Annotated in this window: 45 protein-coding genes (1 of these 45 running past the window's edge); 13 read left to right on the top strand and 32 right to left on the bottom strand. The window is 70.5% G+C overall.

The window, feature by feature from the left end:
- The 4 genes from ACTWP9_RS27725 to ACTWP9_RS27710 all read right to left on the bottom strand — a co-directional run.
- On the bottom strand, positions 1-802 hold the 5' portion of the coding sequence (locus ACTWP9_RS27725; protein WP_443249087.1) for a glycerate kinase. It extends 299 nt beyond the left edge of the window; only the first 802 of its 1,101 coding nucleotides appear in the window; it begins with the start codon at positions 800-802; its stop codon lies beyond the left edge, outside the window.
- A 144-nt stretch (positions 803-946) separates the two neighbouring features.
- On the bottom strand, positions 947-2,383 hold the full coding sequence (locus tag ACTWP9_RS27720) for a phytoene desaturase family protein (RefSeq protein WP_443249019.1): 1,437 nt from the start codon (positions 2,381-2,383) through the stop codon (positions 947-949).
- Between the two features lie 26 nt (positions 2,384-2,409).
- A complete protein-coding gene (locus tag ACTWP9_RS27715; protein ID WP_443249018.1) occupies positions 2,410-3,255 on the bottom strand; it encodes an inositol monophosphatase family protein in 846 nt (281 codons plus the stop codon).
- A gap of 115 nt (positions 3,256-3,370) precedes the next feature.
- Positions 3,371-4,060, bottom strand: a complete 690-nt coding sequence (locus ACTWP9_RS27710) for a B3/B4 domain-containing protein (RefSeq protein WP_443249017.1) — start codon at positions 4,058-4,060, stop codon at positions 3,371-3,373.
- A gap of 179 nt (positions 4,061-4,239) precedes the next feature.
- Between ACTWP9_RS27710 and ACTWP9_RS27705 the strand changes: the two genes are divergently transcribed.
- The 4 genes from ACTWP9_RS27705 (at position 4,240) to ACTWP9_RS27690 (ending at position 7,298) form a co-directional block, all read left to right on the top strand.
- Positions 4,240-4,998, top strand: coding sequence for a 3-oxoacyl-ACP reductase family protein (locus ACTWP9_RS27705; protein WP_443249086.1), 759 nt, complete (start codon positions 4,240-4,242; stop codon positions 4,996-4,998).
- A gap of 125 nt (positions 4,999-5,123) precedes the next feature.
- Entirely contained in the window at positions 5,124-5,678 is a 555-nt protein-coding gene (locus tag ACTWP9_RS27700; RefSeq protein WP_443249016.1) for a COG4315 family predicted lipoprotein, read from the top strand.
- 44 nt (positions 5,679-5,722) lie between these two features.
- Positions 5,723-6,202, top strand: a complete 480-nt coding sequence (locus tag ACTWP9_RS27695; RefSeq protein ID WP_443249015.1) for a hypothetical protein — start codon at positions 5,723-5,725, stop codon at positions 6,200-6,202.
- A gap of 40 nt (positions 6,203-6,242) precedes the next feature.
- Positions 6,243-7,298, top strand: a complete 1,056-nt coding sequence (locus ACTWP9_RS27690) for a lipoate--protein ligase family protein (RefSeq protein ID WP_443249014.1) — start codon at positions 6,243-6,245, stop codon at positions 7,296-7,298.
- 5 nt (positions 7,299-7,303) lie between these two features.
- Here ACTWP9_RS27690 and ACTWP9_RS27685 read toward each other — a convergent pair whose 3' ends face one another.
- On the bottom strand, positions 7,304-8,122 hold the full coding sequence (locus tag ACTWP9_RS27685; RefSeq protein ID WP_443249013.1) for a class I SAM-dependent methyltransferase: 819 nt from the start codon (positions 8,120-8,122) through the stop codon (positions 7,304-7,306).
- Between the two features lie 146 nt (positions 8,123-8,268).
- On the opposite strand from ACTWP9_RS27685, the gene ACTWP9_RS27680 reads away from it, so the two are divergent.
- Positions 8,269-8,793 (top strand): DinB family protein, encoded by a 525-nt coding sequence (locus tag ACTWP9_RS27680; protein ID WP_443249085.1) that lies wholly within the window; start codon positions 8,269-8,271, stop codon positions 8,791-8,793.
- 3 nt (positions 8,794-8,796) lie between these two features.
- On the opposite strand, the gene ACTWP9_RS27675 is transcribed toward ACTWP9_RS27680, so the two are convergent.
- Both ACTWP9_RS27675 and ACTWP9_RS27670 read right to left on the bottom strand, forming a co-directional pair.
- The gene (locus ACTWP9_RS27675; protein ID WP_443249012.1) at positions 8,797-9,291 is read right to left on the bottom strand and encodes a DUF3237 domain-containing protein; all 495 of its coding nucleotides are present in this window, start codon (positions 9,289-9,291) and stop codon (positions 8,797-8,799) included.
- On the bottom strand, positions 9,288-9,752 hold the full coding sequence (locus ACTWP9_RS27670; RefSeq protein WP_443249011.1) for an ester cyclase: 465 nt from the start codon (positions 9,750-9,752) through the stop codon (positions 9,288-9,290). Before ACTWP9_RS27670 ends, ACTWP9_RS27675 begins: the two co-directional genes overlap by 4 nt.
- A gap of 314 nt (positions 9,753-10,066) precedes the next feature.
- On the opposite strand from ACTWP9_RS27670, the gene ACTWP9_RS27665 reads away from it, so the two are divergent.
- Positions 10,067-12,565, top strand: a complete 2,499-nt coding sequence (locus ACTWP9_RS27665; RefSeq protein WP_443249010.1) for an ATP-binding cassette domain-containing protein — start codon at positions 10,067-10,069, stop codon at positions 12,563-12,565.
- Between the two features lie 290 nt (positions 12,566-12,855).
- Positions 12,856-13,920 (top strand): amidinotransferase, encoded by a 1,065-nt coding sequence (locus tag ACTWP9_RS27660; protein ID WP_443249009.1) that lies wholly within the window; start codon positions 12,856-12,858, stop codon positions 13,918-13,920.
- A gap of 94 nt (positions 13,921-14,014) precedes the next feature.
- On the opposite strand, the gene ACTWP9_RS27655 is transcribed toward ACTWP9_RS27660, so the two are convergent.
- The 5 genes from ACTWP9_RS27655 to ACTWP9_RS27635 all read right to left on the bottom strand — a co-directional run bounded on the left by ACTWP9_RS27655 (position 14,015) and on the right by ACTWP9_RS27635 (position 27,888).
- Positions 14,015-14,239 (bottom strand): MbtH family protein, encoded by a 225-nt coding sequence (locus ACTWP9_RS27655; protein ID WP_443249008.1) that lies wholly within the window; start codon positions 14,237-14,239, stop codon positions 14,015-14,017.
- 1 nt (position 14,240) lies between these two features.
- Positions 14,241-23,597, bottom strand: a complete 9,357-nt coding sequence (locus tag ACTWP9_RS27650) for an amino acid adenylation domain-containing protein (RefSeq protein WP_443249007.1) — start codon at positions 23,595-23,597, stop codon at positions 14,241-14,243.
- Positions 23,598-23,653: 56 nt separating this feature from the next.
- Positions 23,654-25,039 (bottom strand): salicylate synthase, encoded by a 1,386-nt coding sequence (locus ACTWP9_RS27645; RefSeq protein ID WP_443249006.1) that lies wholly within the window; start codon positions 25,037-25,039, stop codon positions 23,654-23,656.
- Positions 25,040-25,139: 100 nt separating this feature from the next.
- Positions 25,140-26,792, bottom strand: coding sequence for a (2,3-dihydroxybenzoyl)adenylate synthase (locus tag ACTWP9_RS27640; RefSeq protein WP_443249005.1), 1,653 nt, complete (start codon positions 26,790-26,792; stop codon positions 25,140-25,142).
- A 220-nt stretch (positions 26,793-27,012) separates the two neighbouring features.
- Entirely contained in the window at positions 27,013-27,888 is an 876-nt protein-coding gene (locus ACTWP9_RS27635) for an NAD(P)H-binding protein (RefSeq protein WP_443249004.1), read from the bottom strand.
- Between the two features lie 343 nt (positions 27,889-28,231).
- On the opposite strand from ACTWP9_RS27635, the gene ACTWP9_RS27630 reads away from it, so the two are divergent.
- Positions 28,232-28,537, top strand: coding sequence for a GNAT family N-acetyltransferase (locus tag ACTWP9_RS27630; RefSeq protein WP_443249003.1), 306 nt, complete (start codon positions 28,232-28,234; stop codon positions 28,535-28,537).
- 101 nt (positions 28,538-28,638) lie between these two features.
- Here the strand turns inward: ACTWP9_RS27630 and ACTWP9_RS27625 are convergent, their stop codons facing one another.
- The 4 genes from ACTWP9_RS27625 to ACTWP9_RS27610 all read right to left on the bottom strand — a co-directional run bounded on the left by ACTWP9_RS27625 (position 28,639) and on the right by ACTWP9_RS27610 (position 33,465).
- Positions 28,639-29,649: a TIGR03842 family LLM class F420-dependent oxidoreductase gene (locus ACTWP9_RS27625; protein WP_443249002.1), complete on the bottom strand. Its 1,011-nt coding sequence runs from the start codon at positions 29,647-29,649 to the stop codon at positions 28,639-28,641.
- Positions 29,650-29,689: 40 nt separating this feature from the next.
- Positions 29,690-31,093: a dihydropyrimidinase gene (gene hydA / locus ACTWP9_RS27620; protein ID WP_443249001.1), complete on the bottom strand. Its 1,404-nt coding sequence runs from the start codon at positions 31,091-31,093 to the stop codon at positions 29,690-29,692.
- A 201-nt stretch (positions 31,094-31,294) separates the two neighbouring features.
- Positions 31,295-32,626: an aspartate aminotransferase family protein gene (locus tag ACTWP9_RS27615; RefSeq protein ID WP_443249000.1), complete on the bottom strand. Its 1,332-nt coding sequence runs from the start codon at positions 32,624-32,626 to the stop codon at positions 31,295-31,297.
- Complete coding sequence (locus tag ACTWP9_RS27610; RefSeq protein WP_443248999.1) at positions 32,623-33,465, bottom strand: nitrilase-related carbon-nitrogen hydrolase; 843 nt, start codon at positions 33,463-33,465, stop codon at positions 32,623-32,625. The genes ACTWP9_RS27615 and ACTWP9_RS27610 overlap by 4 nt, the downstream gene beginning before the upstream one ends.
- 243 nt (positions 33,466-33,708) lie before the next feature.
- Between ACTWP9_RS27610 and ACTWP9_RS27605 the strand changes: the two genes are divergently transcribed.
- Complete coding sequence (locus ACTWP9_RS27605; RefSeq protein ID WP_443248998.1) at positions 33,709-35,349, top strand: CocE/NonD family hydrolase; 1,641 nt, start codon at positions 33,709-33,711, stop codon at positions 35,347-35,349.
- Between the two features lie 15 nt (positions 35,350-35,364).
- Here the strand turns inward: ACTWP9_RS27605 and ACTWP9_RS27600 are convergent, their stop codons facing one another.
- Positions 35,365-37,611: a serine/threonine-protein kinase gene (locus ACTWP9_RS27600; RefSeq protein ID WP_443248997.1), complete on the bottom strand. Its 2,247-nt coding sequence runs from the start codon at positions 37,609-37,611 to the stop codon at positions 35,365-35,367.
- 555 nt (positions 37,612-38,166) lie between these two features.
- Between ACTWP9_RS27600 and ACTWP9_RS27595 the strand changes: the two genes are divergently transcribed.
- A complete protein-coding gene (locus ACTWP9_RS27595; RefSeq protein WP_443248996.1) occupies positions 38,167-38,736 on the top strand; it encodes a dihydrofolate reductase family protein in 570 nt (189 codons plus the stop codon).
- A gap of 76 nt (positions 38,737-38,812) precedes the next feature.
- On the opposite strand, the gene ggt is transcribed toward ACTWP9_RS27595, so the two are convergent.
- Positions 38,813-40,582, bottom strand: coding sequence for a gamma-glutamyltransferase (gene ggt / locus ACTWP9_RS27590; RefSeq protein WP_443249084.1), 1,770 nt, complete (start codon positions 40,580-40,582; stop codon positions 38,813-38,815).
- Positions 40,583-40,877: 295 nt separating this feature from the next.
- Here ggt and ACTWP9_RS27585 point away from each other — a divergent pair, with 295 nt between their 5' ends.
- Positions 40,878-41,597 carry a hypothetical protein gene (locus tag ACTWP9_RS27585; RefSeq protein ID WP_443248995.1) on the top strand — a complete coding sequence of 240 codons (720 nt, stop codon included), beginning with the start codon at positions 40,878-40,880 and terminating at the stop codon, positions 41,595-41,597.
- 12 nt (positions 41,598-41,609) lie between these two features.
- Here the strand turns inward: ACTWP9_RS27585 and ACTWP9_RS27580 are convergent, their stop codons facing one another.
- From ACTWP9_RS27580 to ACTWP9_RS27560, 5 genes are all read right to left on the bottom strand, one after another.
- Positions 41,610-42,515, bottom strand: a complete 906-nt coding sequence (locus ACTWP9_RS27580; protein WP_443248994.1) for an amino acid ABC transporter permease — start codon at positions 42,513-42,515, stop codon at positions 41,610-41,612.
- A complete protein-coding gene (locus ACTWP9_RS27575) occupies positions 42,512-43,156 on the bottom strand; it encodes an amino acid ABC transporter permease (RefSeq protein WP_443248993.1) in 645 nt (214 codons plus the stop codon). Before ACTWP9_RS27575 ends, ACTWP9_RS27580 begins: the two co-directional genes overlap by 4 nt.
- Before the next feature lie 66 nt (positions 43,157-43,222).
- Positions 43,223-44,155 (bottom strand): glutamate ABC transporter substrate-binding protein, encoded by a 933-nt coding sequence (locus ACTWP9_RS27570; protein WP_443248992.1) that lies wholly within the window; start codon positions 44,153-44,155, stop codon positions 43,223-43,225.
- 14 nt (positions 44,156-44,169) lie between these two features.
- Positions 44,170-44,907, bottom strand: a complete 738-nt coding sequence (locus ACTWP9_RS27565; RefSeq protein ID WP_443248991.1) for an amino acid ABC transporter ATP-binding protein — start codon at positions 44,905-44,907, stop codon at positions 44,170-44,172.
- 108 nt (positions 44,908-45,015) lie between these two features.
- Complete coding sequence (locus tag ACTWP9_RS27560; RefSeq protein ID WP_443248990.1) at positions 45,016-45,459, bottom strand: DUF6278 family protein; 444 nt, start codon at positions 45,457-45,459, stop codon at positions 45,016-45,018.
- A 176-nt stretch (positions 45,460-45,635) separates the two neighbouring features.
- On the opposite strand from ACTWP9_RS27560, the gene ACTWP9_RS27555 reads away from it, so the two are divergent.
- Positions 45,636-47,483 (top strand): GDSL-type esterase/lipase family protein, encoded by a 1,848-nt coding sequence (locus ACTWP9_RS27555; RefSeq protein ID WP_443248989.1) that lies wholly within the window; start codon positions 45,636-45,638, stop codon positions 47,481-47,483.
- A gap of 60 nt (positions 47,484-47,543) precedes the next feature.
- Here ACTWP9_RS27555 and ACTWP9_RS27550 read toward each other — a convergent pair whose 3' ends face one another.
- The 9 genes from ACTWP9_RS27550 to ACTWP9_RS27510 form a co-directional block, all read right to left on the bottom strand.
- Positions 47,544-48,323: an exodeoxyribonuclease III gene (locus tag ACTWP9_RS27550; protein ID WP_443248988.1), complete on the bottom strand. Its 780-nt coding sequence runs from the start codon at positions 48,321-48,323 to the stop codon at positions 47,544-47,546.
- A gap of 48 nt (positions 48,324-48,371) precedes the next feature.
- Positions 48,372-49,049, bottom strand: coding sequence for an MBL fold metallo-hydrolase (locus ACTWP9_RS27545; protein WP_443248987.1), 678 nt, complete (start codon positions 49,047-49,049; stop codon positions 48,372-48,374).
- Positions 49,039-50,337, bottom strand: coding sequence for a bifunctional 3-oxoadipate enol-lactonase/4-carboxymuconolactone decarboxylase PcaDC (gene pcaDC / locus ACTWP9_RS27540; RefSeq protein ID WP_443248986.1), 1,299 nt, complete (start codon positions 50,335-50,337; stop codon positions 49,039-49,041). The genes ACTWP9_RS27545 and pcaDC overlap by 11 nt, the downstream gene beginning before the upstream one ends.
- A gap of 162 nt (positions 50,338-50,499) precedes the next feature.
- Positions 50,500-51,078: a hypothetical protein gene (locus ACTWP9_RS27535; protein WP_443248985.1), complete on the bottom strand. Its 579-nt coding sequence runs from the start codon at positions 51,076-51,078 to the stop codon at positions 50,500-50,502.
- 59 nt (positions 51,079-51,137) lie between these two features.
- Positions 51,138-52,229: an ROK family glucokinase gene (locus ACTWP9_RS27530; protein WP_443249083.1), complete on the bottom strand. Its 1,092-nt coding sequence runs from the start codon at positions 52,227-52,229 to the stop codon at positions 51,138-51,140.
- A gap of 206 nt (positions 52,230-52,435) precedes the next feature.
- A complete protein-coding gene (locus tag ACTWP9_RS27525) occupies positions 52,436-53,266 on the bottom strand; it encodes an ATP-binding cassette domain-containing protein (RefSeq protein WP_443248984.1) in 831 nt (276 codons plus the stop codon).
- Positions 53,263-54,420 carry an ABC transporter permease gene (locus ACTWP9_RS27520; RefSeq protein ID WP_443248983.1) on the bottom strand — a complete coding sequence of 386 codons (1,158 nt, stop codon included), beginning with the start codon at positions 54,418-54,420 and terminating at the stop codon, positions 53,263-53,265. Before ACTWP9_RS27520 ends, ACTWP9_RS27525 begins: the two co-directional genes overlap by 4 nt.
- On the bottom strand, positions 54,417-55,454 hold the full coding sequence (locus ACTWP9_RS27515) for a sugar ABC transporter substrate-binding protein (protein ID WP_443249082.1): 1,038 nt from the start codon (positions 55,452-55,454) through the stop codon (positions 54,417-54,419). The genes ACTWP9_RS27520 and ACTWP9_RS27515 overlap by 4 nt, the downstream gene beginning before the upstream one ends.
- Positions 55,455-55,669: 215 nt before the next feature.
- Positions 55,670-56,389 carry a GntR family transcriptional regulator gene (locus ACTWP9_RS27510; protein WP_443249081.1) on the bottom strand — a complete coding sequence of 240 codons (720 nt, stop codon included), beginning with the start codon at positions 56,387-56,389 and terminating at the stop codon, positions 55,670-55,672.
- A 144-nt stretch (positions 56,390-56,533) separates the two neighbouring features.
- On the opposite strand from ACTWP9_RS27510, the gene ACTWP9_RS27505 reads away from it, so the two are divergent.
- Entirely contained in the window at positions 56,534-57,547 is a 1,014-nt protein-coding gene (locus tag ACTWP9_RS27505; protein ID WP_443248982.1) for a Gfo/Idh/MocA family protein, read from the top strand.
- Positions 57,548-57,671 lie beyond the last annotated feature (124 nt).

The following is a 57,671-nucleotide window of genomic DNA, read 5'->3' as shown; positions in this document are numbered from 1 at the left end:
GCTCCTCCATGAGGATCTCGATGCCCGGGCGGAACCGGGCACGGAGGCCGACGAGTGCACCGAACCCGATGCCGCCCGCGGCGCCGGCGCCGGGCGAGGCGGCGGCCTCCTGTTCGCCGAGGACCTCGGCCAAGTGGGCGAGGGCGCCGTCCAGCAGCTGCACGTCCTCCTCGGTGGCACCCTTCTGCGGGGCGTAGACGGCGGCAGCACCCTTGGGCCCGGTCAGCGGGTTGTCGACGTCGCTGGCGAGGACGACCTCGACGTTCTTCAGCCGGGGGTCCATACCGGTCAGATCGGCGGAGACCAGTTCGCGCAGTCCGCCGCCGCCCCACGGGATGGAGTCCCCGTCCCGGTCCAGCAGCCGGGCGCCCAGCGCGTTCAGCATGCCGGCGCCGCCGTCGGTGGTGGCCGAGCCGCCGACGCCGAAGATGACGGTGTGAGCTCCCGCGTCGACAGCGGCCAGCAGCAGCTCACCGGCGCCGTAGGTGGTGGCTGTCAGCGGCACGAAGACGCCGGGTGGCAGATGCTGGAGGCCGGACGCCTCGGCCATCTCCACGACGGCGGTGCCCTCGCGCAGCGCGAAGGCGGCCGTGACGGGGGCGCCGAGGGGGCCTGTGACCTCGACCTCATGGCGGACGAAGCCGTTGGCGACGGCCGCCGCGACGGTGCCGTCGCCGCCGTCGGCCACCGGTACGGCCTCGATGTCCACCTCCGGGCGGGCCTTCCTGATGCCGGCCGTCAGATGCTCCGCGACCTCGACGGCCGTCAGCGATCCCTTGAACTTGTCCGCGGCGATCAGCACCCGCGCCGGTGTGGTCCGCACCGTCGTTGTCATGGTTCTGCCCCTGGGTCTCTCTGTTGTTCGAACAGGCAGTCGCGCCTTGGGGACCCTATCTTTCCGACGCCTCCCTCGACCATGGGCCGGAAAAGAGGGGGCGTGCGCGCCTTATCGTGCGCGCCCCCTGCGCAGCCGGCGCCAGACGGCGCGGGCGGCGTGGTGGCCCGCCATGCCGTGTACGCCGGGGCCGGGCGGGGCCGCGGAGGAGCACAGGAAGACGGACGGGTGTGCGGTCTCGTACGGGACGCGCTTGAGCTTGGGCCGGATCAGCAGCCGCAGCCCGGCTGCCGAGCCGCAGGCGATGTCGCCGCCGACGTAGTTGGCGTTGCGGACTGCGAACTGCGGTGGTCCGGCGGTGGCGCGGGCCAGCACGCGGTCGCGGAAGCCGGGCGCGAACCGTTCGATCTGCCGCTCGACGGCCTCGGTGGCGTCGCCCTCCCAGCCGTTCGGGAGATGGCCGTACGCCCAGAAGACATGCTTGCCCTCGGGGGCGCGGGTGGGGTCGACGAGGCTGGGCTGCGAGGTGATGAGGAAGGGGCGCTCCGGGGGCCGGCCGCGTACGACGGCGTCCCGCATCGCGGTGTCGATGTCGGCCAGCGTGGGGCCGACGTGCACCGTTCCGGCGCGTGCCGCCTGCGGGGAGGTCCAGGGGACGGGGCCGTCCAGCGCATAGTCGATCTTGAAGACGCTGGCGCCGTAGCGGATGTTGTCGTAGGCGCTGCCCAGCCCGGCGATACGGGCGAGCGCGGTCGGTGACGTGTCGAAGACGTAGGCGCGCGCCGGGGGGAGTTCGTCCAGGCGTTTGACCTCGGTGCCGGTGTGGATCGTACCGCCGAGGGCGCGCAGGTAGCCGGCCAGCGCGTCGGAGATGGCCTGGGAGCCGCCGCGCGGGACCGGCCAGCCGACCACGTGCCCGGCGAGGGCGAAGACGAGGGCGGGGGCCGTCATGAACGGGTTGTTCATCGGCGCGATGACGTGCCCCGCCATGCCCGCGAGCAGCGCCCGGGCCTTCTCGTCCCGGAACCGGATCTTGGACCAGGTGATCGGCTGCAGCCCGGTCAGTCCGAACCGGACGAGCTGCACGGGGTCGATGGGGAAGCGGCCGTTGAGGACCGAGCCGTAGCCGAAGAAGTCCTCCGCGAGGGTCTCCCAGCGGCCGATGTACGGCCCGACCAGGCGGCGGTAGGCGCCCGCGTCGCGCGGGCCGAGGGAGGCCGCCGTCTCACCGACCGAGCGGGCCAGCACGGCGGCGCTGCCGTCGGGGAACGGGTGCGCCAAGGGCAGTTCGGGATGCAGCCACTCCAGCCCGTACCGCTCCAGCGGCATGGAGCGGAAGGCAGGCGATGCGGCGCCGGTGGGGTGGACGGCGGAGCAGGGGTCGTGCCGGAAGCCCGGCAGGGTCAGCTCCTCGGTGCGGGCGCCGCCGCCGATGGTCTCGCGGGCTTCGAACAGCTCGACCTCGAAGCCGCGCCGGGCCAGCTCCACAGCTGCGGTCAGCCCGTTGGGGCCGGCCCCCACGACAACCGCGTCCCGGATCGATGGCACTTGCGGCTCCCCTCGCCCGGCCCTGGTCAGGCAGGTCGGCTTCTGTCGCTCTCGACGCTCTCGTCGCGCAGCAGCCCCACCATACGCCGCGTCGTGTCCGCGTCACGCGCCGCGGTGAACGGCAGCGCGTTGCCGCCCGCGAGGCGGAACGGGACATCCGCGACGGTGCTGCTGGCGCCGCCCGCCTCGGCCACCATCAGCAGCCCCGCCGCGTGGTCCCAGGCGGACTCCCAGGTGTAGGCGACGGCATCCAGCCGGCCCTGGGCGATTGCGACGTATTCGAGTCCCGCGGAGCCGGTGGGCCGTACGTCGACGCCCTCTGTGCGCAGCCCGCGCAGGGCGCGTTCCTGGGACTCGTCCGTGTAGTCCGGGTGCGAGACGGCGACGTGCAACGGCGCGCCCGCTTCGGGTGAACCGGCGTACAACGGCTCCCCGTTGAGGAGCGCCCCGCCGCCGCGCCGGACGATGGCCGTCATCCCGAGGGCGGGCGCCAGGACCCAGCCGGCGAGGGTCTCACCGTGGTGGGCCAGGGCAACCATGGTGCAGAAGCCCTCGTCGCCCGCGACGAACTGGCGGGTGCCGTCGATGGGGTCGATGATCCACACCGGGTCGGGGCCGACGAGCGCCGCGTACGAGGCCGGATGCGCGTGCACCGTCTCCTCGCCCACGACCGCGGATCCGGGCAACAACTCGCGCAGCGCCTGGGAGAGTTGCTGTTCGGCGCGCTGGTCGGCGACGGTGACCAGGTCGTGGCTGCCGGTCTTGGTCTCGACCTCGTGCTCGGCGAGCTGCCGCCAGCGCGGCATCACCTGAGCGTCAACGGCCTCGCGGACCGCCCGTTCCACGGCTGTCGTCAGCTCATCGTCGATCACCTCACCATGGAAGCACGGTCCGGGGCGGGGAGAGCGACCGGAGGCCGGGTTCGGCACCGCCGATCAGGCTGTGGGGGTGCGCCGCCTTCCTGGCGGAAGAGTGCGGCGGGTGGGTTCAGGCCCGTAGGAGGCGGGAGGCCGTCGCCGCGCCGGGGTTGCCGGCCAGCAGGGCGTCCGTGAGGGCGCGGCCAGCTTCTTCCAGCGCGGAGTCGTCCATGGCACCGAGGGCGTCGAGGATGAAAACCGCGCGGGTGGTCTGCGTCGTCAGCCGGGTGCGTACGCACTGGCGCCAGTTCCAGCGGCGGCAGGTGACGCCTTCGTCGTCGCACCAGATCACTTCGCCCGCACGCGGGTTCTCCGTCACGGGCTCGCCGCCCGACATGAGTGCGAAAGGCTCCGTGCCCTCGGCGCGGGTGAGCCGGAGGGGGCCGACGTAGCGGTCGAGATCCTCGCCGCCGAGCGGTACGACGTGCGCGACGGAGACCGCGTTGTAGATATCCGTCAGCCGGTCGACGCGCGGCAGTCCCTCAGGGGCGCGCCGCAGCAGCGCGTCGACGCTGGGACGGGTGCGCTTGGGCTTCGCGCCGAAGCCACGGAACGCCTCCCGCCACTCGGCGACATGCGGGTGCTCCTCGGGATCGCACGCCTTCGCCTCGGCCTCGGCGAGCAGTTCCTCGCTGAAGGCGTCGCCGGGCCCTGGCCGCAGTCCCTCGGCCACGATCAGCAGCGCGCGATAGTCCGGGCGCAGCTCACCGACGGACGGGTCGATGGAGGCGGCGGCCAGCCACTCCTCGGTGGTGTTCATGTGTACGTGTCGCTCCCGTGGTCGGCATTGGTTCATTTCACCGTACCAGCAGGTGCAGCATACGCGACCGAAAATGCACCGTCCGAATAGCGCCAGCACCCTGGCACCCGCCGCCCGAGGATCGAGGCATGTCAACCGGAACGACGACCGACACGACGACGAACGGGCAGGCGGAAACCATGCACAGCGACACCACCCACAAGCCCCTCACCGGCAGGGCAGCCCTCGTGACCGGCGGCAGCCGGGGCATCGGCGCGGCCGTCGCGCTGCGCCTGGCAGCGGACGGCGCAGACGTGGCGCTGACGTACGAGTCGAACGCCGAGCTGGCCCGCGAGGTGGCGGAGCAGATCAAGGAACGCGGCGGCCGGGCGTGGGCCGTACGGGCCTCGCTGGGGGATGCAGACTCGGTCCGGACCGCCGTGGAAGGGGCCGTGGAAGAGTTCGGGCGGCTGGACATCCTGGTCAACAATGCGGGCACCGGCGCCCAGGGTGAGCTCGCGTCGGTGGAGCCCGCCGAGCTCGACCGGGTGCTGACGGTCAACGTCCGCGGTGCCTACCTCGTGGCACAGGCGGCGGCCTCGCGGATGGCCGACGGCGGCCGGATCGTCAACATCGGCAGCTGCGTCTCCGCGCGCGTGCCGTTCCCCGGAATGACGCTGTACGCCATGAGCAAGGCGGCCGTCACCGGGCTGACCAAGGGGCTGGCCCGGGAACTGGCGTCGCGCGGCATCACCGTCAACCAGGTCTCGCCGGGCCCGATCGACACCGACATGAACCCGGCCGACGGAGAGAGCGCAGCAGCGCAGGCGGCGCTCACGATGCTGGGCCGGTACGGGACACCGGAGGAGATCGCCGACTCGGTGGCCCACCTCGTCGGCGACGGCGCCCGGTATGTCACCGGCGCCCTGCTGGCGGTGGACGGCGGCTTCGCGGCCTGAGGGCGCACAGGACGGCGGCTGCTTACGCAGGACGGCCCCCGCCGGGTGGCGGCGCCTCGGGGCGCGTGGTGCTCTGGTCCCGCAGCCCCTCCCCGGACCGTGGGAGAGCCGAGCCGGAGGACTGGATGAGGAACTCGACCAGGACAGCCGTCTGCGCCATGACAGCCGTGCTGTGGGCCGCTGCCCTCAGCGGCTGCTCGGACGACGGCGGCGGCGGCGCGGCCCCCTCACCCTCGACCACGAAGAAGGAGGGGACGGTCCAGGTGCGCTCCGGCGACCTGGGCAAGATCCTGGTCGACGGCGCGGGCCGGACGCTCTATCTGTTCGAGGCGGACAAGTCGAGCAGGTCGACGTGCAAGGGGGGTTGCGCACAGGCGTGGCCCCCCGTCGTCATCAAGGGCAAGGCCGAACCCAAGGCGGGTGCCGGAGCCAGGAGCGAACTCCTGGGAACCAGCAAGCGGGAGCGCGGCGACCGGCAGGTCACCTACGACGGCCATCCCCTCTACCGCTACGCGGGCGACGAGGAGGCGGGCGACACCAAAGGCCAGGCGCTCAACCAGTTCGGCGCCCAGTGGTTCGTCCTCGACCCGTCCGGCAAGAAGATCACCAGCGGGGAGAAGGAGAAGAAACAGAAGAAGAAGCCCTCCAAGAAGCCGAAGCAGACCGACGGCGGCTACTGAGACCCGGGACCGGTATCCCGCACACCCGGACGGCAGGAGAGGCCATGACCGCGAACGCCCCCACCCCTCCCCACGCTCCGCCACCCGCACCCCACGGGCAGGCGTACCGCATCGTGCAGGGCGGTGCCCGCGCGCTGTCCGCCGGAGGTCTCGGCGTCGACGCCTACGTCCACGCCAACCTCGCCGACCAGTACGACGCGGTCAGCGCGGGCATCAGCCAGGGGGACCTCTTCCGGATCGAGGCGGGTCTTGCGGCGCTCGCGGCGCTGCTGGTGCTGGTGTGGTGGCGGAGGCTCTCCGACGCGTTCGCCTGGCTGGTCGCCGGCGGCGGGCTGGCGCTGCTGCTGCTCTACGCCTACGTCGACGTGGGCGAGCTGGGGCCGATCCCCAACATGTACGACCCGGCCTGGTTCGACGACAAGAGACTCACCGTCGTCGCCCAGGCCGTGACGCTGGTGATGTCCACGTTCCTGCTGATCAGCCATACGCGCCGAGCGCGTCGGCTCGTCACCGACGTGGGCTGACGCCGGCTCGGGAACGGACAGCTGAGGCAGGGGATCAGCCATGCACGGCGAGTACAGGATTCCCGGCGGCAAGCTGGTGGTGGTCGATCTGGACGAACAGGACGGCGCGCTGCGGAATGTCCGCGTGGCCGGCGACTTCTTCCTCGAACCCGACGAGGCGCTGGCAGCCATCGACCAGGCCCTGGAGGGCGCCCCGTCCGACACCGACACGGCCGCCCTCACCGCCCGTATCGAGGCCGCGCTTCCCCAGGGCACCGCGATGTACGGCATCACGGCCGAGAGCGTGGCGGTCTGCGTACGCCGCGCGCTGACGCGGGCCACCGAATGGACCGACTATGCGTGGCAGCTCATCCACGAGCCTCCGCAGTCGCCCGCCCTGCATATGGCCCTCGACGAGGTGCTGACGGCGCAGGTCGCCACCGGCCGCCGCGCCCCGACGCTCCGCGTATGGGAATGGGACTCCCCCGCCGTGATCATCGGCAGCTTCCAGTCCCTCCGCAACGAGGTGGATCCCGAGGGCGCGGCCCGGCACGGGGTCACCGTCGTACGCCGTATCTCCGGCGGCGGTGCCATGTTCGTCGAGGCCGAGAACACCATCACCTACTCCCTCTCGGTGCCGGCCTCCCTCGTCTCCGGTCTGTCCTTCGCGGACTCGTACGCCTACCTCGACGACTGGGTGCTGAACGCCCTCGGTGAGATGGGGATCAGGGCCTGGTACCTGCCGCTGAACGACATCGCCTCCAAGGAGGGCAAGATCGCCGGCGCCGCCCAGAAGCGCATCACGGCCGGCGACGGAGCCGTTCTGCACCACGTGACCATGTCGTACAACATCGACGCCGAGAAGATGCTGGACGTGCTGCGCATCGGCAAGGAGAAGATGTCCGACAAGGGCACCAGCAGCGCCAGGAAGCGCGTCGATCCGCTGCGCCGGCAGACCGGCCTCCCGCGCGACGAGGTCATCGACCGGATGATCCGTTCGTTCCGCAGCCGCTACGGACTCGCCGAGGGCCGGGTGACCGACGAGGAGATGGCCCGCGCCGAGGAACTCGCCCTCACCAAGTACAGCAGCGAGGAGTGGACAGCACGGGTGCCGTAGAGGCGCTAGGTTCTCGCCGCGGTGACGGCCACGGTGGTGTAGGGCATCGTGAAGCTGCCTCCGATCGCATCGATTGCGGCTCCGACAGCGTCCAGCACCTGGGCCAGCCGGTCCGGGAGGAGCGTGGTGAGGATGCCTTGGGTCGGCATCTGGTCCAGCCACTCGTCGCGGGTGTAGGTCTGCTCCCAGCCGAAGCGCCACTGCTCCGGCTCGCGGAACCCGCCCGCCTCCCGGATGCCGTCGATGGCCTTGATGACCAGCGGTAGGTGGCCGTCCGGGACCTGCTTCTGCTGCCGGGGGTCGACCGGCGCGTCGGGCACCACCCGCCGGTAGGCGGTGGCGAAGGCTTCCGCCACATCCGCCGGGAGCTGGAAGACATGCCAGAAAGCGGCCAGCAGACCGCCGGGCCGCAGCACCTGCGCCGCCTTCGCCGCGCCCGCGACCGGGTCGACCCAGTGCCATGCCTGTCCGGCGACGATCACGTCGAACGCCCGGCCCGCCGGGTCCCAGGACTCGAACGTGGCCTCCTCGACCTCGATCCCGCCGCGTCGGGCGAAGTCGGCCAGGCGCGGGTCCGGTTCGACGCCGAGGACCCGGCAGCCGACCGCTGCGAACTGGCGGGCTGCTATGCCGGTGCCGCAGCCGACGTCGAGCACGCCGGGGCCGGGCCCGGCGTCGACGATGCGCTGCACCAGGCGGTCGGGGTAGCGGGGGCGGGTGCGGTCGTAGCGTTCGGCATCCACTCCGAACGATTCGGCCATCTGCCGGAGTTGATGGGGCTCGGGCCCGGACGGGCGCGAGGATCCCGAGGATTCAGTGGGCATTCGCCCACCCTAGGTGGGCGATCGCCCACTTACAATGACGTCCAACGGTCCCGACCGAACAGGAGAGTTTCGTGGAGCAGAGCAGGACTGCGGAGTCCGGCCCCCTCCCCGGCGCAGGCACCTCCGCTCCGGCCAGAAGGGCCGAGATATTCCTCAGCCCCGAGCAGGACACCCGGTTCGACGGTCCGACGACGGGTGACGAACGCGCCCTGCTCGTCGGCGTTCTGACGGCCCAGCGCACCACCCTGGAGCTGAAGTGCGCGGGCGTGGACGGTGCGCTGGCCCGGCGATCCGTCGAGCCGTCCACGCTCTCCCTGCTCGGGCTGGTCCGGCACCTCGCCGATGTGGAGCGCCGCTGGTTCCGGCAGGTGCTCGCCGGGCAGCACGCGCGGCCCCGCTTCTCCTCGGACGCCGACCCCGACGGGGACTTCAACGGCGCGGCGTCCGACGAGGAGACCGTTACAGCGGCCTGGCACGCCTGGCGCGAAGAAGTCGCCTTCGCGGAGCGGTTCGTCGCCGAGGCGCCGGACCTCGATATCGCGGGCGTCGACGGCTGGCGCGGGAAAGTGTCACTGCGCTGGGTGCTCGTCCATATGGTCGAGGAATACGCCCGGCACAACGGCCACGCCGACCTGCTCCGTGAGCGGATCGACGGAGCGAGGGGGGTGTGACGGTCACAGGACCTCGCAGATCTTGTAGGCGATCCCTCCTTCGACGAGGTATCCCGACCCCACGCAGACGATGCCGTTGAGCCAGGCGTACTGCTCGGCTCCCGTCTCGAAGAGCGGATTGGTGCGGAAGTAGTAGCCGGCCGGGTCGATGCGGTACCGCTCGGCGGGATCGGCCATGGCCTCGCGCAGCGCGGGCGGTGTGACCCAGCGACCGCCGTAGGTCATGTGCAGCAGCGCCCCGTCGTGGGTGCGCAGTGTCAGGCGTACATCCAGTGCCATCGTTCCGTCCGGGGCGAACAGCGCCCAGTCCCCGCCGCCGGGCACCACCTCCCCGTGCAGTTTGGGCCCACAGAACGTGCCTCCGGCGGCACCGAAGAGGACGCGTCGGCCGAACGGGCCGCTGCCGATGGGCAGTCGGGGATTCAGATCGACGACGAGGTCGAAGAGGTGCGCTGTACGGATGTCCCCCACCTCGCGCACCCGCGCGTCCGCCGTCATCGGGCCTCTCCTTGTGCGAGTACGGGAAAGAGCGTGCTGCGGACCGCGTCCGTGGAGACACCGGACTGGTCGCACAGCGTCGCCAGGTCGAAGAAGAACTGTTCGCTCGCGATGAGGTCGTCCTGGAAGGTGAACTGGAGGAAGACCGGCAACGCAGCACGGGTGCCGTCGGGTTGCACACCGAACCGGTCGCCCGTCATGGTCAGCCGCGCCGTTCCCCAGCACACGAGCGTGTCCGCGTTGCTCGCATGGCCGTCCAAGGTGATGTCGTAGTCCGGGAACGCGGCGAAGAACCGCCGCAACGCCCTCTCGTTCTCGGCCCGCCCCCGGGCCGTCGTGCCGAACGCCGGGGTCTCCAGCAGCATCTCGGGGTGGAGGAGCCGGAGGGCCGCAGGGATGTCCTGCCGGCTCTTGGCGACGGCCAGCGCATGCGCCAGCTCGACCATGCGTCGTTCCTGCACGGGGTGCCTCCTTCGGCGAGATAACCGTACGATCGTTCGCATAGTTAACACGCTACCGGCGTGCACCACAACCGGTTGGCGACCGTCGTGAGGCGGGAGCGTCTGCCAGGTCGAGAGAGGTCGCACAGCGCGGGTCACCGCCCGCGCGCACGCCGCCTCGCCCGGTTACCCGGACGGGTGAACCACCAGGTCCGGGCCTGGCTGGCTGCCCGGGCCGCCCCCTAGGCTCCGTATGACTGCTAACGCCCGATAAATACGCCGGTATTCGGCTAGAGCCCGTGGGCGCCGTTCGCAACCCTGGTGGATCTTCGTACATGACACTCCTGATGGGCCCGCCCGCGGCGAGCGCGCCGCCGTTCAGTCGTCTCGCCGATGCTCCGCTCCGCCCACGGTCGGTGCTCCCCGGTCGGCAGCGCTGGGAGGTGGAGGCCGTCCGCGGGCGGCCCAACCTCGCCCGGCTGCTGGAGAGTTCGCTCCAGGCGGCGCCGGGGATCGACACGGCGGAGGTCAGTCCGGTCACCGGCCGCGTGCTGCTGTTCCACGAAACCGCGCTGAGTTCGCGGGACGCCGCTCGGCTGCTGGGCGAGACCGTGGCGCAGGTGCTCGCCCAGGCCGCGGACCACGCCGTACCCCGCCGGGCGCCTCGTGGAAACTCTCGCGGAACGTCCCGCCGAGTGCCTCGGCAAACACCTGGCCGGGCAGCCGGTGGCGAGGACGGGGCGCCACCGGTCGCCGACGGGACGCGGCACTCTTCCGGCACCGGCACCCGCAGCGGTCTCGGCGTCGTGGCGGTTGTGGGGGCGGGCGCGGGGGCCGCTGTGGCGCTCGGGGTCGGGAAGCATGTGCTGAAGGTGCTGGCCACTCCGTGGGTGAGCCTCGGGCTCGTCGCGGCCGCGACGACGGCCGTCATCAGACGCGCCTGGCGACGGTCCAACGCCGACAGAGCCGCAGCCGAGGGCTCCAGCGACACCTCCGACGCCTCCGGATCGCCCTCCCGCCGTCACTTCCTGACGAGACTCATCGGGCCGCACCGGCGCAAGTTCGCCCTTGCGACCGTACTGTCGGCGTTGTCCCAGGCCGTCGAAATGGGCCTGTTCGCGCTCATCTCCTACGCCATTACGGTGCTCGTCGGCGGTGGCAGCCAGACGCTGGCCGGCCTGGGGCTGGTCGGCCTGGAGACACAACTCCCGTTCCTGGCAGGCGTCATGGCCCTGGCCGCCGTGGCCTCGAGCGGCGCTTCGTACCTCGCCGGTGTCACCTGGCGCAAGCTCGCCCAAAGCATCGAGAGTGACCTCCGTACGACCACGTACGCGCACGTGCAACGGCTCTCGACAGCCGACCTGGAGGGTGAGCGGACCAGTCACACGACGCAGGTGCTGACCGAGGACATCAGCCAGCTGGGCAGCTTCGTCGCGCGCACCTTGCACGAGTCGACGCAGTTGGCAACCTGCTTCGCCGTGCTCGCACCCGCATACCTCCTGCTGGCCCCGCAGCTGGCCTGGATCGCCTTCGCCCCGATCCCGCTCGTCGCCTGGCTCGCCTTCCGCTTCCACGAGCGCACGGCCGACGACCGCGCGGCGTCCGCCGCCGCCCGGTCCCGCCTGCACGCCCGCCTCACCGACAATCTCCAGTCCAACGTGATGGTCAAGGCCGCGTGCACCGAGGAGTACGAGGAGCAGCGCGTCGCCGAACTGTGCGCGGAGCACGGCGAAGCGAACTCCCGTACCGACCGCAGCTCCGCCTACCAGGCCCAGCTGGTGCGGATGTGCGCCATGGCGGCAGTGCCCACCACGATCCTGCTGGGCGGTAAGGCAGTGCTGCGCAGTGAGCTGCCCCTGGAACGCTTCACTCCGCTGCTGGACCTGCCCGCGATGACGCTGTCGCGCCTGTACCGGCTCGGAGACATGACGGACGACTACCGCCGCTCCGTCGACGCGTTCGAACGCGTCCAGCGGCTGCTGGACCTGCCCCAGGAGCGCTCCGAGGGCAGCAGGGAACTGCCCGCCGACGGAATCCGCGGACAACTCGACCTGCAGAAGGTGACGTTCGCCTATCCCGGTCGGCCGGCGGCCCTGTCTGATCTGTCGATGCACATCGCTCCGGGCCGGGTCACCGGCATCGTCGGGACGACCGGCGCGGGCAAGACGACCGTCGCCAAACTCCTCATGCGCTTCCGGGAACCCAACGCCGGCCAAGTGCTGCTGGACGGCGTGGATGTGAGCGAACTGCCGCTGCACGAGCTGCGGAGTGTGATCGGTTACGTGTCCCAGGAGCCGTTCGTCTTCGACGGGACCATCGCGGAGAACATCCGCTACGGCACCTTCGACGCCGACGAGCGCCGCGTCGCCCAGGCCGCGCGCGCCGCCGGGGCCGACTCGTTCATCACGTCACTGCCCGACGGCTACGACTCCCAGGTCGGCGAACGGGGCGCCGCGCTCTCCGGTGGCCAGAAGCAGCGCATCGCCCTTGCCCGTACCTTCCTCGCCGATCCCCCTGTCGTCATCCTCGACGAGGCCACCTCAGCGGTCGACAACGAGACCGAGGCAGCCATCCAGCGCGGACTCGAAGCCTTCGCCCAGCAGCGGACGCTCATCGTCATCGCCCACCGGCTGTCCACCATCCGCAACGCCGACACCATCTACGTCCTGGAACGCGGCGGCGTGGTCGCCGAACGCGGAACCCACACCGAACTGGTGCAGCGCGGCGGCAGATACGCCAACCTGTGGCGCCTCCAGTCAGGCGAGCCCCCGGCGTCCCGGCCGACCGAGCAGGAGCACCAGCCGCCGACCTGGTTGCGCGCCCTGCCGAGCTGAGCGGGGGACGGGAAGAACGAAGGCACCACCGGGGGCGCGCGGCTGCTGCTCGCTGCCGCGCGCCCCCGATGCCTCGGTTCCGCTCTCTCGTGGGGTTATCTGCTCGATTTCTTGCCTTCCGCTCTCGATATTCCTGGAATGGGTACGCCGGATCTGCCGCTGCGCCGGTGGCTCAGTGTCGGAATCGGTACCGGCCGACACCTATTCAGGTGTCCGGAATGGAAGACAAGAGAAAGCGAGTCAGTATGGCGAGTCGAACGAGCGGGCACTCGATCGATGAAAAGAAGGACGTGCCCCCTCGACAAGCCCTCAATTCCTACACCGAGTGGGACCCGCTCAACGAGGTGGTCGTCGGAACGCTGGCGGGTGGGGTGTTTCCCACGTGGCAGGAGTCGATGGCCCATGTCGTACCCGAAACCGCTCGTTCCGTCTTCCAGGAGCGAGGCGGCCTTCCTTTCCCGGCAGAGCATCTGAAGGCTGCTGAGGCGGAGTTGGAAGCGCTGGCCGACACCCTGACCGCCGAGGGCGTCAGGGTGGTCCGGCCGGAGCCCATGGAACACCAGCGGCCGTTTCGCACACCGGCGTGGGAGAGCACCGGCGGGTTGTACGCGGGGATGCCCAGGGACCTGCTGATGGTCATCGGGGACATTCTCGTCGAGGCACCGATGTCCTGGCGGTGCCGGTACCACGAAGTGGACGCGTTCCGTTCGCTGATCAAGTCGTACTTCCGGCGCGGAGCCCGGTGGCTTCCCGCTCCTCGCCCGCAACTGGCGGACGAGCTCTACCGCACGCCGGGAGGGGACCTGGCCAACGGCGACCGGTGGGCCGTCACCGAGTTCGAGCCCGTCTTCGACGCGGCCGACTTCCTCCGCTTCGGCACCGATGTGGTGGCCCAGCGCAGCCATGTGACCAACCAGTTCGGTATCGACTGGGTGCGGCGCAGTATCGGCGAGGAATTCACCGTCTCGGTCATCGAGACAAACGACCCGCACGCCATGCACATCGACGCCACGCTCGCTCCGCTGGCTCCCGGGAAACTGCTGGTCCATCCTGAACGCTATGTGCACTCGGAGCTTTTCGACGGCTGGGATATTCTGCCTGCGCCGTCGCCCACGCTTCCCGATGATTGGCCCATGTACTTCTGCAGTCCATGGGTCAGCATGAATGTCTTGTCACTCGATCCGGAAACCGTGGTCGTGGAGCGCCAGGAAAAGCCGCTGATCGAGGCGCTGACCGACTGGGGCTTCCGCTGCGTTCCGGTTGACTTCCGGCATGTGTACAGCTTCGGCGGGTCCTTCCACTGCGTCACCCTGGACACCGTGCGCGAGGGAGGGGCACGGAAGTATCTGGCCTGACCGACGGGCTGCGGATTCGTTCCGGAGCCGGGGGCCGGGAGCTGACCAGCTCCCGGCCCCCGCTCTGTATTCCGGCTCGGTGTTTGTTCTTTGCTTACTCCCGACCGTCCATGGCGCGGGCAAGTGACGCGGGACGCATATCGGTCCACGAACGCTCGACGTACTCCAGGCACTCCCGGCGGCTGCCCTGGGGGTGCGCCACGCGCCAGCCGTCTGGCACCTCGATGGAAGCGGGCCACAGCGAGTGCTGGTGCTCGTCGTTGACCAGCACGAGGTAGGGCGCGTCCTCGTCTTCGAACGGGTTGGTGCTGGTGGTCATGTCAGCTCTCCTGGTCGGTGATGTACACGTCGGACGGCTGCCGTCGGCGCTGAGCGGGAACGGGCAGGTCGATGGCGCCGATGTCGCCGATGTCGCCGATGTCGCCGACCGGCCGGTCCAGGTCCGTCGTCAGCGCTTGCAACAGCTCGCGCAGCTGATCCAGGAGGATTTGCGCGGTGGCTGTCTCGATGAGGTCGGGCCGGTGGACCAGGTGCAGGCTCATCCGGGGGCCCGGCACGACCAGGAGGCTGAGGGGGTAGGCCGGAGTGTCGTGACAGTGGGCGATGGTGGCGCGAAGCTGGGCGTCAACCGGTTGCCAGTCGGCTTCCTCGACGGGGTAGTTCTCGAAGATGACGAGGGTGTCGAACAGTTCAGGATGGCCGGTCATCCGCTGGATGTCGGCGAGGCCCAGGTGCTGGTGGGCCAGCAGTTCCGACTGCTCGCTCTGCAAGCGGGTCAGCAGCTCGCCCACCGGCTCGGCCGGGTCCCAGCGCACACGTACCGGGACTCGGTTGATCAGCAGACCGACCATCGTCTCCACGCCGGGCACCTGTGGCGGACGTCCGGAAACGGTGGTGCCGAAGACCACATCGTCCTGCCCGGTCGCACGGCCGAGCAGGAGTGCCCAGGCGCCCTGGACGAGGGTGTTGGTGGTCAGGTTGCGCTCACGTGCGACCGCACCCAGCGTGGCGGTCAGTTCGGCGGACAGTTCGGCATTCATCTCCTGGTGAGGTTGTGACGGCCGGTCGGTGTTCCCCGAGGGAGCGATCAGCGAGGGACCGGCCAGGCCGGCCAACGCTTCGCGCCAAGCGGCCTGGGCCCCCTCCCGGTCCTGCGCGCGCCGCCAGGCCAGGAAAGCCCCGTAGTCAGACGCCGGGGGAAGTCCGCTGGGATCGCCGTCGGCGGCGTAGACGGTCCACAGCTCTCGCAGCAGCACGGGCATGGACCAGCCGTCGAGCAGATTGTGGTGGTGAGTGAGCACCAGGTGGTGCCGATGGGCAGACAGCCGAACCAGCGCCATCCGCAGGAGTGGTCCACGGGCCAGATCGAAGCGAAGGGCGCGTTCGGTGGCCGCCAACCGCTCGGCCTCGTCCTCCCGAGCACCCGCACCCACTCCCTCCAAGTCGACCTCTTGCCATGGCAGTTCGGCCTGGAACGGGACGACGTGCACTGCTCGGCGCAACCCGTGGTGGGGGCAGCCGACGCGGAGGGCGGAGTGCCGGTCCAGCAGCACCTGGCCGGCCGACCGCAGGGCACGAACGTCCACGGGGCCGTCCAGGTCCAGGACCAGCTGATTGACATTGACGTCCGCGTCTTCGTTCTTGTAACAGTGGAGCGTCTGCTTCAGCATCTCCTCCTGCACCGGCGTTAGCGGCCAGATCTCCGCCAGTCCCGTCCTGGCTGCCGCGGGTGGCCCGGGTCGCTCGCCGGCCGACTGCCCGCAGTGCTGGGAAAAGTCGGCCTCCAGCCGCTCGATCTGCTCCTGGGTGAGGTCGACCAGCGGTACGTCCGAGGGCGTCAGCCCGCCCATGCCGGGCCGGTCGGCGCATGCGGTGATGGCCTCCAGCGCGACGAACCACATCTGCGCGAGTTCGTCCACCGCCTCCCTGTCCAGCAGCGTTCCGTTCCAGGACCAGGAAGCCACCAGCTGAGAGCCTGCCGGGCCGTCGTGGGTGACCGCGTTGATCTCCAGGGGGTGGGGCTGCCGGATGTCCGTGCAGTCTCCCCCGGACAGCTGCGCCGCCATCTCGTCCATCAGCGGAACCCATGGTGCTTCCCCGCCGGGAGCGCTCTGCCGGCCCAGGTAGTTGAACCCCACCTGGGGGATGGGCAGGTCGGCCAGTGTGGGCGCGGTGTCGGAGTTGAGGTGGCGCAGCAGTCCGAAGCCGAGTCCCTCCCCCGGCACGGCCCGGAGTTGCTCCTTGAGGGATTTGACCGCCCGCGCCAGTTCCGGTCCCGCCGCCCGCAGTTGGGGCCAGGTCAGCGGCTGCGGGGTGAGCCGGACCGGGTGGACGCTGGTGAACCAGCCCACGGTGCGGGACAGGTCCACTCCGGGTGCCAGGTCCTCGCACCGGCCGTGGCCCTCCACGTCCACGGCCACCGCGCCGTCGGACTCTCCGCGGCGGCGGCGCCACTCGGCAGTCGCCAGGCCGAAGGCGGCCAGCAGCACGTCCTGCGCACCGGAGTGGAAGGCGGTCGGCACCCGGGTCAGCAGCGCCGCGGTGGTCTCGGTCGGCAGAGTGAGGGTCAGCTGCCTGCCCTGGCTGTCCGTCCCATGGCCGGACGTCAAATGCTCAGCGCCCAGCAGGGGTTCGGTGTCTTCCAGCATGGCCTTCCATGCGGGCAGTTCGGCCGTACGACGCGGGTTGTGGGCCTCGGCGGCCAGCAACTGTGTCCAGCGACGTACGGAAGTACCGACCGGCTCCAATGCCGGGTGTTCGGCCTCCGCTGTCTCCCAAGCCGTCCGAAGGTCCGGCAGCAGGATCCGCCAGGACACTCCGTCCACTGCCAGGTGGTGGATCCCCAGCAGGAGACGCCCGGACCGTCGTGGCCCCGCATCGAACCACACTGCTTGCAGCATCACCCCCGCCTGTGGGTCCAGCCGGGTACGTGCCGCGGCGAACTGCTCGGCCACCACCGCGTCCAGTTGCTCGCCGTCCAGCCCGGCTGTCTCCACCCGGGTCACGAGCTTCGCTGCTTCCGCCGTTCCAGGCGGCTCCACCCGCAACGACCAGTCTTCCTCGGGCTGCTGGACGGTCAGTCGCAGTCGCAGCGCGTCGTGGTGGTCGAGGAGAGCTTGTACGGCCTGCTCCGGCCGCCGCACGTTGGTGTCGGAGGGGACCCGTACCAGCATCGCCTGGCAGAACCCGTCCACGGCGCCGCTGTGCTGCCGCCACCACTCCACGATCGGGGTCGGCAAAATGTCGCCGGTGCCGATGTCCGGCTCCGTGCGCCCCTCGGCCCGCTCCGCATCCTCCTGCGACCGGGCGGCGACGGCCAGCGCAGCCACCGTCTTGTGGGTGAAGACATCCCGTGTGGTGAACACGAGCCCGGCCGTCCGGGCTCGCGCCACCAGTTGGATGGCCAGAATGCTGTCCCCACCGATCTCGAAGAAGTTGTCGTCCACGCCGACCTTGGTCATGCCCAGTACGTCAGCGACCAGTTCGGCCAGCGTCCGCTCCTTCGGAGTGCGCGGTTCGCGGCTCTCCGGGGTGGCGTGGTGCTCGGGCGCGGGCAGGGCGGCCCGGTCGAGCTTTCCGTTCGGAGTCAGCGGCAGCGCGTCCAGGAAGACGAAGTCCGCCGGGACCATATGGGCAGGGAGGGACGAGCCGAGGTGTGAGCGCAGCTGTTCCGATGTGAGCGCCCCGGCGCCCGCCACCACGTAAGCGATCAGCCTGTCCTGGCGAACGGCCACCGCCGCCTGCGCGACATCCGAACAGGAGAGCAGGGCTGACTCGATCTCTCCCGGCTCGATCCGGAATCCGCGGACCTTGACCTGGTCGTCCGCCCGGCCGGCGAACTCCAACTCACCGCCCGGGAGCCATTTCACCAGGTCGCCGGTTCGGTACATACGAGAACCCGGCGCACCGAACGGGTCGGCCACGAAGCGTTCCGCAGTCAGTCCCGGCCGGTTCAGATAGCCGCGTGCCACTCCCGCACCGGCCACATACAACTCCCCCACCACGCCGGGCGGTACGGGCCGCAAGGACCCGTCCAGGACATATACCCGTGCTCCCGTGACGGGCCTGCCGATCGGCGGGGCCGTCGAGGAGGGGGCCAGCGGCTCGCTCGTCGTCGCGCACACGGTGGTCTCGGTCGGCCCGTAGGCGTTGAGCATCCGCCGCCCGGGTGCCCAGCGTGCCACCACACCTGCAGGGCAGGTCTCGCCTCCGACGGTGAGTGTCGGTACGGACACCGAGGAGGGCTCGACAGCAGCGAGCACGGGGGCCGGTACGGCGGCGTGGGTGATGCCGGGGCCCGAGTCGGTGAGCGCGGACAACAGATCGGTCCCCGGCGCCAGTACCAGCGTGGCCCCTGTGAGCAGTGCGCTGCACAGGTCGCAGACGGACACGTCGAAGCTGGGCGAAACCAGTTGCAGAACCCGGCTGTCCGGGGTGAGGTCCAGCCGCTCGGTCTGGGCCGCGACCAGGGAAGCGATACCGGTGTGGGTGACCACGACCCCCTTGGGACGGCCGGTCGACCCGGAGGTGTAGATCACGTACGCCGGGTGCCGGGGTGACAGCGGTGTGGCACGCGCGGCGTCGGTGACATCTGCGGCGTCCATGCTCGCGATCTCATCGGCGGCTGCCGGATCGTCGACCGCCAGCACCGGCATGCCCAGCCCGTTCGGCAGCCGTGCCATCGACGCGCTGTCCGTCAGCAGCACGACCGGAGCGGCGTCCTCCAGCATGAGGGCGACCCGTTCCGCCGGATAGGCCGGATCCACCGGCACATATCCGGCCCCTGCCTTCACTGCCCCCAGCACCGCCACCACCAGGTCCACCGACCGCTCCATGACCACAGGGACCAGCGACTCCGGCCCCGCGCCCCGCCGCAGCAGCGACCGGGCCAGACGGTTGGCCCGTTCGTTCAGCTCCGCATACGACACCTCCTCTCCGCCGCACGCCACGGCCACCGCATCCGGCGATCGCCGCACCTGCTCCTCGAACAGCTCGGGCAGCACTCGCTCCGGTGCCGCCTCCTCGGTGCTGCTCCACACCTCCAGCAGCCGTTGCTTCTCCGCCGCATCCAGCACCTCCAGCCGGCGCAGCGGAGTCCCCGGTGCTGTCTCCAGTGCGGCGAGCAGGCTCTCGGTTGCGGTGCGCAGCATGCGGCACACCGCGGAGGCGTCGATCGGCTCGGCCGCGTCGACCGTGAGATCGAAGCCGGATTCCGTGGCGTCGATGGATGCTCCGAGCGGCATGTCGATCGTCTGATCGGCGTGCAGCCACTCGGCTCCGGCCAGCCGGACCTGTTCGGCCGGTTCGCCGGACGAGATGTGCCGGAAATTCAGTAGCGAGGTGAACAGGGGGCCCTGACCGGCGGCCATTCCACTCGACCGCACGGCCAGCGCCAGCGGCGCATGCTCGTGGACGAGAAGGTCGGCCAGTTGGTGATGCATGTCCCGCACCGCGTCCCTGACTCCGACGCCGCCGTCGCGTACGCGTGCGGGCAGGGTGTTGATGTACAGGCCCGGGCCCCGGTCCGAGCCCGTTCCGCCCTGCATCCGCCCGAACAGCACCGTGCCGAAAACCACGTCGTCGCGTCCGGAAGCCGCCGCGACCACCCTCGCCCATGCCACATGGAAGAGGGTTGCCGCGCTCACCGAGAGTCGGCGTGTCTGCTCCCGTAGCCGCTCGACCAGCTCCGGCTCCAGGACGATCCGCTCCCGCCGCACCACCCCCTGGTCGTCCGCCTTCGCCGGTCCGAACGGCGTGGTCGGCTGCTCCACATCGCCCAGCAGAGCGGCGAAGTGGTTCTCGTGTTCCTCCCGCGTCATCCGCAGCCGGGCCTGTCCCACGTAGTTGCGGAAGGACACCGGGACGGGCAACTCGGCCTCACGTCCCTCCAGCAGGGCGCGTACCTCCTCCAGCATGATTTCCAGGCCCTTGTGGTCCTGCACCAAGTGATGGACCTGGAGCAACGCGAGCCACCGCTGCCCGCCGGGTTCGGCCGCGGTGAGCACCCGTGCCAGTGGCGCACGTCCCACATCGAACGCGTCCCGGCCTGCGGCGAGCAGGGAGGACACCGGGTCCGTTCCGTGCTCCAGCGTGACCGCCCGCACGGGCAGGGTCACCTCTCGCGCCACGACCTGCACCGGCTCGCGCAGGCCCTCCCACAGCACCGCGGCCCGCAGGCAGTCGTGCCGCTCGATCACCCGCCGCAGCGCGGCAAGAAAGTCCTCCAGTTGTGGTTCGGTGGCGAAGCCGAGCACTACCGAGAGGACGTACGCCGCCTCTTTGTCCGGGTCGGACGCACCAGCCTCACCGGTCCGCATCAGGTCGTGGAAGAGCAGGCCCTCCTGAAGGGGCGCCAGTGGGTAGATGTCCTCCACGTTCGCCGCGCCGCCCGGGACACGGGAGACGAGCTGCCGCAGCTCCGGCTCCGTCAGCCCGGCCAGCGGCACCATCTCCGGCGTGATCACTTCCGCCCCGTCCGGGATGAGGCACGGTGGGACAGTCACCTCCCCGGCGCCGATCGCCGACGCGAGCTCGGCCACTGTGGGGGAGGCGAACAGGGTGCGTACGTCGATGCCGATGCCCTGCTCCCGCAGCCGCTCCACCAGGGCCACGGCCAGCAGTGAATGCCCGCCCAGCTCGAAGAAGTTCTCCTCCACTCCGACCTGCTTCAGGCCGAGAACCTCGGCGAAGCCCGCACACAGGGCCTGCTCCCTGGGCGTGCCGGGAGCCCGCCCGGAGTCGCCGCTGTCTGTCGTGCTGCTGGGAGCGGGCAGGGACTTCCGGTCCAGCTTTCCGTTCACCGTCACCGGGAACGCGTCCAGGAACACGAAGGCAGCGGGCATCATGTGACGCGGCAGCGCGTTCGCGACATGGGTCCGCAGGGCAGCCGCATCCGGGCGAGCCGGTTCCGGTCGGCCACCGCCCGCCTCCCCCGCACCGCGCGCCCCGCCCGTGGGGACGATGTAGGCCACCAGGCGCTGGTCGCCGGGCACGTCCTCACGCATCACCACCGCGGCCTGCTCCACACCCTCGTGCCCGGCGAGGACCGCTTCCACCTCGCCCAGCTCCACGCGGAACCCGCGGATCTGCACCTGCTCGTCCGCCCGCTCCACGAACTCCAGCTCGCCGGCCGCGTTCCAGCGCACCACGTCCCCGGTGCGGTACATCCGCTCCCCCACCGCGAACGGGCACGCGACGAACCGCTCCGCGGTCAGTGCCGCACGCCCCACGTACCCTCGGGCGACCCCTGCGCCCGCCACATACAGCTCCCCCACCGCACCGGGCGGGACGGGCTGCAACGCCGCGTCGAGCACATATGCCCGCATGTTGGCGATGGGCCGGCCGATCGGCACGTCTCCGTCGGGGAGCGGCGCTCCCGGGGGGAGCCGGTAAGCGGTGCAGCCGACGGTGGCCTCCGTCGGCCCGTACTCGTTCGTCACGGTGACGCCCGGGTGGGACTGACACCATTCCCGCAGCTGCGCCGCGTGGAGCGGCTCCGCGCCGAGCAGAAGCTCGCCTGTGGGGGCGCAGTTCTCGGGTGCCGCCTTGAGGAGGGGGAGGTGGCTGGGGGTGATGTCGAGGAACGCCGGGCGCTGTCCGTCCAGCGTGGCGGCGAGTTCCGTGCCCAGCTGGGCGACGTACATCCGGCCGCCGCTGGTGAGCAGGGCGTGGAAGGCGGTCGCCAGCGCGTCGAAGGAGATGGTGTGGTGCAGGACCGCGCTGTCGCGCAGCTCGGGGAACTCGTGCCGACAGCGCTGCACGTAGTTGACCAGGCTGCGATGTTCGACGGCGACACCTTTGGGCCGCCCCGAGGAGCCGGAGGTGTAGATCACGTACACCGTGTTCCGTACCGACAGCGGTACCCGGCGCTCCGCGTCCGTCACGTCGGAGTCGTGGAAACCGGCGAGTTCGGCCGCCGCTTCGGGATCGTCGAGCACCAGCACCGGTCCGCCGAAACCGTCCGCAGGCCCGCCCGCGGACGCTCGGTCGGTCAGCACCGCGGCGGGGGCGGCGTCCGTCAGCATGGAAGCCACCCGCTCGACGGGGTAGGCCGGGTCGATCGGCACATAGCCGCCCCCCGCCTTCGTCACGCCCAGCAACGCCACCACCACGTCCACCGAGCGCTCCATCACCACGCCCACCAGCGCCTCGGGCCCCACGCCCCGCGCCACCAGCCACCGGGCCAGCCGGTTTGCACGCTGGTTCAACTCGGCGTACGTGACCTTCCGGTCCCCGCACACCACGGCGACCGCGTCGGGTGAACGCCTCACCTGCGCCTCGAACAGCGCGGGGAACGGCACGTCAGGCATCTCCTGCCGGGTCGCGTTCCACTCGTGAACGACGCGCCGGCGTTCGGCCTCGTCCAGCAGCGGGGCACGCCCGACGAGGTCCTGGTGGGATGCTGCTGCGAGCCAGTCGAGGATGCGCAGGAACCGGTGGGCGGTGGTGCCGAGCTCCTCCAGGGTGTAGAGCTCCTGGCCGGCGTCGAAGGTGAACTCGGCGCTGTTGTCGAAGGCGCGGTCGTAGAGCGTGATCGACAGGTCGTCGCAGGGACCGAAGGAGACGAGATGTGCGCGGGTGACACACGCGCCGAACGAGACGGCGCCGAAGGACTGGATGTTGACCGAGAGTGCTACGAGGTCGCCCACGTCCCCCACCCGCTTGAGGTCGCGGACGATGTCCTCGTAGCGGTAGCGCTGGTGCCGCAGAGCTTCCCGGATGTGCTCGGAGGTGTGCGCCAGGAGTTCTCCCACCGACATCTCGGGCCGCACCGTGAAGCGGAGAGGGAGCACGTTTGCCGCTGTGCCGGGTGCCCGCCGCTGCTTGCCCCGCTGCCGGTTCAGCACCGGCAGCCCGATGAGGATGTCCTGCGCCCCGGTGGTGCGGTGCAGGAAGACGGCTGCGGCTGTTACGAGCAGGGAGGAGAACCGGGTCTCCAGCCGTTCGGCCGCCGCCTTGAGGGCCGCGATGTCGTCCGGCTTCAGGCCGTGCGTATGCCGGAGGGGCGACTGGGCCCTCGTGGAGGCCGTCCGGCCGCTCGGACTGACCGCGCGCGGCGCGTCGCCGAGGGTCTCGAGCCAGAACCGGCGGTCGTGCTCGCGTTCGGGTGCGGACCGGTATGCGGCGTCGGCGTCGAAGAGAACGGAGACCGGCTCCAGAGGGTCGCCCTGTGTCCGGGTGCCGTGCGACAGCTCCTCGTAGAGCTGTGCGGCCCGTTCGGCGACGAGCGAGGAGCCGAAGGCGTCCAGCAGGAGGTGGTGGAAGGCGTTGAACCAGAAGAAGCGGTCCGGGGCCACTGTGAACAGGGCCTGCGTGAAGAGTGGCGGCCCTGTGCCGACGTCGAGGGGCCGCCGCAGAGCGGCACACATCCACTGCTCGGCAGCACCGCGCGGGTCGGCTTCCGTGCTGACGTCGATGAGGTGCAGGGGCCAGTCGTCGGAGACTGCCGGCTGTTGGCGTGCGTCGCCGTTCTCCATGGGGATGAAGCGAAGGTGCATCGCTTGGGCTTCGCCGATGGCGCGACGCAGTGCGGTTTCGAACCGCCGCACATCCAGCGGGCCGATGATCTCCAGGTACTCGCCCGTGTAGTAGGCCGCTTCGCCCTCGGAGCTGAGCCGTTCGGCATGCCAGATGCCCAGCTGTGCGGCCGTCAGCTCGTAGGAAGTGGTGTCAGACATGCTCGCTCAAGCTCTTTCCGCCTCGGGAGGGTTCGGTCTTCGGTGAGGACGGCGCGTCAGCCGAGCAGCACGGCGGAAGAGGGCTGCGGAACCAGGCAGTCGGCAACGCTGTGCAGCTTTTCGCAGGTCTCTTCGTACTCGCGGGCCGGATCGGACTGCTCCACGATCCCGGCGCCGGCCCGCAGCCAGGTGCGGCCGTCCCGCTGGAAGATGCTCCGGAGTACCAGCGCGGCATCGAGGCTGCCGTCCGCGCCCGCGGTGAGCACCGCGCCCGCGTAGGGTCCGCGCGGGCCCGGCTCGTGCCGGCGGATCTCGTGGTACGCGGCGGACTTGGGGATGCCGGATGCGGTGACGCCGGGAAACAGCGCGGCGAACGCGTCCCACGCGGTACGTCCTGCGTCGAGGTTTCCGGTGACACGTGAGCCGAGGTGCTGGACGCTGCCGCGCTGTTTGACGGACATGAAGTCACTCACCCGCACACTGCACGGGTCACACACCTGCTGGAGCTCCTCGAAGGACGCTTTGACCGAGATCGCGTGCTCGTAGATCTCCTTGGCGTTGCGCAACAGATCAGCGCGCAAGCTCTCGTTGGCCTCCGGCACATCGGAACGAGCCCGTGTCCCCGCCAGCGGCTGGGTGGTCACCATGCCCGCTGAGGAGACCTCGGCGACCGTCTCAGGGCTGAAGCCGGCGCCGCGCAGCCGCCCGAAGTCGAACAGGAAGGACCGCGCAGGAGTGTTGCGACGCCGCCCGGCCGCGTACGTCGCAGGGAGGTCCACCTCGAAGTCCACGGGCAAAGCGCGGGAGAGGATGACTTTCTGGAGCCGGCGCTGCTCGATGTGCTCCACCGCCGTACGTACCGACTCCTGGTAGGCGGCGGCATCGTGGCGGTCGACCGCCACGCAGCGGGGCTGCTCCGGCGCGGTTCCGCCGTCGGTGGTCGCCTTGCCGACGGCGTTCGTGCCGCTGCCGACGCCCAGGAGAAGCTGCTCCAGCATCTGCTCCCGCTCAACGGGGTCGATCGCCCGGCCCCACACCCGCCCGGCGCCGAAGGACACCTCGATCCGGGGCAGCACCAGGTGCAGGAGCGGGTCGGCGGAAGGGGGCACGGAGAGACCCGCCCGGGGGTAGGCGAGCTCGAAGGCGGCCCACCCGTAGACCCGCCAGTCCGCCACGGGCAGCCCGTCGAGGAGTTCCGCCACCGGCTTCAGGTCCCGGCCGTCCCAAGGGAGCGAGACTTCGGCGCCCTGCCAGCTCCGACGGACCCGTGCGTGGTCGGCGACCAGTTCCCCGGCGATCCCTCCGGCCACGGTGTAGACGCCGTTCTTCTCGTACACCAGATAACGGTCGAAGAACTGCGACCTGACCAGTCCAACTGCGGAAGACAACGGGTCGGCTGACAGATCGGCGCAGAATTCTTCGTAGTGAGACCTCGTGGCCAAGTCCAGCTCTCTTTCCTTTTCCGGTGGGGGCGCATTCATGCAGAAACGCGCCGCCGCGCATTCACGTACGGACGTGGCGTGTTCTGGCAGCTTCGGGGGATCAGCCGGCGAGGAGCAGGTCCCGCACCTTCTTCTTGTCGGGCTTACCGATGGGAGTCAGCGGGATTTCCGGAAGAATGTGCAGGTGTTCCGGCAGCTTGAATGCGGCGACACCCTTGGCGGTGAGAAACTTCTTCACGTCGTCCAGATCGAGCCCGGTCCCGGAACGCAGTACGACGCCGAGTCCGAGACGTTCTCCGGTGACGGAGTCCGGCATGGGTACGGCAACTGCCGCGCGGACACCGGGGATGAGGCAGGCCAGGTCCTCGATCTCCGCGGCGGAGATCTTCTCCCCGTTCCGGTTGATCACATCCTTGGTCCGCCCCTCCACCACCAGATTTCCGCTCGGGTGCCGACGTACGACGTCACCGGTGCGGTACCAGCCCTCGATGGTGAAACTGCGGGTGTTGTGCGCACCCCCGCGGAAGTACCCACGCGGTGTGTAGGGGCCCCGGGTGAGCAGCTCGCCGTGCTCGGCGGGCCTGCCCTCGGCATCGACGATCCTGATCTCGTCCCCCGGGCTGATGGGGCGGCCCTGCGTGCTACGGATGATCTCCGGTGGGTCGTCGAGCCGGGTGCAGTTGAGCAGGCCCTCCGCCATCCCGAACACCTGCTGCACAGTGCAGCCGAACGTCGTCGTGAGCCCGGTGACCACAGACTCCGGGCAGCGTGCTCCGCCCACCTGGACGAGGGACAGGCCCGCGGTGGCGTAGCGGGACTGCGCAGCGCGTTCGAGCCACCGCTGGGCGAGCGAGGGGACCAGGGCCGTGGCAGTCACCTGATGCCGGTCGATGGCCGCGAAAGCGGCCTCGGGCTCCGGTGAGGGGATCAGGACCACCTTGCCGCCCGCAGCCAGGGTGCCGAGCAGTCCCGGACAGCCGAGCGTGAAGTTGTGCCCTGCGGGCAGAACCGCCAGATAGACGGTGCGCTCGTCGAAGCCGCACAGCTCGGCCATGCGGCGGAAGTTGTACTCGTAGTCATTGTGGGTGCGGCCGATCAGTTTCGGCGCGCCGCCCGTCGTTCCGCCGGACAGCAGCAGAAGTGCCAGGTCGTCGGGCGCCGGTGACCGCGCACCGGACGGCATTCCGGTGCCGGCCTCGTCCTCGCTCCCGCCCTCGTTCCCTCTCTCGCCCACCAGGGCGGAGCGGAGGGAGAGCGACGCCGGGTTCGCCGCCGGGCTCACTGCGAGTACCCGGCAGTCCTGGCCGCTCGCGGCGACGACCCGGTGCGCCAGCTCCTCGTAGTCGCACTTCCGGTCGGGCGCCCCCACTACGATCGCGGCGGCCTCCGCGCTTCGTACCAGATGAACGAGTTCATGCTCGCGGTACTGCGGCAGCGCCAGGACGGGCGCGATCCCCGCCCGCATGCAGCCGAGCACAAGAGGGACGAACTCCCAGCAGTTGGGGAGTTGCAGGACGACGTTGTCCCCGTCCCGCAGTCCCAGCCGCAGCAGCCGCGCCGTCATTCTTGCGGTGAGCCGGGCCAATTCCGTGTAGGTCAGCGAATGGCGATCGTCCAGCACGGCGACTCGGTCGCCGTGGCGCTTTGCCCATTGGGAGGGGAATTCCCCGAGCAATTGGTGACGCCAATATCCTTGACGTTCGTACTCCGCCGCGACGGCATCCGGCCAAGAAACCTGTCCTACGCGGCGCATATTCTCCCCCACAGTGCCCTCTCAACAGAGGCATACCTGCCCGGCTTCCCGAATACAAAGCTAGCGACCCATCGGGGCGGCGAACCTGCTGGCGCGGTTTTCTCACCCGATCGAGGCGCCCCGGCGGAAAGGGGGCCGCTCCCCCGGGCGGCTGCTCCGGGAGGCCCCGTTCGGCGGCAGGGCCCGGCGCTCACGGGGAGCGCCGGGCGGGGGCTGTCGGCTACCGGAAGTCGGCGGCGTGGTCGGTCACCCACTGCCGGTAGGTGCGGGGCGGGTGGCCCAGCAGTTCGGCGGCTCCCGTCACGACCGTTTCCGGGTCGGTCTCCATCGCGGCGTGGGCGTCGAGGATGCCCTCCGCGTAGGCGGGGGACAGACCGGCTGCGAGGAGGTCGGCGTGGGCTTCCTCCCGGGAGAGCTTTTCGACGGTGAGGGAGCGGCCGAGGGCCTCGGCAATGATGGCCACCTGCTCGGCCTGGGTGAGCAGTTCCTGCCCCGTGAGTTCGGGTGCCGTCCCCACCAGGTCGTCGGTCAGCAGGGCGCGGACGGCGGCGCCGGCGACGTCGGTCTCGTGCACAAGGGTACGGGCGGCCTGCGGGTAGGCGATACGGACGGGACCACCGGCGCGGACCTGGGGCGCCCAGCCCAGGGTGTTGCCGGCGAACCCGCCGGGCCGAAGCAGGGTCCACTCGGCGCCGGAAGCGCGGATCAGCCGTTCCAGCGCGGCGTGGGTGCCGAGGATGTCCTCGCCGAGCTCCGCGGTGTCGTCGTCGGACACGCCGCGGGTCGACAGGTAGACGATGCGGCGGGTGCGAGCGGCGAGGGCGGCGACGATCCCCGCCGAGCCGCGCGGGCCGGCCAGCGGCCACATGAGGAAGACGGCGTCCACCTCTCCCGCGAGGGCTTCGGTCAGGCTTGCGGGGTCCGCGAGGTCACCGCGTACGACGTCGACCAGGCCGCCGCGTGCGGCCTCGACGGCGTCCGGCAGTACGGCGGTTTCGGGGTTGCGGACGAGTACGCGTACGGCGACTTCCGCCGCGACGAGCTGTGCCGCCACCTGTCCGCCGACCTTGCCTGTCGCTCCGGTTACCAGAATCACGGCTGTGCTCCTTCGGGTGCGTTTGTTCGCTGCGCGGGTTGCTGCTGTGGGCTGCGGCTGTCGCCGGGGCGGGTGTGCCGCGTGATCAAACTCTGCAAGTTGAAGCGAGGTTCAAGTCAACTCCGCGGAGTTCTCGCCCGCCCTGACCTCTTGGCATACCGACCGATCGGTATGCTCAACGCCTACTGGTCCCGGAGCGCTTCTGCGTGCGGGAGATCCGCTCCACGCCGGGGCAACCCCGATGGACGCTGCCCCGTTGCCGGGCGCGGCCCGCACGGCGAGGCTGGCCGCATGATCCCGGCGAACACGACCGGCGCGGGCGGAGTCAGCAACGAGGGAGAGCATGGCCGACCAGCAGCAGCTCGAAATCTCCGACAACACCGCCGAGAGCCGCTATGAGGCGCGGATCGGCGGTGCCCTCGCAGGGGTCGCGCAGTACCTCCGTGCCCCCGGCGTGATCGCGGTGACGCACACGGAGGTCGAGCCCGCGTTCGAGGGCCAGGGGATCGGCGGCGCCCTCTCGCACCACATCCTGGAGACGGCCCAGGAGGCGGGCGACAAGGTGGCCCCGATCTGCCCCTTCTTCGCGAACTACATCCGCAGACACCCCGACTACCAGCCACTGGTCTACGAGAAACAGGACGAGTGACCGCGCCCCGAAGGGGCGCGGGGAACTGCGCGACCAGCCACGACGAACACGCAGCCTGCGGACGTCAAGCAGGGGCAACCCCTTCCCAGCACAGGCAAGTGCTAGGCCAGCTCCGGGATGATCGCGGAGCCGTATGCGTCGACGACATCCGACTTCGCATCGTGCATGGCGTAGAGCGCGAACTGGTCCACGCCGAGTTCGGCGAGCTCGCGGAGCCGGGTGGCATGGGCCTGCGGGGGACCCAGCAGGCAGAACCGGTCGACGATGTCATCGGGCACGAACGCGGTGTCGGGGTTGCCGGCCCGGCCGTGGTGCGCGTAGTCGTAGCCCGCGCGTTCCTTGATGTAGGAGGTGAGCGCCGCGGGTACGGCGTCGGAGTGCTCGCCGTACCGCGCGACGAGGTCCGCGACGTGGTTGCCGACCATGCCGCCGAACCAGCGGCACTGCTCACGGGCGTGTGCCAGCGCCTCCGGGGTGTCCTCGCACACGTAGGCGGGTGCGGCGACGCAGATGGTGACCTCCGCCGGATCACGGCCCGCCTGCACCGCGGCCTCCCGGACGGCGCCCACCATCCACGCGGTCAGCAGCGGGTCGGCGAGCTGGAGGATGAAGCCGTCCGCCTCCCGTCCGGCCAGCGCCAGCGCCTTGGGCCCGTAGGCGGCCATCCATACCGGCAGCTGCCCGTCGCGGACCCACGGCAGCCGCACCGGGGTGCCGTCCACCACCGCCTCGCGGCCCTCGGCCAGCTCGCGGATGGTCCGCATGGCCTCCCCCAGCCTGGCGAGGGTGGCGGGCGGGCGCCCGGCGACCCGCATCGCCGAGTCGCCGCGCCCGATGCCGCACACGGTCCGGTTGCCGTACATCTCGTTGAGGGTGGCGAAGGTGGAGGCGGTGACCTCCCAGGAACGGGTGCCGGGATTGGTGACCATGGGCCCGACGACCAGCCGTTCCGTCTCGGCGAGGATGCGGCTGTGGATGACGTACGGCTCCTGCCACAGCACCGGCGAGTCGAACGTCCAGCCGTACCGGAAGCCGTTGCGCTCGGCGCGCCGCATCAGCGCGACCGTCTCGGCACCGGGCGGATCCGTCTGGGCGACGAGTCCGAAGTCCATGGGCATACCCCTTACGAGTCCACGTTTGGTTGAGCAGCTGTCAGTTGAGAAGCTGGCAGATTCCGCGCGGGACGTACCGGCCGTGCCCGGCCCGGCCCGCGTAGCTGCCCCGTTCCACGACCGGCTCGCCGCGGGAGAGCACCGTCTCGACGCGGCCGGTGATGCGTTTGCCCTCGTAGGCCGAGTAGTCGACGTTCATGTGGTGGGTCTCGGCCGAGAGGGTCTGTTCGGCGTGCGGGTCGTAGATGACGATGTCCGCGTCCGCGCCGGGCGCCAGGGTGCCCTTCTTCGGGTAGAGGCCGAACATCCGGGCCGGGGTGGCGCAGGCGATGTCTATCCAGCGGCGCCGGGTGAGATGCCCGTCGACGACGGCCTGGTGGAGCAGGTCCATCCGGTGCTCGACGCCGGGCATCCCGTTCGGGATCTTGGAGAAGTCGCCCCTGCCCAGCTCCTTCTGGCCGGTGAAGCAGAAGGGGCAGTGGTCGGTGGAGACGACCTGGAGGTCGTCGGTGCGCAGCGCCCGCCACAGCGCCGCCTGGTGCTCGCGGGGCCGCAGCGGGGTGCTGCACACGTATTTGGCGCCGCCGAAGTCGGGCTCGGCGAGGTTGTCGGTGCTCAGATAGAGGTACTGCGGGCAGGTCTCGCCGAAGACGGGCAGGTCCATTCCGCGTGCGGCGGCGAGCTGTTCGACGGCTTCGCTCGCGGAGACGTGGACGACGTACAGCGGCGAGCCGGCGACCCGGGCCAGCTGGATGGCCCGGTGTGTGGCCTCGGCCTCCAACAGCGCTTTACGGACCTCGCCGTGGTGGCGCGGGTCGGTGCGGCCGGCGGCGAGGGCCTGTTCGACCAGGACGTCGATGGCGATGCCGTTCTCGGCGTGCATCATCGTCAGCCCGCCGTTGGCGGCGGTGCGCTGCATGGCGCGGAGGATCTGGCCGTCGTCGCTGTAGAAGACGCCCGGGTAGGCCATGAACATTTTGAACGAGGTCACGCCCTCCGCCACCAGGGCGTCCATCTCCTTGAGCGTGCCGTCGTTCACATCGGAGAGGATCATGTGGAAGGCGTAGTCGACGGCGCACCGGCCTTCGGCCTTGGCGTGCCACTGGTCCAGCCCCTCGCGCAGTGCGTGGCCCTTGGTCTGGACGGCGAAGTCGACGATGGTCGTGGTACCGCCCCAGGCGGCAGCGCGGGTGCCGGTCTCGAAGTCGTCGCTGGAGAAGGTCCCGCCGAACGGGAAGTCCATATGGGTGTGGCCGTCGACGCCGCCCGGGATGACGTACCTGCCGGTGGCATCCAGGGTGCGGTCGGCGGTGAACGACGCGGCGGCGGCGCTGTTCCGGGCGGCGATCGCGGCGATACAGCCGTCCTCGACGAGGACGTCGGCCTCCGTCTCCTCGGCGGCGGTGATGACCAGTCCGCCTTTGATCAGGGTCCTCTGGGTCATACGGTTGCCCTTCCAATGCTCTGCCATTGCTGGGCCGGTGGATTCTGCTTTCCCGGCATGGGGGGCTGCGCTTGCCCACCCTGCGCCCCTGGCGCAGACTGCCCAAGCGCGCAGGAGACGTGCCCCGTCAGGGGCGCGGGGAACTGCGCGAGCGGCCACGACGAAAGCCGCAGACGGCAAGCGGCAGCCAGGGGCAGCCCCTCAAGATGCGCTGTCGGCGACACGCAGGGCGCGTTCCAGTACGGTGGCGCCCTCCTCGGCCTCGGCGACGGTCAGCGTGAGCGGCGGCGCGATGCGCAGCACCCCGCCGCCGCCCCTGCCGATGAGGACGCCGCCCTCACGTGCTGCCTCCAACACGAGTGACGCCGCATCAGCCGAAGGCTCACCCGTGCCGGGCACCACCAGTTCGACGCCCGCCATCAGCCCGCGCCCGCGTACCTCGCGGACGACGCCGAGTCCGGACGCCGCGGCGCGCAGCCGCTCCAGCAGCAGACCGCCGACGCGGCGTGCGTTGCCCTGGAGGTCGTGTTCGAGGAGGTAGCCGAGGTTGGCGTTGGCCGCCGCCATGGTGACGGGGCTGCCGCCGAAGGTGGAGATGGAGTTGGCGTCCAGACAGTTCATGATCTCGGCGCGGGCGACGACGCCGCCGACGGACATCCCGTTGCCGATGCCCTTGGCGAAGGTGAGCATGTCGGGCGGGCCCGCGGCGTCGTGTGCCTGCCAGCCCCAGAAGTGGTCGCCGGTTCTGCCCCAGCCGGTCTGCACCTCGTCGCTGATCCAGAGGATGCCGTGCTGTTGGAGGAGCTCGCGGAAGGCGCCGAAGAGCCCGTCGGGCGGCGAGGTGAAACCGCCGACGCCCTGTACGGGTTCGGCGATCAGCGCGGCGACGTCCGAGCGGGCCTGGCCCAGCATGTCCGCCAGATCGTCGACGCAGGCTTCGATGAACTCCGCGTCGTCCAGGTGCGCGAACGGGCCGCGGCTGCGGACGCTGCCGTGGATGTAGAGGGTTTGCAGGGGCGAGAGGGAGGTGGGCGACCAGGAGCGGTTGCCGGTGATGCCGACGGTGGAGAAGGAGCGGCCGTGATAGCTGTTGCGCATCGCCAGCACCTGGTTGGACCGGCGATAGGTGGTGGCCAGCAGCAGCGCGGCGTCGTTGGCCTCGGTACCCGAAGTGGTGAAGAAGACCCGCGCATCGGGGATGCCGGAGAGCGCGGCGATGCGCTCGGCGAGCTCCACCATGGGGCGGTTGAGATAGAGGGTGGAGGTGTGCAGGACACGCCCGGCCTGCTCGGCGACGGCCTTGGTGACCTCGGGCAGCGCATGGGCCGTCATGGTGGTGAGGATGCCGCCGAAGAAATCGAGATAGCGGCGCCCTTCGGCGTCCCAGACGTGCCGCCCCTCGCCGTGTGTGAGCTCCAGCGGCTCGGCGTAGTAGAGGGCCAGCCAGTCGGGCAGTACCGCCTGGTGCCGGGTGTGCAGTTCGCGGTGGACGTCGGTACGGATGCCGGGCGAAGGATCGGGCCGGGCGCTCACGGCTGCACCAGCCCTTCGTAGGCGTCCGGGCGTCGGTCCCGGTAGAAGGCCCACTGTTGCCGAACTTCGTCGATCATTCCCATGTCCAGGTCACGGACCAGCAGTTCCTCCTCCTTGTCCGAGGCGAGGTCACCGACGATCTGGCCGCGCGGGTCGACGAAGTAGCTCGTTCCGTAGAAGTCGTTGTCGCCCAGCTCCTCGGTGCCGACGCGGTTGATGGCGGCGATGAAGTACTCGTTGGCGACGGCGGCGGCGGGTTGTTCGAGCTGCCAGAGATAGGCGGAGAGGCCGCGCGAGGTGGCCGACGGGTTGTAGACGAGCTGCGCGCCGGCCAGGCCCAGCGCCCGCCAGCCCTCGGGGAAGTGCCGGTCGTAGCAGATGTAGACGCCGACCTTGCCCACGGCGGTGTCGAACACCGGCCAGCCGAGATTCCCTGGACGGAAGTAGTACTTCTCCCAGAACCCCTTGACCTGCGGAATGTGGTGTTTGCGGTAGGTGCCCAGCACGGTGCCGTCGGCGTCGATGACGGCGGCGGTGTTGTAGTAGAAGCCGGAACCGTCGACCTCGAAGACCGGGGAGACGACGACCATCCCGGTCTCCCGCGCCAGCTCCTGCATCCGCCGGGTGGTGGGCCCGTCCGGGACCGGCTCGGCCCAGCGGTAGTGCTCCGGGTCCTGGACCTGGCAGAAGTAGGGGGCGTTGAAGACCTCCTGGAAGCCGATGATCCGCGCACCCCGGCGAGCGGCCTCTCGGGCGTGCTCCTCGTGCTTGGCGATCATCGACTCGGTGTCGCCTGTCCAGGTCGCCTGGACCAGCGCGGCACGTACAAGGTCGGGCATGAGCAGCTCCTTCACGAGGATGTTCTCGAGGGCGGCAGCCTGTTCGACACGCGTAGATATACGTGAGGTTGAGACCGTAAGTCCCCTCTCCCCGCCTGACAAGAACCCGTACGGAGCGGCGAGCGGCTCACCTCTTTACTGGTCCGTAACCTACCGACGGGTTACCCCCGGTAGCCCAATGTGCTTACTCTCCAGTCACTTTCACCCCCACCCCTGGGTCACCCTCGACACCTGGAGCTGCGCATGCGCCCCTCCCCCACCTCAGGGCACGTTCGTACGGCTGCCGTCCTGCTCTCCGGGACACTCGCTGCCACGGGTCTCGCCGTCGTACCGGCCGCGACGGCGCAGCCCGCCGAGGCAGCGGCAACGGCCACCTCGGGCGTGGACTTCGTCGACGTCAAGGGCGACGGCGGAATCACCCTCAAGGGCAATGTGCTCCTCCCCGAGGGGGCGGCCAAGGACTCGGCCCGCACGTACCCGCTGATCGTGCTGCCCACCAGCTGGGCCAGCCCGCAGATCGAGTACCTCGCGCAGGCCCAGAAGCTCGCCGACTCCGGCTATGTGGTGGTCAGTTACAACTCCCGCGGCTTCTGGCAGTCGGGCGGCCAGATCGAGACCGCCGGGCCGAAGGATGTCGCCGACGCCTCCCGCGTCATCGACTGGGCGCTGGCCCACACCCCCGCCGACAAGGACCGGATCGGCATGGGCGGCGTCTCCTACGGCGCCGGTATCAGTCTGCTGGCAGCCGGACACGATCCGCGGATCAAGGCCGTCACCGCGCTCAGCGGCTGGGCCGATCTGATCGGCGCCATCTACAGCGGCCGCACCCAGCACCTCCAGGCAGCCGGGATGCTCGGCGCCTCGGGTGAGCTCACCGGGCGTCCGAGTCCCGAACTGCGGGAGATCATGAAGAACTTCCTCGCCTCCAACCTGGACAAGGAGGATGAGATGATCGCGTGGGGCAAGAAGCGCTCCCCCGCCACCTATCTGGACAAGATCAACGCCAACGGCACCGCCGTCATGCTCGGCAACGCCTGGAACGACTCGATCTTCCCGCCCAACCAGTACGCCGACTTCTACGAGAAGCTGCGCGGCCCCAAGCGGCTGGAGTTCCGTCCGGGCGACCATGCGACCGCCGAGGCGACCGGCCTGCTCGGGCTCCCCAACGACACCTGGTCGCACGCGCACCGCTGGTTCGATCGCTACCTCAAGGGCGAGGACAACGGCATCGACACCGAAGCCCCCGTACAGCTCAAGTCCCGTTCCCAAGCTCTCGGGTCCGCTCGAGCAGGGGAGACCCCGATCAGTGGCGGCTACGAGGGCTACAAGAGCTGGAAGGACGTCCCCTCCGGCAACCGCACCGTGTCACTGAGCGGAACGAAGGAGCTGGCCACCGGCAAGAACTCCGGCGCCGACGGCGGCACCATCTTCCTGACCGGCATCCTCGACCAGTTCCTGAAGCTGCCGCCGCTCGTCTCCGTACCGCTGCTCCCCCGCTCCCGCGCCGCCGTGTGGCAGTCCGAGCGTTATGCGCAGGACACTCCGGTACGCGGCACGCCGAAGCTGCACACGACGGTGACCAGCGACAAGGAGAGCGGTACCTACTACGCCTACCTCTACGATGTCGGCCCTCTCGGCACCGGCAAGCTGATCAGCCACGCCCCCCACACCTTCCACGACCGCACCCCCGGCAAGCCGTTCGCCGTGGACCTGGAGCTGTTCTCCACCGCGTACGACGTGCCCAAGGGCCACCGGCTCGCCGTCGTCCTCGACACCGTCGACCCGCTGTACGCGGAGTACAACCCGGACGGCGGGCGGCTGGAGTTCACGTCGCCTGAGGGAGACCCCTCCCGGCTGACAGTGCCGACACGCGAGGGGCGCTGAGCCCGCGGCCCTGGCCTAGTCCGAGCCGGCCCGGCGGTACACGCGCGGATCGTCCTCAGGATTGCTGAAGCGCGCAACGCGGATCTCCTCGTTGCTGATCGCACTGATCATCAGCGAGGCGGTGGAGGACGTGCAGCCCGGGCCCGAAGCGGACTCGACGACCCTGTCCGGGCCGTACAGCAGGGTCTCCCCGTCCGCGCCGCCGAGCGTGTACTCCCACTCGCAGCTGTCGCCCGCGTACTCGCCGCTCACCCGCACGGTGGCGGTGCCGGCCCGGCCCCGGTGGAGGGTGAGGGTCCGCTCCTCGCCCTGGGGGTTGGCCCCCTTCCACTCGCCCACCATGCGGGAGGGCACCGGAGTTGCCGGGTCGCCCACTTTGCGAAGCGTCGCCGAGAGGGAGCTTGCCGGGTAGATCCAGGAGAGGGTGCCGTCGGACCGCAGCTTCAGCGTCTGCTCCTTGTACGGGGAGCACGGCTCGGACGCGGGGTGGCTGTCGGTGATCCGGCTGGTGATCCGCAGCCCCTCGTCACCCCCGTCGAACGCCACCAGCGTCGCCTCCCCCTCGCACATCATGTCGGCACGAAGGTTGATGGTCCTGGCGACGACCTCGCCCTCCTCGCCCTGCCGGATCTCGAACCGCCGGGTGATCGTGGAGCCGTCGGCGTCCTGGACGCTGCCCTGCCAGGCGCCCAGATACCCCTTGGGCAGTGCGCCGCCGGGGGCCGGGCTGCTGATGTCCTTGGGGGACGGTTTCTCGGATGTGTCGCTGTCGGCTCCGGGCGACGACTTCGCCTGGGGGCCGGACTGTTTGGCGTCCTCACCGCCCGTGTCGTACACGCGCAGCGCGACGAAGGTCCCGACGCCCGAGACCAGCGCCAGCACGACGCCGAGCGCCCCGAGCAACATCCCGCGCCGGTGCGGGCGTTCGGGGCTCGGCGCCGACGCCGCTGCCGGACCGTGCACCGCGTACGTCGGCTGCGGCGCCGGCCCACCCTGTGCTGCGGGCGGGCCGGGGGGCGGCGCCCACTGGCCGGAGGGCGGGGTGCTGAGTGCCGCGGCTCCGGTGACGGTCGCCATGCCGTGCATCTCCGGCCCGCCGGGCGGGGGCGGCGGCGCCTGTTCTCCGGGCGCCTCCGGGGCACCTGCCGTGCCGGTGCCCGCTGGTGGGGTGTCCGACAAAGACTCCGGCGAGTTCTCGGGCGGAGTCTCCGACGGCGTCTCCGCTTCCGCTTCCGGGGTGAGCTGCTTGCCCGGCAGCGAGGGCTCCGCACCGGGGCGGGGCGGGACCGCGGGGGCCTCGGCCGCACGGTCCGCTGCTGCCTGGGCGCCGGGGACCTCGGCGTCCAGCAGCCGTGCCGCGTGCCGGCCGAGCTCGGCGACCAGGCCGCCCGGCAGCCAGGGCTCGGCGGCCTCGGAGCCGGACCCGCCAGGACCGGGCTCGTCCTCCGGGTCCGCCGTACGGTCCAGGATCTCCGGCAGCCCCGGCCGCTCCGCGACGTCCTTGGCCAGGCACGCGGCGACCAGGTCCCGCAACTCCTCGGGAACGCCCTCCAGATCGGGCTCCTCCTGGGTGATGCGGTACATCTGCACATGCCCGGCGACACCGGTGCGCTCGAAGGGCGCACGCCCGGTCGCGGCGAAGGTCAGTACGGAGCCGAGGGAGAAGATGTCGCTGGCTTCGGTCAGCCGGTCGCCGCGTACCTGCTCGGGCGACATGAAGCCGGGCGAGCCGACGACGGCGCCCGTCCTGGTCAGTTGGGCGTCCGCGACGGTCTCCATGGCACGGGCGATGCCGAAGTCGATGACACGCGGCCCGTCGATGGTGACCAGGATGTTCGACGGTTTCACATCGCGGTGGATCAGCCCGGCCTCGTGTACGGCGCCCAGCGCCAGGGCGAGCCGGTTGGCGAGGATCCGCAGGGTGCGTACGGGCAGCGGCGTCTTACGCCCCGCGACGGCCTCGTACAGCGTGATGCCCGGGATGTAACCGGTGGCGAGCCACGGCGGATCGGCCTCGGTGTCCGCGTCCAGCACCGGAGCCGTCCACTCGCCGCCGACTTGGCGCGCCGCGCTGACCTCCTGCTCGAAGCGGTGCCGGAACTCGGTGTCCTCGGACAGCTCCCGCCGCACCAGCTTGACCGCGACGGTGCGGCCGCGCGGGGACTGGGCGAGGTACACGCTGCCCATCCCGCCCTCGCCGAGCCGGCCCAGCAGCCGATAGTCGCCGATGCGTTCAGGGTCGTCCGCACGCAGGGACTTCATGCCCTCTCCCCCGGTCCGTTCGGCCTCCATGGGCCGTCACTCAGCTGATGAAGAGCGATCGTACGGCCTGTGATCAGGTAGCAACCATGCGCGGTACGGCCAGACGGCCGCGCCTCGCCCTCTCCCGCCCAATTCGACAGGGAAACTGGCAAGTTCACCTGTCGAAGTCATACGGTCGAAGTATGCCGGGCACGGATCGGGAACGTACCCGGACCGTCGACTGCGCGGAGACCGCGGCGGAGGTCACCGCGGTCTGCTCGCGCGCAGCCCGCACCCGACCGACGGCCGCCAGGTGGTCTTCGACCAGTTGAGCGGGAGGGCGACGGAGCAACCGTGGCATCGGACGCGGTGAAACACAGCGCTGGTCGCAGTGGTGTGCGGTCCCTCCTGTGCGGGGTGTCCGGCCGGCTCTTTGCAGGGAGGCGCGGCCGGAGCGTCCGGCACCGCGCGGCAGCGGCAGTGAAGCGGCAGACTGGCGCTCCGGCGCACCGCGGACCGCGGACACCCCCACCGGCAGCAACCGGGCAGCACGCCCAGCCCCCGAAAGGAGCTCCCATGGCCGGCTTGATCTATACGGCACTGCTCTCGCTCGACGGCTACATCGCGGACGAGGAGGGCCGGTTCGACTGGGCCGTGCCCGACGCGGAGGTGCACGCCTTCATCAACGAGCTCACCCGCGCCTGTGGCACCCACCTCTACGGCCGCCGGACGTACGAGCTGATGACCGGCTGGGAGACCGAGCCCCCGGCGCCGGACGCCCCGGCGGAGATGCGGGACTTCGCCGAGTTGTGGCAGGCGGCGGACAAGGTGGTGTACTCACGGACGCTGGAGCGGGTCTCCACCTCCCGGACCCGGCTGGAGCGGGAGTTCGACCCGGAGGCCGTACGGGCGATGAAACGGACGGCCGAGCGGGATCTGCTCGTCGGCGGTCCGGAACTGGCCGCACACGCGGTCCGCGCCGGGCTGGTGGACGAGTGGCAGCTCTTCCTGGTGCCCGTAGTGATCGGCGGCGGCAAGCGGCACTTCCCCGACGGCGTACGCGCACGCCTGGAGCTGCTGGCGGAGCGCCGGTTCGGCAACGGCATGGTCTTCCTGCGCTACCGCACCGCGCCGGGCGGAGAGTGAGCGGCCCTCCAGGAGGAGGCCGGCCGGACCCGCCGCCGGTGCTGGGCGACGGGTCCGGCCGGTGTGTTCTTGCTGGTCAGCTTCCCGTCGGACGGACGACCAGCGCCGAACCGCCACCTCGGCGCTCCCGCTCGGCCGCGGCACGCCATCGTCCGTCCCCGAGCCGCTGTACGCCCGTGGCGGCGCCGATCTCCGGGTTCGCCTTGAACGAGTGCCCCAGCGCCTCCAGTTCGCGGCGCACCTTGCTGTCCATCAGCTTGGGTTCCGCCTCGGTCTGCGCGGCATTGCGCTGACTGGCCCGGGGTGCCGCGATGGCGTCGACCAGCGGCATCCCGCGATCGAGGTGGTTGGTGAGGGTCTGCAGCACCGTCGTGATGATCGTCGAGCCGCCCGGCGAGCCCAGCGCGACGACCGGCTTGCCGTGCTTCAGGACCACGGTCGGCGACATCGAGGAGCGCGGACGCTTACCCGGCCCGGGCAGGTTCGGGTCGTGGACACCGGGGGCGACGGGCACGAAGGAGAAGTCGGTCAGCTCGTTGTTGAGCAGGAAGCCGCGGCCGGGGACGGTGATGCCGCTGCCGCCCGTCTGCTCGATGGTGAGGGTGTACGCGGCGACGTTGCCCCATTTGTCGGCGACGGTGAGATGGGTGGTGTTCGGCCCCTCGTACGTGGTGGGTGCCGCTTGGTCCTTGTCGCCGCGCTCGCACTCCTTCGGGTCGCGCGGGTCGCCCGGTGCGACCGGGCTCTTGAGGACCTTGTCGTCGTCGATCAGACACGCGCGGGAGTCCGCGAACCGCTGCGAGGTCAGCCCCTCGGTCGGTACGTCCTCCTGCGCGGGGTCACCCACCCAGCGGCCGCGGTCGGCGAACGCGATACGGCTCGCCTCCAGATAGCGGTGCAGGTACTTCTTCTCGCTGAGGGAGCCCAGATCGCTGCGTTCGAGAATGTTGAGCGCCTCGGCGACGGTGGTGCCGCCGGAGGAGGAGGGCGCCATGCCGTACACGTCCAGGCCCCGGTAGTCGGTACGGGTCGGCTGCTGGGACAGCGCCCGATAGGCGCGCAGGTCCTTCGCTGTCATGTCGCCGGGCCGCACCGTGCGGTCCGCGCCCTTCGCCACGGGAGGCTTGCGCACCGTCCGTACGACGTCGCGGCCCAGTTCGCCGTGGTAGAGCGCCTTGGTGCCCTTGTGGGAGAGCTCCTGGTAGGTGCGGGCCAGATCGGGGTTCTTGAGGGTGGAGCCGACCTCGGGCAGCTTGCCGCCCGGCAGGAACAGGTCCGCTGTCGCGGGGAAGTCGCGGAAGCGGTCCTCGTTCTCCGCGGTCTGCTTACGGAAGGTCTCATCGACCGTGAAGCCGCGCTGCGCCAGCTTGGTGGCGGGCCGCAGGGTCTGCGCGAGCGACTTGTTGCCGTAGGCGCGGAGCGCCTTCTCCCAGGTGGCCGGGGTGCCCGGCGTGCCCACGCCGAGGCCGCTGGTGACCGCCTGGTCGAACGGGATGGCCTTGCCGTTCTCCGTGAGCAGGTTCTTGTCCGCGCTGAGCGGGGCGGTCTCCCGGCCGTCGATGGTGTGCACCTTGCGGTCGGACGCGTCGTAGTACACGAGGTATCCGCCGCCACCGACACCCGCCGAGTACGGCTCCGTCACGCCGAGGGCCGCGGCCGTGGCCACGGCCGCGTCGGCGGCCGTGCCGCCGTTCTTGAGCACCTCGATGCCGGCTGCGGACGCGTCGGGGTCGACGCTGGACACGGCGCCTCCGTAGCCCGTCGCCACCGGCGACTTGGCGGGCGGGCCGCCGTGCCCCGCGGGGTCCTGTCCTGCGGTGGTGCGCGCCGGAGCAGTGGCACCCATGAGACCCGCCACCACGGCCCCGCTGCCGAGCACAGCGATGAGGCGCCGCGCCGTACGCCGCCGCCGGGAGGGGGTGCCCCGCCCCGCGGTGCTCGCAGACGGGTCCTCCGGGATCGGTGGAGGGCTTTCGGGAGAGGGCGTCATGCGGGGGCCTCCTTCGTGCGTGCTCCGCGGGACAACGCGTGATCCGCGCAGCGTAATGCGGTTGACGCGGCTGCGTCAGCACCCTGCAGCGGGAGGGGGTGCCGTCACCCGGTCGGCCCGCGCCGCCGGGGAGGGCCTACGCTGCGGCGTCATGGACGAGAACCTGCGGGAGATCGTGCTCGGCCTGGTCGCCGCCGCGATCACGGCAACGGCGGGCTGGCTGGCCCGCACCTCCTTGTGGCGCCGCAAACTCCGCCGCAAGCAGCGCTTCTTCGGGCTGCCGGAGAACTCCTCGTGCCTGCTGGTGGTCAACCGGGATCCGGGCATCAGCGAATGGTCGGTGGCCCCGAACGACGTGTTCGCGCTGCTGGAGCTGTCCGCGCTCATCAAGGACTGCGGTGCCAGGGTGGATGTCGTCGCGCATGACGCCACACGGCAGGGGTTCGGCGAGCGCACCGAGTTCTGCCTGGGAGGGCCGGTCTCCAACCGGCGGATGGCCGCACATCTGGGTGCGCTGCTGCCGGGGTTCTCGGTGCTCACCGACGGGGAGATCCCGCCCGTCTTCGCTGTCGGCGGCGAGCGCTACCGGGCGGAGAAGGGCGCCGTCGAGCATGTGCTGCTGGCCCGGCTGACCGGGGGCCAGGACCGGGCCGAAGCGCGGCCCGTCTTCCTGATCTGCGGGCAACGGTCCGTCACCAACCAGGCGGCCGCGCGCTACCTGGTGCGGCACCATGCGCGGCTGGCCCGGCAGCACGGGCGGAAGGGGGACTTCTGTCTGCTGTTGAAGGTCAACAACTCGGAGGCGTACGGACCCGATGTGGTCGAGCTGGTCGCCGATGTGACCCGCGCGGCCACCACGGCCCCGGCGTGAGCCTGGGGGCCCTCACAGGCGAGTGCCCGGCATGGTGGGTGCGGCTTCGGGCGGGGCCACGGAGACGGCCTCGTTCTTGACGTTGCCGCGCTCGCGCCGGGCGACCCAGTTGGCGAACCACGACAGCAGCATGCACAGCCCGATGTAGATCGCCGAGATCACGATCACCACGGGAATGAACGGCATCGTGTAGTCCATGTTGATGGCGATCAGCCGCCCGGCGTGCAGGAACTCCTCGTACGTGATCAGAAAGCCGAGCGAGGTGTCCTTCAGGGCGACGACGAGCTGGCTGATGATCGTCGGCAGCATGGCCCGCACCGCCTGCGGCACCAGCACGTACACCATGACCTGGGTCTTGCGCATGCCGAGCGCGTAGGCGGCCTCCCGCTGGCCGCGGTCGACGGAGACCACACCGGAGCGGAAGACCTCCGCGAGCACGGAGCCGTTGTAGAGGGTCAGCCCGGTCACCAGCGCGGGCAGCGGCTGGACCTCCAGGGCCACGAAGACGAAGAAGATCATGACCAGCACGGGCATGGCCCGGAAGAACTCCACCAGCAGGGTGCTCAACCAGCGCACCGGCCGGTGCTCGGAAAGCCGTCCGGCGGCCAGCACGGCGCCCAGCGCCAGGGCCAGCACGGCGGCGAACGCGAACGCCTTCAGGGTGTTGCCGAGGCCACGCAGCAGCAGCTCCTGTACGCCCTCGTAACCGAACGGCCGCCATTTGACGTAGGCGAACTGCCCGGTATCGACAAGGAGATGAATCACCCACGCCACCAGCGCGAGGAGGGCGAGTCCGGCGACGATTCCGTAGCCCAGGTGCCGCGCCCGCGCCTTGGGCCCGGGGATGTCGTAGAGCGCAGAGGGCGCCTCCTGGCCGGTACGCGGCGCACGCTTCGGGCTGCGTGTGGTGAGGCTCATCGGGCCACCCCCCAGCGCCGTTCCATCGCGTGGAAGAGGGCGCTGATCGCCAGCGTCAGGATCAGATAGCCCACCGCGATCCACACGAAGCTCCAGATGACGCTGTAGCCGTTCTCACTGAGCGTCTTGTAGGTGCTCAGCAGTTCGACGACGCTGAAGGAGCCGGCGATCGCGGAGTTCTTGGCGAGCGCGATCAGGGTGGAGCCGATCGGCGCGATGACGCTGCGGAACGCCTGCGGCAGCACCACCGTGCCCAGCGTCTGGCCGAAGGTCATCCCCAGACTGCGGGCCGCCTCCCCCTGGCCGACCGGCACGGTGTTGATCCCGGAGCGCACCGCCTCACAGATGAACGACGAGGTGTAGCAGCCCAGCGCCAGCACGGCGAACAGTTCGAACGGCAGCGCGACCCCGAAGCGGGGCAGCCCCAGCAGCATCGCGAAGAACAGCAGCGTCAGCGGGGTGTTGCGCAGCACCGTCACCCACGTGGTGCCCACCACGCGCAGGGCCCGCACCGGCGCCACCCGGAACCCCGCCATCGCCACGCCCAGCGCGAGAGCCAGCAGGGAGGAGTAGACGGTCAGCTTTACGGTCCCCCAGAAGCCCTCGCCGTAGAGGGAGAAGTTCTCTGTCAGTACGTCCATGGAGCCGTTCGCGTTCCTCTCAGCTCGGCAGTTCGGCAGCCCGGCGCTCGTCGGCCCGGCAGCTCCTCAGCGCGTCAGCGCCGGGTCGACGCGGGGCGGCTTCGGGGCCGGGCGGCCGGAGAGTCCGAGGGTGGCGTCGTAGGCCCGCTTCCAGTCGCCGTTCTTCTCGCGTGCGGTGACGGCCTTGTCCAGCGCCCCGGCCAGCGCGCGGTCCTGGCGGGGTACGCCGATCCCGTACGGCTCCTTGGAGAACGCCTTGCCGACGACCTTCAGACGCCGGGGGTCCTTGGCCGCGTAGCCCAGCAGGATGGTGTCGTCCGTGGTGACCGCGTCGACCTGGTTGTTGAGGAGGTTGTCGACGCAGATGGCATAGCTGTCGTACGCGACGGCTTCGGCGCGCGGGTAGTCCGACTGGATGCGCTGGAGCGGGGTCGAGCCGACGGCGGAGCAGATCTTCCTGCCCGCCATGTCCTGCGGCCCCTTGAGCCGCTTCTCGTCCCTGCGGACCAGCAGCCGCTGCCCGGCGATGTAGTAGGGCCCGGCGAAGCCGACCAGCTTTTTGCGGCCCTCGTTGATGGTGTAGGTGCCGACGTAGTAGTCGATCTGGCCGTTCTGCAGGGCGGTTTCCCGGTTGGCCGAGGCGATGGCCTTGTACTCGATCTGCTTGTCCGGGTCGAAGCCGAGCGAGGCCGCCATCATCTTGGCGATCTCCACATCGAAGCCCGTATAGACGCCGGTGGCCGGGTTCTTCTCACCCATGCCCGGCTGGTCCTCCTTGACGCCGACGGTGAGCTTTCCGCGCTGGTGGGCGCTCTCCCAGGTGGGCGACGAGGGGAGGGAGACGCCTTTGGCGACGGTGTAGTGCGGCAGCTTTCCGGGCTGCGGACCGCGTGCCGGCGGGCTGCCGGAGGCCCCGCACGCGGTGGCGGCCAGCACAAGCCCGGCGGCCAGACCGCGGCGGACGAGGGTGACGAGGCTCGACGGAGCAGGCGTACGCACGACCGGGGCCCCTCTCAGTGCTTGAGGATCTTGGAGAGGAAGTCCTTGGCGCGCTCGCTGCTGGGCGCGGTGAAGAACTCTTCCGGTGAGCGGTCCTCGACGATCCGGCCGTCGGCCATGAACACCACACGGTTGGCCGCCGAGCGGGCGAAGCCCATCTCGTGGGTGACGACGACCATCGTCATGCCGTCCCGGGCGAGCTGCTGCATGACGTCCAGGACCTCGCTGATCATCTCCGGGTCCAGCGCGGAGGTCGGCTCGTCGAACAGCAGCGCCTGCGGATCCATGGCCAGGGCGCGTGCGATGGCCACCCGCTGCTGCTGACCGCCGGAAAGCTGCGCCGGGTACTTCTGCGCGTGCTCGACGAGGCCGACCCTGCGCAGCAGCTCACGGGCCTGCGCATGAGCCTCGTCCTTCTTCTTGCCGCGCACCTTGACGGGCGCGAGCGCCACATTGGCCAGCACGGTCTTGTGAGCGAAGAGGTTGAAGGACTGGAAGACCATGCCGACTTCGGTACGCAGCCGGGCCAGCTCCCGGCCCTCCGCCGGGAGGGGGTGCCCCGCCAGGGTGATCGTGCCGGAGCCGATCGTCTCGAGCCGGTTGATGGTGCGGCACAACGTCGACTTGCCGGAGCCCGAGGGACCGATGACGACGACCACTTCACCGCGGCCCACAGTGAGGTCGATGTCCCGGAGCACATGCAGCGCGCCGTAGTGCTTGTTGACTCCGCGCAGCTCGATCAGCGGTTCCATGGGCAGCGATTCCCGAGGCGGCGATTCCATAGGAAGTGGAAACTATCGGGCCGAATGGGTCACTACCGGGATGACACGCAGTGAGCAGATACACCGTGCGGCGTACCGTCAGTCCTCGCTGACCTCCGCGTACGCCTGGGACAGCTCCGGTGAACCCGTCTCGGCCCAGGCACCGCCCTCCTCCAGCACATCCACCTCCCGGCCGGACGGCAGCCGCACCACCGGCTGCCCGTCCGGCCACAGCACCCACCGGGCGCCGGGTACGGCGCGCACCATCACGGTCCCCAGATAGAGCCCGGCGTCGGAGCCGAGCCACGGGGTGACCTCCGGGTCCTCACGCCAGTGCGGCAGCAGCTGGTCCAGCGCGGCCAAGGACTCCACGGAGTCGTCGAGTTCGACACCGGCGGCACGTGCGTGCTCGCGCAGCAGTTCGCACTCGGAGAGGAGCTGCGCCGCACTCCCCGGACCGTCCGACAGCTGGTCGGTAGGTGCTGCCGCCCCTTCGGCATCCGGGTGGGGCTTGCGCCAGTTGTCCAGAAAGGGGAAGTCCATGTAATCAGCGTGGCATTCTCCCGCCACCGGGCACCATAGGCGCGCTGTGCAAGGAGCCTGACCGGTTTGAGCTGCCGGACACCTTGACGACGCGTCAGGGCCTCTCTAACTTCACCCCGCCTCGATGGAATCAGAGGTTCACCCAAGGCTGATGGAGTCCCACGAGAGGGCATCACGTGCACAGACGTACCTGGATCAGATCCCTCACCGTCCTGGTGGCCGCCGTATCCGCAACCGCTCCGACCCTGGCGGCGACCGCCACCGGGCAGGACCGCACACAGCAGACAGCACAGCCCGCCGCGACCCCCGCCGACCGCGCGCTCCCCCTGGATCAGCTCTACAACAACCGCGCCGTCAGCGATGACGCCAAGCCCGATGCCGCCGACTTCGACGGCGCAGGGCGCTCCCTCTCCGCACAGGACCTCAAGGCCGCTGGCTGGTCCCCCGGTACCCGGCTCGACCTGGACGCGGCCCCGCTGCGCCGGCCCGACCGGGCCCCGGGCCGGCCCGACAACGTACGCGCCGACGGACAGCAGGTACGGGTCGGCGGACGCGGCAACGCCCTCTCCTTCCTGGTGGCCGCCACCTCGCCGCACGGCCCGGCCGACGCCGCCGGCGGCAAGGGAACCGTGCGCTACCGGGACGGCTCCCACAGCAGCTACACCCTCACCGTGGGCGACTGGCGCGGGGGCCCGCTCGCCACCAAGGCCGTCGCCCTCCCCCATCTCAACACCCGGCAGGGCGACCAGCTGACCGAGAAGGCGCGGCTCTACGCGGTCACCGTGCCGCTCGAACGCGGTCGCGACGTCAGCTCCGTCACGCTGCCGCAGGACCCCGGCGCCGACGCCGACCTGCACGTCTTCGACATCGCCGTACGTCCCGAGACCGCCGGCTGGACCGGCAGTTGGTCGGCCAGCACCGGCGGCTACACCGGGACCGGAAAGTGGCAGGACCAGACGCTGCGGCTCGTCGTGCACACCTCCGCCGGCGGGCCCCGGGCCCGGATCCGGCTGGAGAACACCTTCGCCGCCGAGCCGGTCCGCATCGGCCACGCGTCCATCGCCGTACAGAAGGACGGCGCCGCCGCGCACCGGCGCCCGACACCGCTCACCTTCGACGGCGGGCACGCCGGAACCCGCATCCCCGCGGGGGCCCGAGCCGTCAGCGACCCCGTCGGCTTCGATGTGCCCCCCGACACCAATCTGCTGGTCAGCATCCATCTGCCGGACCCCGTCCCGGCCGCGCCGGTGCACAGCAAGACGCAGCAGCGCTCCTATCTGAGCGAGGGCGGCAGCGGTGACCGTACGGGCGAAGCGGGCGGTGCCGCCTTCACCCGCTCCCTGACGATGTGGCCGTTCCTGACCGGCGTCGACGTCAAGGGCGGCCCGGGCTCGGTGGTCGCTCTCGGTGACTCCATCACGGACGGCGACCACTCCACCCCCGACGCCAACCGGCGCTGGCCCAACGTGCTGGCCGGTCGGCTGCAGGGCCAGAACGACGTGCCGAAGTTCGGCGTCCTCAACCACGGCATCTCCGCCAACCGCATCGTCACCGACCGCTACCCCGGCGACGGCATCAGCACCGACACGGCCGGAGTCAGTGCCCAGCACCGCCTGGAGCGCGACGTCCTCGCCCAGACCAACGCCCGCACCGTGGTGCTGTTCGAAGGCATAAACGATGTGCGCTGGGGCGCCTCGGCCGAGGAGGTCATCGCCGGGATGAAGGCCATCTCCGCACGGGCGAAGGAGCGCGGGCTGCGGGTCATGGCTGCGACGATCACGCCGTGCGAGGGCTATCACGACTGCACGGCGGAGGTCGACGCGAAGCGTACGAAGGTGAACGCCTTCGTACGGGAGAACGCCGGGAACTTCGACGCCGTGCTGGACTTCGACCAGGTCGTACGGGATCCGGCGCATCCCGCGCGGATGCTGCCGAAGTACGACTCGGGCGACCATCTGCACCCCGGTGACGCGGGGCTGCGGGCCATCGCCGAGTCCATCGACCTCCGGTCGCTGGCCGGCTGAACCGCTGCGGCCGTCCGCCCACCCGTCCCCGCTCGGGGGGCGGGTGGGCGGACGGCCCCCTTACAGCTCCAGGTCGACGACGACCGGGGCGTGGTCCGAGGCGCCCTTGCCCTTGCGGGCCTCGCGGTCGACGTACGCGTCCGACACCGCGGTGGTGAACGCCTCGTTCCCGTAGACGAGATCGATCCGCATACCGCGGTTCTTCGGGAAGCACAGCTGCCGGTAGTCCCAGTAGGTGAACGGCACGTCGTACTTCAACGGGCGGGGATAGACGTCCGACACCCCCGCCGCCTCCAACGCCGCCAGCGCCTCCCGTTCGCGGGAGGTCACATGGGTGGAGCCCGCGAACTCCGCGATGTCGTGGACGTCACGGTCGGTCGGCGCGATGTTGAAATCGCCGAGCGCTGCGAACGGCATCGCGGCGGAGGCGAACTTCTCCGCGGCGTCACGCAGCGCCGCCAGCCACTCCAGCTTGTACTCGTAGTGCGGGTGCCCCACCTCGCGCCCGTTGGGCACATACAGCGACCACACCCGTACCCCACCGCAGGTGGCGGCGGCAGCGCGGGCCTCGACGGCGCCCTCCCAGGCGGGCGCTCCGGGCAGGCTGAGCGCTGGATCCTCGATGCCCACGCGGGAGAGAACGGCGACGCCGTTCCAGCGGCCCTGCGCGCTGACGACCGACTCGTAGCCGAGCGCGCGCAGCTCCTGCTGCGGGAAGGCGTCGTCGGACACCTTCAGCTCCTGCAAGCACAGCACGTCGGGCTGGGCGGACTCCAGCCACTGTGTCAGGCGGGGCAGCCGGGCTGTTATCGAGTTGACGTTCCAGGTGGCAATACGCATGCAGACTCCGTCGGGGGTCACGGGGGTCGTCCCCCGGGAGCATGCAGGCTACCGCGCCAGTCGGACACGCTCTCCCGAGTGGAGGTGGTTGTGGGCCGCGCCACCCGTTCCCGGACCGCCCTTGCCCAGCATCCGGCCGTAGACGGCGAGACCGTTGTCGTTGAGCAGGCCGTCGTGGATGTCGTACACCTGCGCGGGGCTGACGGCGCGCACGTAGTCGAGGACCTCGGAGAGCTTGTTCCACGGGGCGTGCAGCGGCAGCAGCAGCGTCTTGACGGGGCGCTCGGGGACGGTGAGGGCGTCGCCGGGGTGGAAGACCAGACCGTCGACCACGAAGCCGATGTTGGTGATGCGCGGGATGTCGGGATGGATGACCGCGTGCAGCTCGCCGTGCACCTCGATCCCGAAGCCGGCCGCCTCGAAGGTGTCGCCGTGCCCGACGGTGTGGACGCGCCCGGGGAAGGCGCCGGAGATCTGCTCGGCGACGCTGCGCAGGGTCCAGATCCGGGCCTGAGGGTTGGCCTCCATGGCGGCGCGCAGCCGCAGCTCGTCGAAGTGGTCGGGGTGCTCGTGGGTGACCAGCAGCACGTCCGCGCCCAGCGCGGCCTCCTGCTCGCTGAAGCCGCCGGGGTCGATGACGAGCGTACGGCCGTCCTTCTCCAGGCGGACGCAGGAGTGGCCCTGCTTGGTGAGCTTCAGCGGGGTGTCGTTCGCGTCAGTTCCCATGCGGCTCATTCTCCTCTTCGCCCGCTCTGCGGTCCTCCGGAGTTGTCTCGTCCCGGATCACGCGCTGGGCGACGGCGAAGGCGGCGTCGGCTGCGGGCACCCCGCAGTAGACCGCGGTCTGGAGCAGCACTTCCTTGATCTCGTCCGGGGTCAGTCCGTTGCGCAGCGCCGCCCGGACATGGAAGGCCAGCTCCTCGTGGTGGTCCCGGGCCACCAGCGCGGTGAGCGTGATCACCGAGCGGGTGCGCCGGTCGATGCCGGGACGGCTCCACACCTCGCCCCAGGCGTACCGGGTGATGAAGTTCTGGAAGTCCTCGGTGAAGTCGTCGGTCCCCTCCAGGGAGCGGTCCACATGGGCGTCGCCGAGCACTTCGCGGCGCACCTTCATGCCCGCTTCGTAGGCGTCGGTGCGCAGCGCGGACCCCTCGCCGGACTCCAGCTCGGCGACGGCGGACGCCTGCTGCGGTACGGGGCTGATGACGGGCGCCGGGGCAGGGGGGCCGGCGGCCGACTCCTGCCATGTGGTGGTGAAGTGCCGGATGAGCAGGTCGGTGACGGCGCCGGGCTGCTCGACGGGGGTCAGATGCGAGGCGCCCGGCACGATGGCCAGCCGGGCGTCCGGGATACCGGCGACCAGCGCCCGGGCCTCGGCGGGCGGGGTGATCTCGTCCTCGGCGCCCGCGACGACCAGCGTGCCCACCCCTATCCGGCCCAGCGACTCCCGCACGTCGAAGGAGGCCAGCGCCTCGCAGGCCGCGATGTAGCAGCCGGGATCGGTGGTGCGGACCATCTGCACCGCCCATTCGACGATCGCGGGCTGCGCGGCAGCGAAACCGGGCGTGAACCAGCGTTCGGGGGTGGTGCGGGCGATCGGGTCGAGCCCGTTGGTGCGGATGACGACCCCCCGCTGCCGCCAACTGTCGGGGGTGGCGAAGCGCGGCGAGGAGGAGATCAGCGCGAGCGAGGTGACGCGCTGCGGGGCCCGCAGTGCGAGCTGGATGCCGAGGGCGCCGCCGAGGGAGCAGCCCACGTAGCCGAACCGTTCGACGCCCAGCCTGTCGAGGGTGGCCAGCAGCCGCTCGGCGAAGGCGTCCGCCGAGTCGGCGGAGTACGCGGGGGAGCCGCCGTGTCCGGGCAGGTCGAACCGGAGGACCCGCCAGTTGCGGGTCAGCTCGGGGATCTGCCGGTCCCACATGTGCCAGGTGGTGCCGAGGGCGGGGCCGAGAACGAGCACGGGCGCGTTGTCGGGTCCGTCGGTCCGGTGCTGGAGCGTCTGGGCGGGGGTCACCGTGCTTCACCTCGGGCGGGCTTTCGGGACAGGGCGGGGTTCGTACGGCCGTTACTCACGCGTTCACGCTATCGAGCGGTGTTCGGAACGTACCGCGCGGGGGCGTTTGTGAGGGGCGTTCCTGTGCGGTCGCGAGGACGGTGTGGAGAAGTCGTGCGGAACTCAGAACTCAGTGGTGGAGACGACGTAGACGCGGGGCCTGCTCTTGAATGTCGTGTCGACGGTGACCGCCAGGTCGGGCTTGCTCTTGGGCTGCTCGATACGGGCGCTCCGGTAGTGGCTCCGGGGCTCGTCGAAGCGCCAGCCGACCTCCCTGGCGTATTTGCCGCTGATGGCGATCTCGCCCTTCTCCAACTCGGATTTGCCGCTGCCGATGTCGCCGAGGAACTCCTGGAGCCGCTCGGGGCTGGTGCGGAACTGCACCCACATCGTGCTCTTCTGCCAAGCGTTCGCCTCGTAGAAGGCCACCCGGGTCGCCGAGACCGGCACCGGGACGTTGTAGATCCGCTGGCTGGCCTTGGGGGGCCGGGCGTAGGAGAGGCTCGTGGCGGCTGCCGCGCGTTCTTTGTCCTTGCCGCTGGAGCGGCTCTGGAACGCGGACTGCACCAGGTAGCCCCCCGGCAGCGCGATGAGCAGCACCACGATCGCCAGGACGGCGAGGCGGTGGCGTGGCCGGTGCGGGGGGCGCCGGCGGGGTTCGGCGGGCTCGTGGGGGCGTGGGCTGTCGTCCGTGTGCGGCATGGCGCTGGGCGTCTCAGAGGGTGTGGTGGATGTCGTCACGGCGGGCGTCGCGGCCCTGGTCACTGGCCGACGGCCCGGCGCAGGTTGTCCGCCGCCCGCTCGTAGCGCTCGTAGCGCTCCAGCCGGCGGCGGTTGGCGCGCCGGAAGCGGCGGGCAACCAGCCGGGCGAGGTCCGCGGCACCGACCATACCGGCCTCGGGACCCAGCTGCGCCTTCACTATCCGGGCCTCGGGGCGGTAGCCGCGTCCCGTCAGCTGGCGTCTGAACGCCTCTCTGGCGGGCTCGATCAGCAGTTCGTCGGCCGCGCTGACCCCGCCGCCGATCACGAAGCAGGACGGGTCCAGCGCCGCGGCGAGGTTGGCCAGGCCCACCCCCAGCCAGGAGCCGATCTCATGGAACAGCTCCGTGCACATGGCGTCGCCGGAGCGGGCGAGCTCCGTGATGAGCGGGCCCGTGATGTCGCCGACCTGGCCGCCCACCCGGTCGATGATCCCGTAGGCGACGGGCGACTCCGCAGCCGCCAGCTCCCGGGCCTCGCGCACCAGCGCGTTCCCCGAGCTGTACTGCTCCCAGCACCCTCTGTTGCCGCAGGGGCACCGGTGGCCACCCGGCACCACCTGCATATGGCCGAACTCACCGGCCACCCCGTATTTGCCGCGCTTGACCCGGCCGTCCTCCAGGATGGCCCCGCCGATGCCGGTGCCCAGCGTGATCATCACCAGATGGTCCTCGCCGCGTCCGGCACCGAACCGCCATTCGCCCCAGGCTGCGCTGTTCGCGTCGTTGTCGACCATGACCGGGACGGCCAGCCGGGCCGTGAGCGCGTCCTTGAGGGGTTCGTCACGCCAGGCGAGGTGCGGCGCGAACAGCACCCGGGAGCGGTCCGCGTCGATCCAGCCCGCCGCGCCGATGCCGACGGCGTGCACGTCGTGCCGGTCCGAGAGGTCGAGGACCAGCTCGGCGATGGTGTCCTCGACCACCTTGGGGCTCTTGGACTTCTCCGGCGTCTCGGCGCGGACCTTCTCCAGAATCGTTCCGTCGGCATCGACGACGCCGGCCATGACCTTGGTGCCGCCGATGTCGATGCCGACGGTGGGAACGCGGGGAGCCGACAGGTGGGAGCGCCGCTCGCGGGTGCTGACGGTCCGCAGAACGCTGGGGCTGGGGCCCGTCCGCCGTCGGTAGACCCTGTCTGCTCGCTGAAAGCTGTCCGCGTTCAAGAGTGGTCGTCTCTCTGGGAGGGGTCCTACGGGCGCGCCCGATTCTGCCAGGGATCAACCGTACGTCGTCCGGCGCACAAGTGCTGGGGGTCCGTCCCTTTACGGACCCCCGGAGCCCGGTGCCCGGACCCGGCCCCTCAGCCGCGCTCCAGTTCATGGCTGAGCTCCTCCAGCTCCGAGCCGCCCGCCATCTGCCGCACCAGCTCCGCCAGCTCCAGCTCGGCCTTCTCGTAGGCCCCGGCCATGGCGCCACGCTTGAGCAGCACGAACCGGTCCCCGACCAGATAGGCGTGGTGCGGATTGTGAGTGATCAGTACGACACCCAGCCCGGCGTCCCGCGCGGCGGCGACGTACTTGAGCACCACACCGCTCTGCTTCACGCCGAGCGCGGCCGTCGGCTCGTCCAGCACCAGCACCTTCGCCCCGAAGTGCACGGCACGCGCGATGGCGACGGACTGCCGCTCACCGCCCGAGAGCGTGCCGATCGGCTGGTCGACGTCGCGCAGGTCGATCCCCATCCGCAGCAGCTCGCTGTGGGTGGTGCGGCGCATGTGCTGGACGTCGAGCCGGCGCAGCGGCCCGCGCCCGATCACCGGCTCGGAGCCGAGGAAGAAGTTCCGCCACACGGGCATGAGCGGCACGACGGCGAGGTCCTGGTAGACGGTGGCGATTCCACGGTCCAGCGCCTCGCGCGGGGAGGCGAGGCGGGTCTCCTCGCCCTGGATGTGGAAGGTGCCGGCGTCGTGCTGGTGCAGCCCCGAGATGATCTTGATGAGGGTGGACTTGCCCGCGCCGTTGTCGCCGAGCACACAGGTGATCTCGCCGGGCCGCACCTGGAGCGAGATGCCCTCCAGGGCACGGATGTTGCCGTAGTACTTGCTGACGTCGCTCAGCTCGACAAGGGCCTCGGCGTCCACCGCCTGCGCGGCACTCGTCCCGGCGCTCGTCTCAGCACTCGTCCCACTCATCGGGTCGCCTCCGCCCGCTTCCGGATCCACGCGTTCAGCAGCGTCGCGAGCAGCAGCATCGCGCCGAGGAAGAACTTGAACCAGTCCGGGTCCCACTGCGCGTAGATGATGCCCTTGTTGGCCATGCCGAAGATGAGGGCACCCACGGCCGCGCCGACGGCGGAGCCGTAGCCACCGGTCAGCAGACAGCCGCCGATGACGGCCGCGGCAATGTAGATCAGCTCGTTGCCGACGCCCTCGCCCGACTGGACCGTGTCGTAGTTGAACAGCAGATGCTGGCCGGAGATCCAGGCGGCGAACGCGACGCCCAGATACAGGCCGATCTTCGTACGGGCGACCGGGACACCGACCGCGCGGGCCGCGTCCACCCCGCCGCCGACCGCGAAGATCCAGTTGCCCGCGTTGGTGCGCAGCAGGATCCAGGTGGCCACCGCAATCAGCGCCAGCCACCACACGATGGTGATCTGGAGATCGACGCTGCCGAGGGTGAGAGTGGACGCGAAGACGGCCTTGGCCGAGTCGAAGCCCTCCATGTCGCTGATGCTCTTGGTGGTGACGGTGCCGCTGATCAGCTTGGTGAGGCCGAGGTTGAGGCCCGTCAGCATCAGGAAGGTGCCCAGCGTGATGATGAAGCTGGGCAGTTTCGTCCGGCTGAGCATGAAGCCGTTGAAGAACCCGATCGCCAGCGTGACCAGCAGCGAGACCCCGACGCCCACCCAGGTGTTGGCCGTCATCTGGTAGCTGAACATCGAGGAGGCCAGCGCCGAGGACGTCACCATCACACCGGTCGACAGGTCGAACTCGCCGCCGATCATCAGCAGCGCCACCGGCACCGCCATGATGCCCAGGGTGGAGGAGAAGTAGAGCACCGTGGAGAGGCTGGAGGGGCGCAGGAAACTGTCGGCGACCAGCGCGAAGAAGACGAACAGCGCGATGGCGCCCACCACGGCGCCCAACTCCGGGCGTCGCAGCAGCCGCACCGGCAACGGCCGGTGCACCAGCCGCTCGTCGGCCTTCTCCGGGAGCGGAACGGCGTCCTGAGGCGCGGCGGAGCCGGCCTTGCCGCCCTTGTCGCCCTGGTTGCTCTGGTTGCTCTGGTTGCTCTGGTTGCCGGGCTGGTTGTCCTGGTTGCCGGACGGGGTCGTGACCGTCATCGGGTCCCCCGCTTCGTCAGCTCCTCCAGCTTGCCGGCGTCCTTCTTGGTGAGGATCTGCGGCCCGGTGAGTACGGGCTTGCCGCCGCCGAGCATGTCGGCGTTGTAGCGGTAGAGCCAGAGCAGGTCGACGGCCTCGTACCCCTGCATGTAGGGCTGCTGGTCGACGGCGAAGCCGATCGTGCCGTCCTTGAGCCCGGCAGCGACCTTGTCGTTGAGGTCGAAGGTGTCGATCTCGGCCTTGCTGCCGGCGTTCTTCTTGGCCTGCGCCGCGGTGGCCGCGAAGGGCGCGCCGAGCGTGACGACGGCGTCGACCTTCTTGTCCGACTGGAGCTTGGCCTCCACCGACGACTGCACGCCGGGCATGTTGGTGCCGTCCACGAACAGGGGCTTGACCTTGCCGTCGAAGGTCTTCTCGATGCCGTCGCAGCGCTGCTCGTGGCCGACGTTGCCCTGCTCGTGGACCAGGCAGATGGCCTTCTTCTTGCCCCGCTTGTTCAGTTCGCGGCCAATGGCCTCGCCTGCCAGCACCTCGTCCTGGCCGATGTGGGTCAGGGCACCGAAGTCCTGCGAGACCTCCTGGCCCGAGTTGATGGTGATGACCGGAATGCCCGCCTTGACGGCCTTCTTGACCACGCTCTTCATGGCGTCCGGCTTGGCGAGGGTGACGATCAGGCCGTCCACCTTCTTGTCGATCGCCGTCTGGACGAGCTGCGCCTGCTTGCCGGCTTCCTTGTCGTGCGAGTAGAGGAACTCGATGTTGTCCTTTGCGGCGGCCTGCTTGGCGCCGCTCTGCACGATGTCCCAGTAGGTGTCGCCGTCGCCGGAGTGCGTGACCATGGCTATCTTCCAGCGCGGGGTGGTGACGTTGGCCTTGCCGGAGGCCGCGTTCTCCCGCGCCTCCTCGGCCCGCTTGCCGCCGGTGCTGCTGCATCCGGCGAGCGCACCCGCCGCGACGATCGTCGCCGCCAGCGCGGCCCCCGCCGCGCGTATGGATCTGCGGGACGGACGGGACCTTCGCCGGGACCTCTGCACGCTGGCCACCTGTTCTGCTCTCTCGGTACGGATAGGTAGACGGTCACCGTCGGGAATCGCCCTGGACCTTCGCCCAAGTATCCGCCACGGTGGCCGGAAACCGTCCGACGGGTCCGCTCCCGCCCGACCTGCCCCGGATATGTAGCGGCGAGTGGGGTGACCGTCAACGGATCTGTCCATGGGACCGTCGCCGGGCTCTCTCATCAGGACACCTCTCAAGGACGCACCAGCAGCTGGAAGTCGAAGGAGTAGCGGGAAGCGCGGTAGAGGTGCGAGCCGTACTCGACGGCCCGCCCCGTGTCGTCGTACGTCGTGCGCTGCATGGTCAGCAGCGGAGCACCCTCGACCTCCCCCAGCAGTTCCGCCTCGGCCGAGTCGGCGACCCGCGCGCCCACGGTCTGCCGGGCGGAGTGCAGCGTCACCCCGGCCCCGCGCATCAGCCGGTAGAGCCCTGTCGTCTCCAGCTCGCGCTGCTCCGGGGAGAGCAGGTCGGCCGGCAGATGGTTGCGCATATGGGCCATCGGTTCGCCGTGCGCCAGCCGCAGCCGCTCCACGAGCAGCACCTCGGTGCCCTCCGGCACCGCCAGCGCGGCGGCGACCTCGGCCGTCGCCTCCTCCACGGCCTGCCGCAGCACCCGGGTCGCCGGGCGCTGGCCGGCCGCCTCCAGGTCGTCGTAGAGACTGCTCAGCTCCATGGGCCGCTTGACCTGGCTGTGTACGACCTGCGTGCCGATGCCGCGGCGGCGCACCAACAGCCCCTTGTCGACGAGGGACTGGATGGCCTGCCGGACCGTGGGACGGGACAGCCCGAGGCGGCCCGCCAGTTCGATCTCGTTCCCCAGCAGGCTGCCCGGTGCCAGTCTTCCCTGCTCGATGGCGCTCTCGAGTTGCTGGGAGAGCTGGAAGTAGAGCGGGACGGGACTGGAACGGTCCACACTGAGCTGGAGGTCCACCGGATCATTCTTGGCCACGGAGGGGAGCGTAGTGCTCTTCCGTGCTACCGGGAACCGTACATTCGATTGTCAGGACGAAAAGACAAAACGTTGACAGCGCCGAGTGCGGCGCGCCAGCGTAGGGCCATGCGCATCGGACTCATCGGCACCGGCCGGATCGGAACCCTGCACGCACGCACGCTCAGCGCCCATCCCGAGGTCACCGAGCTGGTGGTCACGGACGCGGACGCGATGCGCGCCGTCGAGGTCGCCGCCGCGCTCGACGCCACCTCGGTGCCGAGCGTCGCCGAGCTGTTCTCGCTGGACATCCACGCCTTGGTCATCGCCTCGGCGACCGCCTCACACGCCGAGCTGATCCGCGCGGCGGCCCGGCGCGGACTCCCCACCTTCTGCGAGAAGCCCATCGCGCTGGACCTGGCGGGCACCCGCGAAGCACTTGCGGAAGTGGAGGCGGCGGGCACCCTGTTGCAGATCGGCTTCATGCGGCGCTTCGACGCCGGGTACGTGGCGGCGCGGGAGGCTGTGCAGGCCGGGCGGCTGGGACGGCTGCACACCGTCCGGGCCCTCACCTCGGACCCGGCGCCGCCGCCCGCCGAGTACCTTCCGCACTCGGGAGGGCTCTACCGGGACTGTCTCGTCCACGACTTCGACGCGGTGCGCTGGGTGACCGGCCGGGAGGTCGTGTCCGTCTACGCGGCCGGCTCCGCCGCGGGACCCGCCATGTTCGCGGAGGCGGGCGACGTGGACACCGCCGCCGCGCTCCTCACCCTGGACGACGGCACCCTGTGCACTGCCACCGCCACGCGGCTCAACGGGGCCGGCTACGACGTGCGGATGGAGCTCGCAGGTGAGCTGGACCAGTTCGCCGTCGGCCTGGACGCACGCACGCCCCTCACCTCGCTGGAGCCGACCGCCCCTTGGGCCCCGGAGAAACCCTGGCCCGGCTTCCTCGACCGGTTCGGCCCTGCGTACGAGGCGGAGATTGCCGCTTTCATCCGCGCCCTCCGCGGAGAGATCCCCAACCCCTGCGACGGTCAGGAGGCTCTCGCGGCGCTCCTGACCGCGGAAGCCTGTGAACTGTCGCGCGCAACGGGCACGCCGGTGGAAGTAACCACCTTGCAGGACTCCGAGACCACCTGACTAGGCGCCGGTTTCCCATTTTTCTCCGCCGCAACGGCGAGCAACCGACCACACCGAGCCCGGCGGTGCCGAACCGGGCTCGGTGCGGGGCGCCACTGTGATTGCGGGGTGACGGGTGGGTGGG

Origin of the sequence: Streptomyces sp. 3N207 (assembly GCF_052246355.1) — a bacterium.
GTDB lineage: Bacteria > Actinomycetota > Actinomycetes > Streptomycetales > Streptomycetaceae > Streptomyces.
Note: the sequence above shows the minus strand (reverse complement) of the source record. Positions and strands in the feature narration are given on the sequence as shown.

Bases quoted from the DNA above. Each gene is read 5' to 3' on its own strand.
- ggt (WP_443249084.1), bottom strand. From the start codon at position 40,582: ATGGGTGCCACTGCTCCGGCGCGCACCACCGCAGGACAGGACCCCGCG.
- ACTWP9_RS27585 (WP_443248995.1), top strand. From the start codon at position 40,878: ATGGACGAGAACCTGCGGGAGATCGTGCTCGGCCTGGTCGCCGCCGCG.
- hydA (WP_443249001.1), bottom strand. From the start codon at position 31,093: ATGACCCAGAGGACCCTGATCAAAGGCGGACTGGTCATCACCGCCGCC.
- ACTWP9_RS27705 (WP_443249086.1), top strand. From the start codon at position 4,240: ATGCACAGCGACACCACCCACAAGCCCCTCACCGGCAGGGCAGCCCTC.
- ACTWP9_RS27690 (WP_443249014.1), top strand. From the start codon at position 6,243: ATGCACGGCGAGTACAGGATTCCCGGCGGCAAGCTGGTGGTGGTCGAT.
- ACTWP9_RS27630 (WP_443249003.1), top strand. From the start codon at position 28,232: ATGGCCGACCAGCAGCAGCTCGAAATCTCCGACAACACCGCCGAGAGC.
- ACTWP9_RS27685 (WP_443249013.1), bottom strand. From the start codon at position 8,122: ATGCCCACTGAATCCTCGGGATCCTCGCGCCCGTCCGGGCCCGAGCCC.
- ACTWP9_RS27665 (WP_443249010.1), top strand. From the start codon at position 10,067: ATGACACTCCTGATGGGCCCGCCCGCGGCGAGCGCGCCGCCGTTCAGT.
- ACTWP9_RS27575 (WP_443248993.1), bottom strand. From the start codon at position 43,156: ATGGACGTACTGACAGAGAACTTCTCCCTCTACGGCGAGGGCTTCTGG.
- ACTWP9_RS27610 (WP_443248999.1), bottom strand. From the start codon at position 33,465: ATGCCCGACCTTGTACGTGCCGCGCTGGTCCAGGCGACCTGGACAGGC.
- ACTWP9_RS27535 (WP_443248985.1), bottom strand. From the start codon at position 51,078: ATGCCGCACACGGACGACAGCCCACGCCCCCACGAGCCCGCCGAACCC.
- ACTWP9_RS27545 (WP_443248987.1), bottom strand. From the start codon at position 49,049: ATGGGAACTGACGCGAACGACACCCCGCTGAAGCTCACCAAGCAGGGC.
- ACTWP9_RS27655 (WP_443249008.1), bottom strand. From the start codon at position 14,239: ATGACCACCAGCACCAACCCGTTCGAAGACGAGGACGCGCCCTACCTC.
- ACTWP9_RS27520 (WP_443248983.1), bottom strand. From the start codon at position 54,420: ATGACGGTCACGACCCCGTCCGGCAACCAGGACAACCAGCCCGGCAAC.
- ACTWP9_RS27675 (WP_443249012.1), bottom strand. From the start codon at position 9,291: ATGACGGCGGACGCGCGGGTGCGCGAGGTGGGGGACATCCGTACAGCG.
- ACTWP9_RS27605 (WP_443248998.1), top strand. From the start codon at position 33,709: ATGCGCCCCTCCCCCACCTCAGGGCACGTTCGTACGGCTGCCGTCCTG.
- ACTWP9_RS27595 (WP_443248996.1), top strand. From the start codon at position 38,167: ATGGCCGGCTTGATCTATACGGCACTGCTCTCGCTCGACGGCTACATC.
- ACTWP9_RS27505 (WP_443248982.1), top strand. From the start codon at position 56,534: ATGCGCATCGGACTCATCGGCACCGGCCGGATCGGAACCCTGCACGCA.
- ACTWP9_RS27700 (WP_443249016.1), top strand. From the start codon at position 5,124: ATGAGGAACTCGACCAGGACAGCCGTCTGCGCCATGACAGCCGTGCTG.
- ACTWP9_RS27565 (WP_443248991.1), bottom strand. From the start codon at position 44,907: ATGGAACCGCTGATCGAGCTGCGCGGAGTCAACAAGCACTACGGCGCG.
- ACTWP9_RS27625 (WP_443249002.1), bottom strand. From the start codon at position 29,649: ATGGACTTCGGACTCGTCGCCCAGACGGATCCGCCCGGTGCCGAGACG.
- ACTWP9_RS27580 (WP_443248994.1), bottom strand. From the start codon at position 42,515: ATGAGCCTCACCACACGCAGCCCGAAGCGTGCGCCGCGTACCGGCCAG.
- ACTWP9_RS27710 (WP_443249017.1), bottom strand. From the start codon at position 4,060: ATGAACACCACCGAGGAGTGGCTGGCCGCCGCCTCCATCGACCCGTCC.
- ACTWP9_RS27650 (WP_443249007.1), bottom strand. From the start codon at position 23,597: ATGTCTGACACCACTTCCTACGAGCTGACGGCCGCACAGCTGGGCATC.
- ACTWP9_RS27640 (WP_443249005.1), bottom strand. From the start codon at position 26,792: ATGCGCCGCGTAGGACAGGTTTCTTGGCCGGATGCCGTCGCGGCGGAG.
- ACTWP9_RS27550 (WP_443248988.1), bottom strand. From the start codon at position 48,323: ATGCGTATTGCCACCTGGAACGTCAACTCGATAACAGCCCGGCTGCCC.
- ACTWP9_RS27695 (WP_443249015.1), top strand. From the start codon at position 5,723: ATGACCGCGAACGCCCCCACCCCTCCCCACGCTCCGCCACCCGCACCC.
- ACTWP9_RS27560 (WP_443248990.1), bottom strand. From the start codon at position 45,459: ATGGACTTCCCCTTTCTGGACAACTGGCGCAAGCCCCACCCGGATGCC.
- ACTWP9_RS27525 (WP_443248984.1), bottom strand. From the start codon at position 53,266: ATGAGTGGGACGAGTGCTGAGACGAGCGCCGGGACGAGTGCCGCGCAG.
- ACTWP9_RS27600 (WP_443248997.1), bottom strand. From the start codon at position 37,611: ATGAAGTCCCTGCGTGCGGACGACCCTGAACGCATCGGCGACTATCGG.